General features: G+C 56.3%; 57 protein-coding genes. 29 read left to right on the top strand and 28 right to left on the bottom strand.

Annotated features, from left to right (window positions below):
* Window positions 1–45: 45 nt before the first annotated feature.
* Genes ABF824_RS01095 through ABF824_RS01080 form a run of 4 tightly spaced genes read left to right on the top strand, consistent with a single transcriptional unit; the run spans window position 46 to window position 2,317 of the window.
* Complete coding sequence (locus tag ABF824_RS01095) at window positions 46–369, top strand: YnfA family protein (RefSeq protein WP_415485964.1); 324 nt, start codon at window positions 46–48, stop codon at window positions 367–369.
* A 43-nt stretch (window positions 370–412) separates the two neighbouring features.
* A complete protein-coding gene (gene queE / locus ABF824_RS01090; RefSeq protein ID WP_415485963.1) occupies window positions 413–1,048 on the top strand; it encodes a 7-carboxy-7-deazaguanine synthase in 636 nt (211 codons plus the stop codon).
* 2 nt (window positions 1,049–1,050) lie between these two features.
* The gene (gene queC, locus ABF824_RS01085) at window positions 1,051–1,797 is read left to right on the top strand and encodes a 7-cyano-7-deazaguanine synthase QueC (protein ID WP_415485994.1); all 747 of its coding nucleotides are present in this window, start codon (window positions 1,051–1,053) and stop codon (window positions 1,795–1,797) included.
* Complete coding sequence (locus tag ABF824_RS01080; protein ID WP_415485962.1) at window positions 1,790–2,317, top strand: 6-pyruvoyl trahydropterin synthase family protein; 528 nt, start codon at window positions 1,790–1,792, stop codon at window positions 2,315–2,317. The genes queC and ABF824_RS01080 overlap by 8 nt, the downstream gene beginning before the upstream one ends.
* On the opposite strand, the gene ABF824_RS01075 is transcribed toward ABF824_RS01080, so the two are convergent.
* Window positions 2,314–2,733 (bottom strand): hypothetical protein, encoded by a 420-nt coding sequence (locus ABF824_RS01075; protein ID WP_415485961.1) that lies wholly within the window; start codon window positions 2,731–2,733, stop codon window positions 2,314–2,316. The two genes, ABF824_RS01080 and ABF824_RS01075, sit on opposite strands and share 4 nt — an antisense overlap.
* 223 nt (window positions 2,734–2,956) lie before the next feature.
* Here ABF824_RS01075 and ABF824_RS01070 point away from each other — a divergent pair, with 223 nt between their 5' ends.
* Both ABF824_RS01070 and ABF824_RS01065 read left to right on the top strand, forming a co-directional pair.
* The gene (locus ABF824_RS01070) at window positions 2,957–3,493 is read left to right on the top strand and encodes a hypothetical protein (RefSeq protein ID WP_415485960.1); all 537 of its coding nucleotides are present in this window, start codon (window positions 2,957–2,959) and stop codon (window positions 3,491–3,493) included.
* Window positions 3,494–3,543: 50 nt separating this feature from the next.
* The gene (locus ABF824_RS01065) at window positions 3,544–4,911 is read left to right on the top strand and encodes a glycosyltransferase family 4 protein (RefSeq protein WP_415485959.1); all 1,368 of its coding nucleotides are present in this window, start codon (window positions 3,544–3,546) and stop codon (window positions 4,909–4,911) included.
* A gap of 21 nt (window positions 4,912–4,932) precedes the next feature.
* Here the strand turns inward: ABF824_RS01065 and ABF824_RS01060 are convergent, their stop codons facing one another.
* The 5 genes from ABF824_RS01060 to ABF824_RS01040 form a co-directional block, all read right to left on the bottom strand.
* Window positions 4,933–5,307, bottom strand: a complete 375-nt coding sequence (locus tag ABF824_RS01060) for a hypothetical protein (RefSeq protein WP_415485957.1) — start codon at window positions 5,305–5,307, stop codon at window positions 4,933–4,935.
* A gap of 71 nt (window positions 5,308–5,378) precedes the next feature.
* On the bottom strand, window positions 5,379–6,164 hold the full coding sequence (locus ABF824_RS01055; RefSeq protein WP_415485955.1) for a metal ABC transporter permease: 786 nt from the start codon (window positions 6,162–6,164) through the stop codon (window positions 5,379–5,381).
* Window positions 6,164–6,931, bottom strand: coding sequence for a metal ABC transporter ATP-binding protein (locus tag ABF824_RS01050; RefSeq protein WP_415485954.1), 768 nt, complete (start codon window positions 6,929–6,931; stop codon window positions 6,164–6,166). The genes ABF824_RS01055 and ABF824_RS01050 overlap by 1 nt, the downstream gene beginning before the upstream one ends.
* Window positions 6,931–7,782, bottom strand: coding sequence for a metal ABC transporter solute-binding protein, Zn/Mn family (locus ABF824_RS01045; RefSeq protein ID WP_415485953.1), 852 nt, complete (start codon window positions 7,780–7,782; stop codon window positions 6,931–6,933). The genes ABF824_RS01050 and ABF824_RS01045 overlap by 1 nt, the downstream gene beginning before the upstream one ends.
* A 47-nt stretch (window positions 7,783–7,829) precedes the next feature.
* Entirely contained in the window at window positions 7,830–8,276 is a 447-nt protein-coding gene (locus ABF824_RS01040; RefSeq protein ID WP_415485993.1) for an RrF2 family transcriptional regulator, read from the bottom strand.
* A 121-nt stretch (window positions 8,277–8,397) separates the two neighbouring features.
* Here ABF824_RS01040 and hmpA point away from each other — a divergent pair, with 121 nt between their 5' ends.
* Window positions 8,398–9,612, top strand: coding sequence for an NO-inducible flavohemoprotein (hmpA, locus tag ABF824_RS01035; protein WP_415485952.1), 1,215 nt, complete (start codon window positions 8,398–8,400; stop codon window positions 9,610–9,612).
* A gap of 72 nt (window positions 9,613–9,684) precedes the next feature.
* A complete protein-coding gene (locus ABF824_RS01030) occupies window positions 9,685–9,897 on the top strand; it encodes a DUF2945 domain-containing protein (RefSeq protein WP_415485951.1) in 213 nt (70 codons plus the stop codon).
* Window positions 9,898–9,902: 5 nt separating this feature from the next.
* Here the strand turns inward: ABF824_RS01030 and ABF824_RS01025 are convergent, their stop codons facing one another.
* Together ABF824_RS01025 and ABF824_RS01020 are read right to left on the bottom strand one after the other, a co-directional pair.
* Window positions 9,903–12,425 carry an excinuclease ABC subunit A gene (locus ABF824_RS01025; RefSeq protein ID WP_415485950.1) on the bottom strand — a complete coding sequence of 841 codons (2,523 nt, stop codon included), beginning with the start codon at window positions 12,423–12,425 and terminating at the stop codon, window positions 9,903–9,905.
* Between the two features lie 213 nt (window positions 12,426–12,638).
* Window positions 12,639–13,439, bottom strand: a complete 801-nt coding sequence (locus tag ABF824_RS01020) for a deaminated glutathione amidase (RefSeq protein ID WP_415485949.1) — start codon at window positions 13,437–13,439, stop codon at window positions 12,639–12,641.
* A 118-nt stretch (window positions 13,440–13,557) separates the two neighbouring features.
* Here ABF824_RS01020 and ABF824_RS01015 point away from each other — a divergent pair, with 118 nt between their 5' ends.
* The 5 genes from ABF824_RS01015 (at window position 13,558) to ABF824_RS00995 (ending at window position 17,844) form a co-directional block, all read left to right on the top strand.
* Window positions 13,558–13,839 carry a SelT/SelW/SelH family protein gene (locus ABF824_RS01015; RefSeq protein ID WP_415485948.1) on the top strand — a complete coding sequence of 94 codons (282 nt, stop codon included), beginning with the start codon at window positions 13,558–13,560 and terminating at the stop codon, window positions 13,837–13,839.
* Window positions 13,840–13,986: 147 nt separating this feature from the next.
* Window positions 13,987–14,163: a hypothetical protein gene (locus tag ABF824_RS01010; RefSeq protein WP_415485947.1), complete on the top strand. Its 177-nt coding sequence runs from the start codon at window positions 13,987–13,989 to the stop codon at window positions 14,161–14,163.
* A gap of 15 nt (window positions 14,164–14,178) precedes the next feature.
* Window positions 14,179–15,561, top strand: a complete 1,383-nt coding sequence (locus ABF824_RS01005) for an amidohydrolase family protein (RefSeq protein WP_415485946.1) — start codon at window positions 14,179–14,181, stop codon at window positions 15,559–15,561.
* The gene (locus tag ABF824_RS01000; protein WP_415485945.1) at window positions 15,561–16,634 is read left to right on the top strand and encodes an aldo/keto reductase; all 1,074 of its coding nucleotides are present in this window, start codon (window positions 15,561–15,563) and stop codon (window positions 16,632–16,634) included. The genes ABF824_RS01005 and ABF824_RS01000 overlap by 1 nt, the downstream gene beginning before the upstream one ends.
* A gap of 64 nt (window positions 16,635–16,698) precedes the next feature.
* Window positions 16,699–17,844 (top strand): L-dopachrome tautomerase-related protein, encoded by a 1,146-nt coding sequence (locus ABF824_RS00995; RefSeq protein ID WP_415485944.1) that lies wholly within the window; start codon window positions 16,699–16,701, stop codon window positions 17,842–17,844.
* Between the two features lie 63 nt (window positions 17,845–17,907).
* Here the strand turns inward: ABF824_RS00995 and rho are convergent, their stop codons facing one another.
* From rho to rfbB, 8 genes are all read right to left on the bottom strand, one after another.
* The gene (rho, locus tag ABF824_RS00990) at window positions 17,908–19,203 is read right to left on the bottom strand and encodes a transcription termination factor Rho (protein ID WP_415485943.1); all 1,296 of its coding nucleotides are present in this window, start codon (window positions 19,201–19,203) and stop codon (window positions 17,908–17,910) included.
* Between the two features lie 219 nt (window positions 19,204–19,422).
* Entirely contained in the window at window positions 19,423–19,938 is a 516-nt protein-coding gene (locus ABF824_RS00985) for a hypothetical protein (protein WP_415485942.1), read from the bottom strand.
* Between the two features lie 48 nt (window positions 19,939–19,986).
* Window positions 19,987–20,964, bottom strand: a complete 978-nt coding sequence (locus ABF824_RS00980) for a magnesium transporter CorA family protein (RefSeq protein WP_415485941.1) — start codon at window positions 20,962–20,964, stop codon at window positions 19,987–19,989.
* A 320-nt stretch (window positions 20,965–21,284) separates the two neighbouring features.
* Window positions 21,285–22,271 carry a glycosyltransferase gene (locus ABF824_RS00975; protein WP_415485940.1) on the bottom strand — a complete coding sequence of 329 codons (987 nt, stop codon included), beginning with the start codon at window positions 22,269–22,271 and terminating at the stop codon, window positions 21,285–21,287.
* Window positions 22,272–22,298: 27 nt separating this feature from the next.
* Window positions 22,299–23,204 (bottom strand): dTDP-4-dehydrorhamnose reductase, encoded by a 906-nt coding sequence (rfbD, locus tag ABF824_RS00970; protein ID WP_415485939.1) that lies wholly within the window; start codon window positions 23,202–23,204, stop codon window positions 22,299–22,301.
* Window positions 23,201–23,761: a dTDP-4-dehydrorhamnose 3,5-epimerase gene (rfbC, locus tag ABF824_RS00965; RefSeq protein WP_415485938.1), complete on the bottom strand. Its 561-nt coding sequence runs from the start codon at window positions 23,759–23,761 to the stop codon at window positions 23,201–23,203. The genes rfbD and rfbC overlap by 4 nt, the downstream gene beginning before the upstream one ends.
* 71 nt (window positions 23,762–23,832) lie before the next feature.
* Entirely contained in the window at window positions 23,833–24,711 is an 879-nt protein-coding gene (gene rfbA / locus ABF824_RS00960) for a glucose-1-phosphate thymidylyltransferase RfbA (protein WP_415485992.1), read from the bottom strand.
* Between the two features lie 50 nt (window positions 24,712–24,761).
* Entirely contained in the window at window positions 24,762–25,820 is a 1,059-nt protein-coding gene (rfbB, locus tag ABF824_RS00955; RefSeq protein ID WP_415485937.1) for a dTDP-glucose 4,6-dehydratase, read from the bottom strand.
* Between the two features lie 179 nt (window positions 25,821–25,999).
* Here rfbB and ABF824_RS00950 point away from each other — a divergent pair, with 179 nt between their 5' ends.
* From ABF824_RS00950 to ABF824_RS00940, 3 genes are all read left to right on the top strand, one after another.
* A complete protein-coding gene (locus ABF824_RS00950; RefSeq protein WP_415485936.1) occupies window positions 26,000–28,144 on the top strand; it encodes a hypothetical protein in 2,145 nt (714 codons plus the stop codon).
* Window positions 28,141–28,842, top strand: a complete 702-nt coding sequence (locus ABF824_RS00945; RefSeq protein WP_415485935.1) for a histidine phosphatase family protein — start codon at window positions 28,141–28,143, stop codon at window positions 28,840–28,842. Before ABF824_RS00950 ends, ABF824_RS00945 begins: the two co-directional genes overlap by 4 nt.
* 194 nt (window positions 28,843–29,036) lie before the next feature.
* Window positions 29,037–29,597 (top strand): DedA family protein, encoded by a 561-nt coding sequence (locus ABF824_RS00940; protein ID WP_415485934.1) that lies wholly within the window; start codon window positions 29,037–29,039, stop codon window positions 29,595–29,597.
* A gap of 11 nt (window positions 29,598–29,608) precedes the next feature.
* On the opposite strand, the gene ABF824_RS00935 is transcribed toward ABF824_RS00940, so the two are convergent.
* From ABF824_RS00935 to ABF824_RS00925, 3 genes are all read right to left on the bottom strand, one after another.
* Entirely contained in the window at window positions 29,609–30,160 is a 552-nt protein-coding gene (locus tag ABF824_RS00935; protein WP_415485933.1) for a flavin reductase, read from the bottom strand.
* Window positions 30,150–30,848 (bottom strand): peroxiredoxin-like family protein, encoded by a 699-nt coding sequence (locus ABF824_RS00930; protein ID WP_415485932.1) that lies wholly within the window; start codon window positions 30,846–30,848, stop codon window positions 30,150–30,152. The genes ABF824_RS00935 and ABF824_RS00930 overlap by 11 nt, the downstream gene beginning before the upstream one ends.
* 95 nt (window positions 30,849–30,943) lie before the next feature.
* Window positions 30,944–31,846, bottom strand: coding sequence for a LysR substrate-binding domain-containing protein (locus ABF824_RS00925; RefSeq protein WP_415485931.1), 903 nt, complete (start codon window positions 31,844–31,846; stop codon window positions 30,944–30,946).
* Between the two features lie 147 nt (window positions 31,847–31,993).
* On the opposite strand from ABF824_RS00925, the gene ABF824_RS00920 reads away from it, so the two are divergent.
* The 5 genes from ABF824_RS00920 to ABF824_RS00900 are packed head-to-tail and all read left to right on the top strand — an operon-like array spanning window position 31,994 to window position 37,153.
* The gene (locus tag ABF824_RS00920) at window positions 31,994–33,085 is read left to right on the top strand and encodes an LLM class flavin-dependent oxidoreductase (protein ID WP_415485930.1); all 1,092 of its coding nucleotides are present in this window, start codon (window positions 31,994–31,996) and stop codon (window positions 33,083–33,085) included.
* Between the two features lie 7 nt (window positions 33,086–33,092).
* Window positions 33,093–34,079 carry an NAD(P)-dependent oxidoreductase gene (locus ABF824_RS00915; protein WP_415485929.1) on the top strand — a complete coding sequence of 329 codons (987 nt, stop codon included), beginning with the start codon at window positions 33,093–33,095 and terminating at the stop codon, window positions 34,077–34,079.
* A 40-nt stretch (window positions 34,080–34,119) separates the two neighbouring features.
* A complete protein-coding gene (locus ABF824_RS00910) occupies window positions 34,120–34,914 on the top strand; it encodes a class II aldolase/adducin family protein (RefSeq protein ID WP_415485928.1) in 795 nt (264 codons plus the stop codon).
* Window positions 34,915–34,943: 29 nt separating this feature from the next.
* On the top strand, window positions 34,944–35,543 hold the full coding sequence (locus ABF824_RS00905; RefSeq protein ID WP_415485927.1) for a cysteine dioxygenase: 600 nt from the start codon (window positions 34,944–34,946) through the stop codon (window positions 35,541–35,543).
* A complete protein-coding gene (locus ABF824_RS00900; RefSeq protein WP_415485926.1) occupies window positions 35,540–37,153 on the top strand; it encodes a rhodanese-like domain-containing protein in 1,614 nt (537 codons plus the stop codon). The genes ABF824_RS00905 and ABF824_RS00900 overlap by 4 nt, the downstream gene beginning before the upstream one ends.
* Window positions 37,154–37,300: 147 nt before the next feature.
* Here ABF824_RS00900 and ABF824_RS00895 read toward each other — a convergent pair whose 3' ends face one another.
* Window positions 37,301–39,691 (bottom strand): TonB-dependent receptor, encoded by a 2,391-nt coding sequence (locus ABF824_RS00895; protein WP_415485925.1) that lies wholly within the window; start codon window positions 39,689–39,691, stop codon window positions 37,301–37,303.
* 252 nt (window positions 39,692–39,943) lie between these two features.
* On the opposite strand from ABF824_RS00895, the gene ABF824_RS00890 reads away from it, so the two are divergent.
* Both ABF824_RS00890 and ABF824_RS00885 read left to right on the top strand, forming a co-directional pair.
* On the top strand, window positions 39,944–40,936 hold the full coding sequence (locus ABF824_RS00890) for an ABC transporter substrate-binding protein (protein ID WP_415485923.1): 993 nt from the start codon (window positions 39,944–39,946) through the stop codon (window positions 40,934–40,936).
* Window positions 40,937–41,262: 326 nt separating this feature from the next.
* Window positions 41,263–41,868, top strand: a complete 606-nt coding sequence (locus tag ABF824_RS00885; protein ID WP_415485922.1) for a nitroreductase family protein — start codon at window positions 41,263–41,265, stop codon at window positions 41,866–41,868.
* Between the two features lie 43 nt (window positions 41,869–41,911).
* Here ABF824_RS00885 and ABF824_RS00880 read toward each other — a convergent pair whose 3' ends face one another.
* Both ABF824_RS00880 and ABF824_RS00875 read right to left on the bottom strand, forming a co-directional pair.
* Window positions 41,912–42,643 (bottom strand): ABC transporter ATP-binding protein, encoded by a 732-nt coding sequence (locus ABF824_RS00880; protein WP_415485921.1) that lies wholly within the window; start codon window positions 42,641–42,643, stop codon window positions 41,912–41,914.
* Window positions 42,643–43,521, bottom strand: coding sequence for an ABC transporter permease (locus ABF824_RS00875; RefSeq protein ID WP_415485920.1), 879 nt, complete (start codon window positions 43,519–43,521; stop codon window positions 42,643–42,645). The genes ABF824_RS00880 and ABF824_RS00875 overlap by 1 nt, the downstream gene beginning before the upstream one ends.
* A 178-nt stretch (window positions 43,522–43,699) precedes the next feature.
* Here ABF824_RS00875 and ABF824_RS00870 point away from each other — a divergent pair, with 178 nt between their 5' ends.
* Window positions 43,700–44,632 carry an ABC transporter substrate-binding protein gene (locus ABF824_RS00870; RefSeq protein ID WP_415485918.1) on the top strand — a complete coding sequence of 311 codons (933 nt, stop codon included), beginning with the start codon at window positions 43,700–43,702 and terminating at the stop codon, window positions 44,630–44,632.
* A 24-nt stretch (window positions 44,633–44,656) separates the two neighbouring features.
* On the top strand, window positions 44,657–45,832 hold the full coding sequence (locus ABF824_RS00865) for an acyl-CoA dehydrogenase family protein (RefSeq protein WP_415485917.1): 1,176 nt from the start codon (window positions 44,657–44,659) through the stop codon (window positions 45,830–45,832).
* Between the two features lie 10 nt (window positions 45,833–45,842).
* Here the strand turns inward: ABF824_RS00865 and ABF824_RS00860 are convergent, their stop codons facing one another.
* The 6 genes from ABF824_RS00860 to ABF824_RS00835 all read right to left on the bottom strand — a co-directional run bounded on the left by ABF824_RS00860 (window position 45,843) and on the right by ABF824_RS00835 (window position 52,376).
* Window positions 45,843–46,826 carry a LysR family transcriptional regulator gene (locus ABF824_RS00860; RefSeq protein WP_415485991.1) on the bottom strand — a complete coding sequence of 328 codons (984 nt, stop codon included), beginning with the start codon at window positions 46,824–46,826 and terminating at the stop codon, window positions 45,843–45,845.
* A gap of 90 nt (window positions 46,827–46,916) precedes the next feature.
* On the bottom strand, window positions 46,917–49,220 hold the full coding sequence (locus ABF824_RS00855; protein ID WP_415485916.1) for an FdhF/YdeP family oxidoreductase: 2,304 nt from the start codon (window positions 49,218–49,220) through the stop codon (window positions 46,917–46,919).
* 44 nt (window positions 49,221–49,264) lie between these two features.
* A complete protein-coding gene (locus tag ABF824_RS00850) occupies window positions 49,265–49,714 on the bottom strand; it encodes a nitrate reductase associated protein (protein WP_415485990.1) in 450 nt (149 codons plus the stop codon).
* A 69-nt stretch (window positions 49,715–49,783) separates the two neighbouring features.
* Window positions 49,784–49,933, bottom strand: a complete 150-nt coding sequence (locus ABF824_RS00845) for a DUF2474 domain-containing protein (RefSeq protein ID WP_415485915.1) — start codon at window positions 49,931–49,933, stop codon at window positions 49,784–49,786.
* A complete protein-coding gene (gene cydB, locus ABF824_RS00840) occupies window positions 49,920–50,939 on the bottom strand; it encodes a cytochrome d ubiquinol oxidase subunit II (RefSeq protein ID WP_415485914.1) in 1,020 nt (339 codons plus the stop codon). The genes ABF824_RS00845 and cydB overlap by 14 nt, the downstream gene beginning before the upstream one ends.
* A 3-nt stretch (window positions 50,940–50,942) precedes the next feature.
* Window positions 50,943–52,376 (bottom strand): cytochrome ubiquinol oxidase subunit I, encoded by a 1,434-nt coding sequence (locus tag ABF824_RS00835; RefSeq protein WP_415485913.1) that lies wholly within the window; start codon window positions 52,374–52,376, stop codon window positions 50,943–50,945.
* 328 nt (window positions 52,377–52,704) lie between these two features.
* Between ABF824_RS00835 and ABF824_RS00830 the strand changes: the two genes are divergently transcribed.
* From ABF824_RS00830 to ABF824_RS00815, 4 genes are all read left to right on the top strand, one after another.
* Window positions 52,705–53,754 (top strand): Dyp-type peroxidase, encoded by a 1,050-nt coding sequence (locus ABF824_RS00830; RefSeq protein WP_415485912.1) that lies wholly within the window; start codon window positions 52,705–52,707, stop codon window positions 53,752–53,754.
* Window position 53,755: 1 nt separating this feature from the next.
* Window positions 53,756–54,571 carry a family 1 encapsulin nanocompartment shell protein gene (locus ABF824_RS00825; RefSeq protein WP_415485911.1) on the top strand — a complete coding sequence of 272 codons (816 nt, stop codon included), beginning with the start codon at window positions 53,756–53,758 and terminating at the stop codon, window positions 54,569–54,571.
* Window positions 54,572–54,696: 125 nt separating this feature from the next.
* On the top strand, window positions 54,697–54,939 hold the full coding sequence (locus tag ABF824_RS00820) for a hypothetical protein (RefSeq protein ID WP_415485910.1): 243 nt from the start codon (window positions 54,697–54,699) through the stop codon (window positions 54,937–54,939).
* Window positions 54,940–55,865: 926 nt separating this feature from the next.
* A complete protein-coding gene (locus tag ABF824_RS00815) occupies window positions 55,866–56,300 on the top strand; it encodes a helix-turn-helix transcriptional regulator (RefSeq protein ID WP_415485909.1) in 435 nt (144 codons plus the stop codon).
* Window positions 56,301–56,325: the final 25 nt, after the last annotated feature.

Raw genomic sequence — 56,325 nt, 5'->3', positions numbered from 1 at the left:
TCATCCACGAAATCGGCAACTATTAACCTACCATTAAGGATATTCATGGCCTTTCTCATTTACACGCTGGCAGCTTTTGCAGAGATCGCAGGATGTTTTTCCTTCTGGGCATGGCTCAAGGAAGGCCGCTCGGCCCTCTGGCTGTTCCCCGGCTGCCTGTCGCTTGCGCTTTTCGCGTGGCTCCTGACCCTGATCGACGCCAGCGCAGCGGGCAGGGCCTATGCCGCTTATGGCGGTATCTACATAACGGTCGCCGTTTTCTGGATGTGGTGCGCTGACGGTATCCGTCCCGATCGCGCCGACCTTCTTGGCGTAGCACTCAGTCTGGCGGGCACGGCTGTCATCCTGTTCGCACCTCACAAAGGCTGATTTGCCCTTGCCTTCCGCCGCGTCATGCCCGACATGAGCGGCCATGACGTATACCGTTAAGGAAATTTTCCTCACGCTTCAGGGCGAGGGCGGCCAGAGCGGACGGGCGGCGGTTTTCTGCCGCTTTGCAGGCTGCAATCTGTGGACCGGACGCGAAGCGGACAGGGACAAGGCAATCTGCCGTTTCTGCGACACCGATTTTATCGGCACGGACGGACCGGGAGGTGGTCGCTTCAAGGATGCGGACAGTCTCGCCGCGACCATCGCCGCCATGTGGCCCGCCTCCGGTTATGAGCGGCGTTTTGTCGTCTTTACCGGTGGAGAGCCACTTCTTCAGCTTGATGCCGCGCTGATTGCGAGCATGCACACACAAGGATTTACCATTGCGGTTGAAAGCAACGGCACAGTGGAAGCGCCGGACGGAGTCGACTGGCTGTGCATCAGTCCGAAAGCCGGATCAGAGTGGGTGCAGCGACGCGGGCAGGAACTGAAGCTCGTTTATCCGCAGGATGGTCTCGATCCGGCGGATATGCTTACGCTCGATTTCGAGCAGTTCTGGTTGCAGCCAATGGATGGACCAGATCGTCTCGCCAACACGGATGCCGCAGTACGTTATTGTCTGGAGCATCCTCAATGGCGACTGTCCTTACAGACGCACAAGCTGATCGGGATTCCGTGACCATGTCTCTTCAGTCTCCCTGCCCTGTTTCTCAGGATGGCGCACTGGTGGTGTTCTCAGGCGGTCAGGATTCCGCCACCTGTCTGGCATGGGCGCTCGATCGCTTTGCCCGCGTGGAAACACTCGGTTTCGATTACGGCCAGCGCCATGCCGTGGAACTCGCCTGCCGCGATACGCTGCGTGCCGGAATGGCAGAGCTGAAAGATGGGTGGAAAAATCGTCTTGGCCCCGACCACACTCTTGGGCTGGACGCGCTCGGCAAGGTTTCCGATACGGCGCTGACGCGCGAGACGGAAATCCAGATGACGGAAAGCGGTCTACCCAGCACTTTCGTGCCGGGACGCAATCTCATTTTCCTCAGTTTCGCCGCAGCCCTCGCCTATCGCCGCGGATTGCGCCACATCATCACGGGTGTCTGTGAGACCGATTATTCCGGCTATCCCGACTGCCGCGATGATACGATCAAGGCGCTTCAGGTGGCCCTCAATCTCGGCATGGAAACCCGTTTCGTGCTGCACACGCCTCTCATGTGGATCGACAAGGCACAGACATGGGCGCTGGCGGAAACGCTGGGTGGCGAGAAGCTGGTGACGCTCATCAATCATGAAAGCCACAGTTGCTACCTTGGCACACGTGGTACGCTCCACCCGTGGGGACATGGCTGCGGTACCTGCCCGGCCTGCGAACTCCGGAAAACAGGCTGGGAAGCGTACGAAGCCACCCGTAAAGAGCATGTCGCCCATGACTGACCTGATCTTCACCCGCCGGTTCTCGATGGGCCATCGACTGATCCACGGGGCCAGCGAAAGCTGTGCCCTCCCTCACGGCCATAACGAATTCGTCACTGTCCGACTGGAACCCACGTCGATCGCATCACTCGACGGCGTGGCGAACATGCCGGTCTCGTTCCAGCGCGCCAAAAGCACATGGCATCGGTTTGTCGATGAAAGTCTCGATCACGCCCTGCAACTGGCCGAGGATGATCCGTTACTGGGCTGGTTCCTCGCGCATGAACCGCAGCGTGCAAAACGTATCGTCGTCACACCAGGCGATCCGACGACGGAACTCATGGCGTGTCTGATGAAAGCAAAGCTGGATGCTTTTCTGGTGGCGGATGGAAGTGTGCTGCGTTGCACGACCATCACGCTTCAGGAGACACCGACCAACACCGTAGAGTTCGCGGGCAATCCGCTGCCCATGCTTCCAGCTCCCCGTCCCGCTGAAAAGTGCTGGTGGCGGCGAGCCGACATGAGCATCGCTGACCTTTAGTCCGAATCGGCTTTCAGCACTGCACAGGCCTTAGCCAGCTTGTCGGACGGATGGGATTCGCTGCTGCATACGCGGCGTGCGTCCGGTCCACACATCTCGATGGCGCTTTCAAAATCCGATTCCAGCACATCCTTGGCCACCGTCATGTCAGGCGAGGTCGATTTGTCTTCGATTTCGGCGATCTTGGCCTGCGTCGCGTGAAGCTCCTTCATGGCGTTGACGCAGGAGTCACTCGCTTCATCCGGATTGCTCTGCAACACCGCCAGTTCCTTGCGAAGCTGCTCGTTGGGCACTGAATTTTCAGCCGCCGAGGAGAGACTTTCTTCCTGAGCCATGGCCGGAGAAGCGAGGCAGAAAGCCGTCACGCAAAAAAGGGAAAGCGCGGTTTTCACGAAACGGGCCTCATCGCAGGTCACGGGAATCAGATGCAGGATTCCTTCTAACGGCAGGAAAGGCGGGAGAAAAGTTCCCCACCGCTCGAACAGCCCGCTTCTTGCCACAAAAAAGAGTGGAGACTGTTAAGGACGGGAATGTTTGTGCAGCGACTCTTCCTCCGAGAAGAGAATTTTTCTCTCGCTGCAAGGCATTTCACCCTGAATAGATTTCTCCCAAAATCCCATTTAAAAACAAAGGCTTTTCATGAACACTCTTTCCCGCCGGACCCTGTTGCGGTCCGGGGTTTCCTCGCTTGCCGCTCTTGGAACAGTCGCAGCGGTCAGTGCCTGCACAACCACGACATCAGGCGGCGGCACGACCTATTCCATTAATGTAACAAAGCTTCTCTCCATCATCAGCAGCATTGAATCCGGCCTGACGCAGCTTGTGAATTCATCGACCGTCACGACCGTGATTGGCACCAGCAACGCCACGAAAATCACAACTGCGATTACCAACATCAGCAAGGTTACGGCCGAAGTGGCAGCGGACGCGGCATCCACTGTCACGCTTACAGTGGCTGAAAACTGGGTCGCAACTGCCGAAAGCGCCACGGAGGCGGCTCTCGTCATTCTTCAGGACTTCCAGAGCGCCCTGCCTTCCAACGTCAACACCATCGTGCAGGCCATCGCCACGCTGCTCCCCGTTCTGGAAAGCCTCATCGGGGCGGTTACCGCTCCCCCTGCACCTGTCACGCTGAGCGCAGCCGAAGCGCAGGCCGTCATCGCAGCCGGTCTGTAGCCCCCATTCTGGCATCGCCGGACGGTCTCGACTATGAAGAGACTGCGATCATGGTCACAGGCAGTCCGGCGATGCAGGCTTTTCCCTCCCGACATTTCTGGTTCGATGTCGAGGATCTGTTCGAATACAGCCGCGTCAATATGCGCCCAAGCGGCATCCAGCGGGTTGCCTTCGAAATCCAGAACGCCATGCGCTGCCTGCCGGACATGCAGGGTCGGGTCGGCTTTCTGCGTCACTCTCCAGACGGACGACGCTTCCACCCCGTCGCATGGAGCGAGGTGGCCGCGCTGTATGAACGCCTCGCCAGTCACGTGACACCCCATTCCGGGCTTCTGGAAACAGCGGTGCCTCGCCTCACCCCTTCCGCGCTTCGACGACTTGCCCTGCGCCTGCCTCCCGCGGTCCGCGTGCCACTCGGGCAACTGATCGCGCACCAGAGCGGTACACGCAAAGCCCTGCCACAGTTGCTTCGGGGTGCAGGCCACACGCTGAAACAAGCCTTTCATCACGCCCGAGCAAAAAAAACCGACGCTCCTTTTTCTCCGGCACCGCAGGACGTCCTCCTCTCCCTCGGCGCACCCTGGTCACACGCTGATTATGGCGCGCTCATCGGCCATTATCGCCAAGCATATGACATGCAGTTCGGTCTGCTTGTGCATGACATCATCCCGCTGCTATTCCCGGAATGGTGCCCAGCCGGGCTCCCACGCATTTTCGAGCGCTGGCTGCGCAGCATTCTTCCACATTGCGACCGGGTTTTCGGGGTTTCCCGCGCCACCTGCGCCGATCTGAAACGTGTTTTTCCAGACATTGCGGCTCAGCCGATCAGCATGGGAACTGCCCTCGCGGCAAAACCGCAGGCCACAGCCCCTTCGCTTTCCCTGCCTGACCGCTATGTTCTGTCTGTCGGCACTTTTGAAGCACGGAAGAACCATCTCTTTCTGATCCGCATGTGGCGGCGACTGCTGGAAACGGGCAACAGAAACAGCATTCCCAAACTGATGCTGGCAGGCTCGTCCGGCTGGCTTTCCGACGATCTGATGCAGCAGATTCACAACAGCAATTTTCTCGACGAGCATATCATCATTGTCCGGGCCCCCACGGATGCGCAGCTTGAACAGCTTTATCGTCACGCCCTGTTCGTGATGATCCCCTCGTTTTACGAAGGATGGGGACTGCCTGTTTCAGAAAGTCTGGCGCGGGGCAAAGCCTGCCTGATCTCGAATCGGGGTGCTTTACCCGAAGCGGGACAGGAACTGGTCGAAACCTTCAACCCGGACAATCTGGAAGACGGACTGGCAAAAGCCGCACGCATGATGTTCGATACGGGCGCGCTTGCAGAGGCGGAACAGGTCGTTCGGAGTTACTTCAAACCGGTGGGCTGGGAAGTGGCCGCAAAGGAAATCAGCGGCTTTTAAGACGTAGCCCTGAGCCCCATCTCAGTCGGCGACGCCCGGCGGAATCCGTTCCACGCGTGTTGGGCGGCCCCCGGCATCATAATAGATCACGCTATCGCCACGACGCTGGGCATAACCATCCGGCTTTCCGTCCGGCGTCCAGAACAGCAGACGGTCAATATCGGGCTGCTCGACGACCTTGTCGCCTCGGGGACGGTGAATATAGCTATAGTCTTTCTTCACCCGGACAGCGTTAAAGCGCGAGGAAAGAGCGTGCATGTCCGGCCCGGATGGCTTGTCGTCGTCGGGCGCTTCCTGAGCGTTGGCCGGGGTGACGGCTCCTGCCATCATGAAGGCTGCCAGAAGCGCGCTGCCCCACAGAACCTTTTTCATACCCAGCACGCCTTTCCTGCTCATACCACAGTATTCCGGCTACTTTTCCCAGCTTTCCCACCTTTTCGCAAGGCACGGTCCAGCATGGGCCAACTTCATATCCGCCGCCGCAGACCAGCCAGCAGAAACACACTCACACTCAGGACCGCGATCCAGAACGAAACAGGCGCATCGGTCCACCACGAGAGCGCCAGCCCACTCCATGCTTCTCCAATAGCCAGAACGGCCGCGCACCCGATTCCCACAAGAGGAGACACACCTAACTTGTGCGCGGCGGCTCCGGGGCCAACCATGAGCGTGAAAACCATCAGCACGCCCGTAATCTGTGCCGCCTCCGCCGTCGCGGCCCCGACAAGCATCAGGAACAGCGTCGAGAGCAACCGTGTCCTGACGCCCCGCGCCTCCGCCAGTTCCGGCTGAAGACTTGCAAAGAGCAAGGGTCGGGACAGGAGCGCCAGCAAAGCGCAGCCCAGCACGGTAAATATTCCCAGCGAGGCCAGCATGGTGCCGCTGACGCCCAGCACATTGCCAAACAGCAGCGCATTGGCGACCGAGGCCGACCGGGTCATCAGGTGCAGGAACAGCACGCCGCAACCCATCGCCAGAGACAGCACAAGACCGATCGCAACGTCGCGTCCATTCTTTTCCTGTCCGGCCAGCCCCATGATCCCACCGGCAAGAATCGCCGCGACGAACAGCCCTCCAAGCGGAGACCAGCCCATCAATGCAGCGCCCGCCGCTCCCGCGAAGGCGATATGCGCCAGCGCATGTCCGGCAAAACTCTGTCCGCGCAGAACGAGAAACCATCCGACAGGACCCGCCAGAAGCGCCACGAAAGCGGAGGCTGCGATAGCCATGCGCATGAAATCATAGGCGAACATCAGAAGGCGTCCGCGCTGACCAGCAGCCGACCGGATGGTGCGCGACAGACTTCGACCGGCGCACCATAGAGAGCGGAGAGGCTCTCGGTGGTCATCACCTCATCCACCCGTCCCAATCGGGCACGACCCCGCGCAACATACAGAACGGAATCCATCACACCCATCAGCGCATTCACGTCATGGGCGGAACAGATGACCGTCATTCCCCGCTGTCGTGCGATCTGTCCCAGACGTTCCGCCACATCACGCATGCGCACCGGATCAAGACTGGCGAGCGGCTCATCCAACAGAAGCAGCGAAGGCCAGCCGATAAGCGCCTGCGCGATCAACAGTCGCTGACGTTCCCCGCCGGACAGCGAGCCAAGCCGCCGCGTGGCCAGAGGCGTCGCATCGACCGCGTCGAGCGCTTCCTGAATGGCAAGCCTGTCCTCGCGTGTAAGTCGGGGAATCCCCCAGCGTGTGCCGGACATGCCCGAAGCCAGCAGATCCCATCCTGTCAGGGACGCGCCATTGGCGCTTCGGCTCTGCGGCATATAACCGATTTGTCCGATGCTGGCCCGAGGCGTGGCCCCCAGCACCGTGATATGCCCATGAGCGAGGGTTTCCAGTCCCAGAAGCGCGCGCAGAAGCGTAGTCTTGCCTGCACCGTTCGGTCCGAACAGGCCCACGAAAGCGCCCTGAGGAATGGAAAAGGAAACGCCGGTAAGAATCTCGCGTCCGCCGCGCGCGAGCGTCACATCGTCACACCGAACCGCATCGTCCTGCATCACGAATGTCCGGAGGAAAGGAGCGCCGCTTCCATCTTGTCCAGAATGGCGTTCATCCAGTCCTGCCAGTGCTGGCCGGGCGGCAATGTTTCCGTCACGGCAATACAGGGAACATGTGCAGCCTCCGCCACGTCCAGCAGCCGCGCGGCAGACGGTGTGACGACCTGCTGGTTATAGATCAGCAGTTTTATCGTACCGTTGCGAAGGGCGCTTTCAAACCGGGCGACTTCGGCTGGCCCCGGCTCGACATCGTTCATTACGGCAAGCTGGAAGGCAGCGTTCTCCGTCACCAGCCCCAGCCTGTCTGTCAGACGTCCCAGAATGGGCTCAGTCGCAGCGATCTTCGTACCCGCTACTTTTGGTCGCAGGGCGGTTATACGGGTTTCCAGTTGCGTGACAGCCTGCTCGAAATGCCCCAGCGAAGCGACCGTCTGTGGATCGTCATGCAAGGCATGCGCCACGGCCTGAGCGACTTTTTCCGCTACGGCAGGATCAAACCACAGATGAGCGTTGTCCCCATCATGCCAGTCGGCGATGTCCGATACGCGAATGGAGGGATGCGTGCCGGCCAGACGGTCCATCCACGGGTCGAAACCGCCACCATTGATGATGAGAAGACCGGCATCGGCCACATCGCGTGCTGTCGTCGGCACCGGTTCGAACAGATGCGGCTCCACGTCCGGCATGCTGAGAATACTTTTGACAGACACTTCCGGGCCGCCAATCTGGGCCGCGATGTCGCCCCAGACATTTTCCGCCGCCACAATCCGTATTGTCGGAACCGCTGCCTGCGCCGGAATCATGCCTGCGAAGAGCAGAAAAGGCAGCAGAAAAGACCGGAATGGGCGCATGGGCACCATCCCTAATCGTAATGTTATACTATATCAACAGAAACCATTCAGTGTGCCGGCGCTGTCGCCAGCTTTCGCTGCTCCCACTCTCCCACCACATCCGCCAGCGTCTTCCGGTCCAGCACCGCAAGGAAAGCCTCCAGAGCTTCGCCCAATGTGTGACGCAGGCTGCAATCCGGCATCAAAAGGCAGCCTCCACCTTCTTTGCGCTCAGTCTGCATGCATGAGACCACGGCAAAATCTTCCTCCGTGAACCGCACCACATCGCCGATACGGATCTCCTCCGGCGGTCGTGCCAGCCGCAATCCGCCATTACGGCCCCGGATCGTCTCGATAAAACCACCAACACCCAGACGATGAATGATCTTCACCATGTAGTTTTCCGAAATGCCATAAATCCCGGCGATTTCGCGGATGGAGGACAGCCGTTCACGATTGCTGGCCAGAAAAACCAGCGCACGCAGGGCGTAATCGGACTGAACGGTGAGGCGCATGCGGCACTGATAAACCAGCATAGGGGCCATGACCACCAGAAAAGGTTTCCCATGTTGACACCTTCAAAACACGCGCCCCATAAGATTACTCACTGAAACACCTTTTAAGGAGTGAAGTCAGATGGCCGCCCCCCTCGATGAGAAAACCCGTTCCATCGTCAAAGCCTGCGTCCCGGCTCTCGAAGCACATGGACTCGATATCACAAGGGAAATGTACAGCCGCCTTCTGGCCGATCCCGAGATCCGCGACCTGTTCAACATGTCGCACCAGAAAGACGGGGAGCAGCCCAAGGCTCTGGCCCTCGCCGTGCTGGCCTACGCCCGCAATATCGACACGCTCGGCAATCTCGGCGGCATGGTCGAACGCATCACGCAGAAGCATGTCGGGCTGAACATCCTGCCCGAGCATTACCCGTATGTCGGCAAGGCGCTGCTGGGGGCCATCGAACACGTGCTGGGCGATGCCGCCACCCCGGAAATCATGGATGCGTGGGCCAAAGCTTACTGGTTCCTGGCAGACCTTCTGATCGGGATTGAAAAGAAGGTTTACGACGAGCACGAAGCCGCTCCCGGTGGCTGGATCGGCTGGCGTCCCTTCCGCGTCCGCTCCGTGAAACATGAAAGCAGCATCATCCGCTCATTCGAACTGGTGCCGACCGATGGCAAGCCAGTGATGAAACATTTGCCGGGCCAGTATCTGAGCTTCAAACTGGACATTCCGGGTCACGGCTCGCAGCGTCGCAACTACAGCATCTCGTCCGCGCCTTCATCGGATCATTACCGGATCAGCGTCCGCAAGGAAGACGGTGGCGTTGTCTCCTCGTGGTTCCATGACACGGTGCGGGAAGGCACTGAGTTGCAGGTTTCCGCACCTTCTGGCGACTTCGTGTATGATCCGACCAAGGAACAGAAAACGGTCTTTCTCAGCGCGGGTGTCGGCCTGACGCCGTTCATCTCTGCGGTTGATGCGCTATCGCCCAACGAGAAAAAGACCGTCCGTTTCATCCACGGTACTCATGCCTCTGAAACCGAAGCGTTCAGCGCGGACGTGCAGAAGCTGGCTGCGTCCGGTATTTTACAGGCCGATATTTTCTTCAGTGCGGGTGTGCCCGCCAGCGCCACGGACAAATCGGGCGTACAGTATCATGCTGGCCGCATCACGAAAGACTGGTTGACGAAGCACGTCGATCCCCACGCGATTTATCGTATCTGTGGCCCGGATTCCTTCATGCGCGACATGGTGGATGCGCTGAAGACGGCTGGCGTCCCGGTCGCCAACATCCGCTACGAGTTCTTTGGCTCGGCAGCCGACGCGGAACTGCTCGCTGCTGTGTGAATGACATGCGTTCAGTCGGGACAGGAACACACCTGTCCCAACTTTATGCTTTCCATTTCCTCCAAAGGAAAAATGATGACGACGTTCAAAACCGGCGATCTGGTCTCATGGAAATATGAAGGTGGTCGCACATCCGGCACGGTCATCGCGATTCACCGGCAACCTTTTGAGGTCAACGGCTATACGCACCACGCGTCTTCTCCCGAACCCCAGTATGAAATCCGATGCGGCAGAACAGGACATATCGCTTTTCACAAAGCTTCTGCTCTGTCATTGGAACAGTAGAATCACTATCCCGTATAGCGCGCCAGAAACGGTGCTGTGACACTCCCGGAGACATGCGCGACCGTGTGCGGCGTCCCTTCCGCCACGATGTGACCGCCTTTATTGCCCGCACCCGGTCCGAGATCGATCACCCAGTCTCCCCGCGCCACCAGACGCATATCGTGTTCGGCGACGATCACGGTGTTGCCACCCTCCACCAGTTCGTGGAGATGATCCATCAGCCGGTCTGCGTCCGATGGGTGCAGGCCGGTCGTTGGCTCATCGAGAACGTAAAGCGTATGACCACGACGCTGCTTTTGCAGTTCCGTTGCCAGTTTAATCCGCTGCGCCTCGCCCCCTGAGAGTTCCGTTGCGGGCTGACCGAGTTTAAGGTGTCCAAGCCCACTGCGCTGAAGCGTGGTCAGCGCCTGTGCCGGGCCAGCATCCTCGGCAAAGAACACGCAGGCCGCATCGACATTCATGTCGAGCACCTCGGCGATGGATTTTCCGCGATAGGTGACTTCCAGAATGTCAGGCTTGTAGCGTGCGCCATGACAGGCAGGACACGGCGCATAGACACTCGGCAGAAACAGAAGTTCTACCATGGTCGATCCAGCGCCTTCGCAGGTTGGACAACGGCCTTTCGGAAGGTTGAACGAGAAATGGCCCGCATCGTATTTGCGTTTCCGCGCCAGTTCCGTTCCGGCGTAGAGCTTGCGGATCGTGTCGAAAAGCCCTGTGTAGGTCGCAAGATTTGAACGGGGCGTGCGACCGATGGGTTTCTGGTCGATCACCGCAAGGCGTTTGATCACATCCAGCCCTCCCACAATACGCCCCTCCGGCTCACCGGCATGCGCCGACGAGACAAGTGCATTCTCGTCCTCATCCGCTTCCGGCAACGCCTGACCAAGCGCCTTGGCGACAACTGTTGTGAGAACCTGACTGACCAGCGAGGATTTTCCCGAACCGGACACGCCAGTGACGGACGTAAACGCACCAAGTGGAAATGAAGCCGAAAGGCCGTTCAGATTGTTCCAGTTGATATCGTCCAGTTTCAGCCATCCGGATGGCTTGCGTGGCGCGTGGCTCACTTTCGAAGTGGCGGCAAACACGTAATCCCGTGTGCGGGAGCCCTCGACGTCTTTCAGATCAGCAAGCGGACCGGAATACAGCACCTCGCCACCGCGTGTGCCTGCCTGTGGGCCGACATCCACGACCCACTCCGCGTTGCGGACGATATCGAGATTATGCTCGACAAGGAAAAGGGAATTTCCGGCATTGCGCAGACGGTCGAGCGCCGCGAGAAGCGCCTGTGTATCGGCAGGATGCAGACCGGCGGAAGGCTCGTCCAGAACATAGACCACACCGAACAGATTGGAGTGGATCTGTGTGCCGAGACGCAGGCGCTGATACTCGCCGGGTGAGAGCGTCTGCACACCGCGATCCATCTGGAGATAGCCCAACCCAAGATCTTCCAGCACGCCGATGCGCGCGATAATGTCTTCGACAATGCGCCCGGCGGCAATGGCGGTCGCATCCTCGGCCGGGTTTGCATCCACTGACGTCCGCAATGTCGCGGCGATGGTTTCCAGCGGCAGGGCCGTCATGGCTGCGATGTTGTAGCCGCCAAACGTCACACGTAGCGCATCGGCGTTCAGCCGCTGACCGTGACATTCCGGGCAGTCGGTGGAGGTCATGAACGCCTCGACCCGTTTGCGCATCATGGCGCTCTGCGAGTTGGCGAATGTCTGAAGAATGTAGCGCCGTGCACCGGTGAAGGTGCCCTGATAGCCGGGCTCCAGTCCACGGGCGATGGCGCGCTGCACCTGCTCATGTGTGAAACCGGGATAGACTGGATAGGTCGGCGTTTCGTCAGTGAAAAGAATCCAGTCACGTGTCTTTTTCGGCAGATCACGCCACGGGCAATCCACATCGACACCTTTGGTGATGAGGATGTCGCGCAGATTCTGCCCCTGCCACGCCGTCGGCCATGATGCGACGGCCCGATCGCGGATGCTGAGAGAATCATCCGGAACCATGCTCGCTTCCGTCACATCGTGGATGCGTCCCAGTCCGTGACAGCGTTTGCAGGCCCCCATCGGGGTATTCGGCGAGAAGGATTCTGCTTCCAGACGCGCCATGCCTGTCGGATAGGTTCCGGCGCGGGAATAGAGCATCCGCAGAAGATTGGAGAGCGTCGTAATGCTGCCAACGGATGAGCGTCCTGAGCTGCCGCCGCGTTGCTGCTGGAGCGCAATGGCTGGGGGCAGGCCGTCCACACTGTCCACGTCCGGAACAGGCATTTGCTGGAACAGACGGCGCGCATAGGGGGAGACGGACTCGAGATAACGACGCTGCGCCTCGGCATAGAGTGTGCCAAATGCAAGCGAGGACTTGCCGGAACCGGAAACGCCGGTGAACACCACAAGACTGTCACGCGGTAGATCCACGCTGACGTTTTTCAGATTATGTTCGCGTGCGCCACGAACATGGACGAAGCCATCATCCCGGCTCTGGATCAGGTCTTTCATCTCGTTCAGCGTGTCCATAGTGGCTCCGGTTTCAGAAGTTGTTTGTCTCTAAAAGACAGGATTGTAAGCGGCTCCATTCTTTTTGGAAAAAAAAGAACCAGAAAACTTTTTTGCGTCAGAGAATAATGCTGCTGATCCAATTCCACCCTTATAATTCAAAGTCTTTTTGCTTCTTTTTCTTCAGAAAAAGATGAATTCCTTTCCAACTGAATTCCGGCCAAGCCGAAGCATCTACGCGCCACTCTGCCCAAGCTCAGGATCCTTGAAACGACGATTTGCAAGCACTGGCAGCACCTCACGAGTTGCGCGGATGCGCTCAAGATCCACATTGGCAAAGATCAGATCTGGCGCGATACCCGCACGCGCGACAGCCACACCCAGCGGATCAACCATCATGCTGCACCCGATGTTGCGCGGTCCACACTCACCCACGGCGGCTACATAACAGGTATTCTCCAGAGCCCGCGCCGTGACCATCACTTCCCAGTGCCACTCCTTGCCGGGACCGCGCACCCATGCGGCTGGCACTGTCAGTAGATCCGCGCCACGCACAACGAGTGAACGCGCCACCTCCGGGAAGCGCACGTCGTAACAGGTCATCAGTCCGACCTTGATGTCGCCCACCTGAACGATGGGCGGCAATTCCGTGCCGGGGATATAGTCGTTCGATTCCTTCATGTTGAAGGCATCATAGAGATGTAGCTTGCGATAGCTGGCGACCAGACCGGACGCATTGAGCACGATCTGGCAGTTATGGGTCAGCCCGGATGCGTCCGGCGTCGCGATACAGCAGATAACTGTCAGATCCTTGCCCGCCAGCGCGTCGATCAGGCCGATGACAAAGGGGCCGTCAAGCGGCTGCGCCGTGCGCACGGTGATGCGAGGATCGTTCATGTCCGCCGCGATGATGCTCTCCGGAAGGATAAGAAGCTTTGCTCCTTCCGCCGCGGCCTTGTCGATCAGCGACACGCATTGCGCGAGATTGGCGTTCCAGTCTGGAGCAACGGCGAACTGTCCAAGGGCGACTTTCATCGGGGCGATCCTTGCAGAGGCGGTGATTGAGATATGGCGTTGCCGCAGGATGCTTTCTACGATGCTTCCCCGACCGCACGCAAAGTCCGGACAGACTATGCCCGATGGAGAGCCTTCCATGAACGAACAGACTCACCAGGTTTCGATCCGCTACTGCACGCAGTGCAACTGGCTACTCCGCTCCGCATGGATGGCGCAAGAACTGCTCAACACCTTCGGCACGGAGCTTTCGGAAGTGGCGCTCTGCCCCGACACGGGTGGTCGTTTCGAGATTACGGTGGACGGTGTTCTGGTGTGGGAGAGAAAGCGCGATGGCGGCTTTCCAGGCCCCAAGGAGCTGAAGAAACTGGTCCGTGACGTCATCGATCCGGACCGCGATCTGGGCCATGTGGATCGATAGGAGAACGCTCATCCAACGAAGCGATCACGGGATCGTTACGTTTATGACTCTTGGCAACAAACCCCTCCCTTCGACACCCTGTCCCAGACGTCCGGCTGAAAGAGCGACGGCCACAAGCCCATCTCTTTGACTAAAGGAGCCTGCCGCATGTCTGACACGAGGCGCCAGCCTGACACGGAACAGGACAATGCTCCGCATGTGCTGACGCAACTGGTGGTGACACCCGGTTTCCCTCTCTGGTCGCGTTGTCGGAAGGCGCGCTTCCGCGTGCCGCGCCCCCGGCCAGAAGGGAACGAACGTAACAGTGCGTCCGTTAATCCCTAAACCTCGGAGACCACCATGAGACGCATCCTTCTGGCCACAGCGGCCCTTTTCATCAGCACGAACGCCATTGCCGCCCAGCGGGGCGATGGCCCGAGGGTCGCTTCGGTGGTCGCCCTCACCCATGTGCGCGTCATCGATGGCACAGGAGTCGCGCCGGTGGAAAATGCAACCATCCTCATGAAAGATGGAAAGATCGTTGCGGTCGGCAGCAACATCACAATCCCGGCTCATACGAAAATACTGGACCGCTCGGGCGACACGGTGCTGCCCGCGCTCATCTCCGACCACAGCCATGTCGGCCAGTATGAAGGCGTCACCACCGGCTCGCAGTTCTATACGCGCGACAACATCATTAACGCCCTCACGCAGTACCGCCGTTATGGCGTCACCACAGTGACGGCGCTCGGCAACAACATACCGGAAGTCTTCGATCCGCTCCGCAAGGAAGCGCACGCGGGCAAGACACCTGCCGATCTCTTCGGGGTGGATCAGGGCATCGGCGTTGTAAAAGGCGCTCCCCCCATCAATGTCGTGCCAGACCAGCTTTTCCGTCCGGCGACGCCCGACGAAGCACGGCAGGACGTGGACAAGATGGCTGATGAAGGCACAGATCTCATGAAGATCTGGGTCGATGATTTCGACGGCACCCTGCCCGTCAAGATGAAGCCGGAAATCATTGCGGCTGTCGTGGACGAATCACACAAGCGACATCTCCGTGTCGCCGCCCATATCCACGATCTTGATGACGCCGAACATGTCGTCGCTGCCGGAGTGGATATTCTCGCACACGGCGTGCGGGACAAGCCTGTCACCCAGCATCTGATCGATGAACTGAAATCGCGTGGCATCTGGTATATCGCCACGCTGCAACTCGATGAAGCCAGCACGGCGTGGGCCGATCGGGCAGACTGGACAAAAACGCCTTTTGCCATCGCGGGCCTTTCCATGCCGCTGCTTGAACAGGTCAGGGATCCCGCCTGGCAGATTCAGAACAGTGTTGGCAAGAAAGCTGATTTCGCCCGCTCTTCTCTGGCGATGAACCTGAAAAATCTGAAAACGCTTCATGATGCAGGTGTGAAGATCGGTTTCGGCACCGATAGCGGCGCCACACCGCTCCGCGTGCCCGGCGTCGCAGAGCATCGTGAACTGGCCCTGACCGTGCAGGCAGGGCTGACACCGCTTCAAACGATCCAGATCGCCACACAGAATGCCGCGGCACTGCTTGATCTTTCCGATCGTGGCGTAATCGCTCCCGGCAAACGGGCCGATCTTCTCGTCGTGGCAGGCAATCCTGCCCTCAATATCCTCGACTCTGACCGCATTGTGGAAACGTGGGCCAATGGCCATGCCATGCCCGGCCCGATCACCCTCACTGGCACAGCAAGGACTCAACACTGATGGAATATCGTCTTCTTGGTCGCTCCGGCCTGAAAGTCTCCTCCCTTATTCTCGGCACCATGACATTTGGCGGCAAGGGTGATTTCGCCAAAACCGGCAACACGGATCTTGCTGGCGCACGGCGGCAGATCGACATGGCGCTTGATGCCGGTGTGAACATGCTTGATACCGCCGACATCTATTCAGACGGCACATCCGAAGAAATTATTGGCGAGGCTCTCGATGCGGATCGCCGCAACCGTCTGCTTCTGGGCACGAAAGCCCGCTTCCCGACGGGTTCCAAAGGGCCCAATGAGCGCGGCCTGTCACGCCATCACCTTATCAAAGCCTGTGAAGCCAGCCTGAAGAGACTGAAAACGGATCATATCGATCTTTACTGGTGTCACGAGTGGGATGGTGAAACTCCTGTTGAGGAAATACTCGCCGCACTCGATCATCTCCAGAGCACCGGCAAGATCGGTTACGTCGGTGTTTCGAACTTTTCAGGCTGGCACATCATGAAAATGTTGTCCGCCGCTGAACGGAACAACACGGTGCGTCCGGTGGCCCAGCAGATTCACTACACGCTTCAGGCCCGTGAAGCGGAATACGAGCTGCTGCCCATTGCAGTCGATCAGGGCGTGGACGCCGTCATCTGGTCACCACTCGCAGGGGGTCTGCTGTCAGGGAAATATCGTCGCGGCAAACCCGAGCCGAAAGGCACGCGCAAGGCCGCTCACTGGAAGGAACCGCCCGTCCGGGATGTGGAAGCTCTTTATGATATCGTCGAAGTTCTGATCGACGTCGCCTCGCACTATGAAGGCGCTTCCGCCGCACAGGTCGCACTGGCATGGCTGCTCCAGCGTTCCGGCGTCGCCAGTCTGGTGATCGGCGCACGGAATGATCAGCAACTTACCGATAATCTGAAATCTGCAACCCTGAAGCTGAATGCGGAAGATATTCAGAAACTGGAAGAAGTCAGCAGACCGCCGCTGCTTTACCCTTATTGGCACCAGTGCTCCACAGCATCGGACCGGCTCTCGGCAGCCGATCTGACACTCCTCAAGCCTTTCCTCGAAAACAAGGAAAGCTGAAACCGTGGCATCATGCAGTCCCCTGTTTTTGGATCGGTTTTTTCCTAAAAAGCAGCCCTTTCGGGTGAGCCTGCTTACCCTCCTTACCTGCGCAGCCCCGCTCCAGTGGGCTGGCCTGTCTCACGCCGCGCCTCCCACCATCACAAACAACCATGATCCCGGCTTTGGGGCGACGGGGCAGGTGGAAATCCTCGCCAGTATCCCGTCACCTGATCCGTCAGGCATTGTGGTTGTCGATAACCGACTGTTCCTCACTTTCCCCAAGCATGATGGGGATCACGCAGGACCAGTTCTGGCGGAATGGAAAAATGGACGCCTGATTCCGTTTCCTTCCGCTGCCTTTTCCGCTTCAAGCAATGGTGCGCCGGACCAGCATCTGGTCTCGCCCCATGGCATGACAACGGATAGCGCAGGCAACATCTGGGTCATTGATGACGGCAAGATCAAGGGACATGACATTCAACCGGGAGGCGCCAAGGTTGTGGGTCTAAACCCGAAAACGGGGCAGGTCATTGCCAGTATTGTGCTGAAGGATGCTCTACTGCCTGACAGCCATATGAACGATCTGCGCATCGACCTGACACACGGTGAAAAAGGCACGGCCTTCATCGCCGACAGTTCGTTCGGCGGTCATCCGGCTCTCGTGGTGGCGGATATCGCCACCGGCAAACAGCGCCGCGTTCTTGCTGGCACGGTTTCCGTTCTTCCCGACAAGGGATATCAGACGGTTCTCGATGGTCGTGTGCTGCGCTTTGACCCCAAAAATCCGACGTTTCCCGGCGGTGGCGCGGATGGGATTACGTTGTCCGCCAACTCGGACACCCTGTTCTATTCTCCTCTTGCCAGCCGCAGGCTGTACAGCCTGCCCACGGCAAAACTGGCTGATTTTTCTATCAGCTCAGAACAGCTAGCAAGCCTTGTTGTCGATGAAGGAGAAAAAGGCGCGGCGGACGGACTCGCCACCGATCCATGGAACCGGATCTATACGACAGCCGCCGACCATGATGCGGTCTTTCGTCGCAACCCCGATGGCAGCTTCGACCTGATCGCCTCAGATCCACGCTTCGTCTGGCCGGATGGGATTTTTGCCGACAGAAATTATGTTTATGTGATTCTGGGCCAGTGGACGCGCCTGCCGCGCTTTCACAACGGGCAGGATCTTCGCAAACCACCGTTCCTGATTGCACGGATGCCGATCTCTCCTCCCTGAGGTCGAGATCGTTCAGGCCCGGATGACAGTGACGCGCGGGACAAAAGCCCGCGCGTCCATTACTCAGTTGTTCATCGCTTCAAAGAAGTCGTTGTTCGACTTGCTGTATTTCAGCTTGTCGAGCAGGAACTCCATGGCGTCCATCGTGCCCATCGGCGCGAGGATACGGCGTAGCACCCACATCTTGGAGAGCGTGGCGCGATCGACCAGAAGCTCTTCCTTACGGGTGCCGCTCTTGGTGATGTCGATGGCCGGGAACACGCGCTTGTCGGCGAGCTTGCGGTCGAGGATGAGTTCGGAGTTGCCGGTGCCCTTGAACTCTTCGAAGATGACTTCGTCCATACGCGAGCCGGTGTCGATCAGCGCGGTGGCGATAATCGTCAGCGAGCCGCCTTCCTCGATGTTACGGGCCGCACCGAAGAAGCGCTTCGGACGCTGGAGCGCGTTGGCGTCCACACCACCGGTCAGCACCTTGCCCGATGAAGGGACGACGGTGTTGTAGGCGCGGGCAAGACGGGTGATCGAGTCGAGCAGGATGACCACGTCGCGCTTGTGCTCGACGAGGCGCTTGGCCTTCTCCAGCACCATCTCCGTGACCTGCACGTGACGCTGGGCCGGTTCATCGAAGGTGGAAGCCACGACTTCGCCGCGCACGGAGCGGGCCATGTCGGTGACTTCTTCTGGGCGCTCGTCGATCAGCAGGACGATCAGGAAGACTTCCGGATGGTTGGCCGAAATCGAGCTGGCGATGCTCTGGAGCATCACGGTTTTACCGGTGCGCGGCGGCGCGACGATCAGTGCGCGCTGACCCATGCCGATCGGCGACACAAGGTCGATGACGCGAGACGTAAAGTCGCGCTGCGTGCCTTTCTTGCCCTTGGTCGGAGGCGGCTCGACTTCGCCCTGCCCTTCGACTTCCATCTGCAGGCGGCGCTCCGGATAGAGCGGCGTGAGATTGTCGAAATTGATGCGATGACGGACCGCTTCGGGCGGCTCGAAGTTGATTGTGTTGACCTTCAGCAGCGAGAAGTAACGCTCGCCGTCACGTGGGGCGCGAATCTGGCCCTCGACCGTGTCACCTGTGCGCAGGCCGAAGCGGCGCACCTGAAGGGGTGAAATATAGATGTCGTCCGGACCGGGCAGGTAATTGGCTTCCGGCGAGCGGAGATAACCAAAGCCATCCGGCAGGATTTCGAGTGTGCCTTCGCCGTAGATCGCCTGGTCATTGTCTGCCAGTGTCTTGAGAATGGCGAAAAGAAGCTCCTGCTTACGAAGAGAGGAGGCATTCTCCACGCCGAGTTCTTCGGCGTAGGAAAGAAGATCGGCCGGTGATTTGGCCTTGAGTTCAGCGAGATGCATTCAGTGCGCCTTGATGTGCAGGCAGAGAGCGGGGAGAGACCAAGGTTTTCGCTCGTCTGGAATCTGACGGCGCAGTCCATGACCGGATGACAATAAAGCCAATATCCGAATGGCGAAAATCTCTGTCGTAAAGGAACGCATCGACAGACGAATCTATCAATGGTGCTTGTCCAGTAATGCCCGGTCTCTTTACTGTCAAGCTTTTCTTGTATCGCGGATTTATCTCGCGGAACCCGAAGCAACAGGAGAGAGTGCCGCATTGAAACCCGACGCCGTCAGCCAGTACATGCCCAGCGATGCATCAGGCGAAAAGGCATTCGCCACCTGAGCGCTCAGCCAACGTGGTGTTTTCCGTGTGCCAATCGTCCCGGAAAGCGTCTCAGGCGCGCAGGCTCCTTCGAAGCTCATGATCTGGTCCGGAAATCTGACAGTAAAGGCACAGTGCGCCATCACACCCGACAAGGGAGGGGTGATGCTGCCGCTCAAGGCGCCGATGCGAACAGCGCGACGCTGCGCATCCAACTGGGCAAACTCCCCGGCCAGAGATGTTGGTCCAGTGCCATGCAGACCGATCACCAGACTCTCCTTCCCTCCGGAAGACAGCCCACCATAACGCCAGGGTTCGTGTGTCAATCTGTCTGCCAGCATCTGAGGCGAGACAGTCTCCGCTCTCGCGGCTGGCATAAATGAGAAGGCACCCAGCAGAGTGACAATCATGAAGGCTGCTGATCTCATGTCACTCACTCCTGAATGCTTCTGTTCGAAACCCAAACGGAAAGCCTCCTAGCGGGTTCCGGCCTTGAGCCAGCCCTTGCGCCAGAACCACAGGAGCGGCAGTGCAATCGACGCCACCATGGCTCCCAGCGAATACCAGTAGCCATAACTCCACGACAGTTCCGGGATATCCTTGAAGTTCATGCCGTAAATGCCGGCAATCAATGTAGGCGCCACCCCGATGAAGCTGACCACCGTCAGAATCTTCATGCTGTCGTTCTGCTCAATGCTGATGAAGCCGAGTGCCGCATCCAGCAGGAACTGGATCTTGTTCGAGAGTTGCGCCACGAAATCCGTCAGCGAGGTCACGTCACGCCCCACGGTCGCGAGCCGTGCCTCCAACCCGTGAGACAGCAGGTGCTTGTGGTTCTCGCTGATGAAAATGGCGATCCGGTCCAGCCCAAGGAGACTGTCCCTGACCAAGGAAGAAAAATCCTCGGCCTGACCGACACGACGCAAAATGGCGCGCTGCCATGAAGCCATCTGTTTGCTGCTCTTGGGGTCATACCCCGTAAACACGTCCCGGGAGAGCTGGCTGAGATTGATCCCCACGCGCTCCAGAATATCCGCCAGACGATCGACGATGCATTCAAGGATCATCACCACGACTTCGTCACTCGGTGGTGAAGTCTCACTTTCCGCCACCTGACGCGCGGCATTGTCGAAGGAAAGATAATCCGAGAAGCGGACCGTCACGAGCCGGTTGGGCAGAAGAACAAAGCCGACTGGAGAAGAATAAAGCTCAGTCTCCGTGCGATGCACCAGTGGCAACGACATATAGACCGCATCATCTTCCGTATGCAGACGCGAGGAACTTTCGATCTCTTCCAGATCTGCGCGTTCAGGGATGATTTTTCCTGTCAGTCGCGCCGCCAGATCCCGTTCGGTATCGGTCGGATCGACCAGATCCAGCCAGATCGCGCCTTCTGCGTCGGCTTCGGTTTCGACGGCTCGAGCCGGCTGACCATTCCGGTGGGCCAGAAACATGAACGCGCTCCTACAGGGTAGTCTGGTCGGAATAGAGGCGTTCTTGCAGAATACGCCGAAGGCCGCAAATATTGGCCCGAAACATTAACCTCGCTTTAACCGTCCCTGTCGTGAAATTGCCTCGTGAATGACTGAACCAAGGCGCTGCGATGGCCAATCTGAGCACACGTGACGAAGATATTCTGCTGGAAAAAACGGGTCTCACACGTGAGACGATCCGCACCATGGAAAATCTCGGCTTCACCGTGATGAGAACCGCTTCGCTACTGAGTTATATGAAAGAACTGGCGGAGGCAGCCGAGAAATCCGGAGCCGTCGCTTCAGCCGCAGAGAAACCACAACCGGAACATCATGCGCTCACCCCAGCCCACACGAGTCAGGGTCGGAAAACGCCGTAGTAACAGCAGCCGACTGAGCATCGATCCTTCGAGCCCTCTCTGAACAGCTTCCAGAGCCGTAGCAGTCGCAGGAGGAAGAAAATTACGACGGGCCAGTAACCATTCCACATTCGACCGGAATATCCGCATGAAAGAGCCTGGTCCGCGTCTTAAAGCGGCATAACCGCGCTGCAACCACGAGGGCGGCGAGCCTACGGCGTTCGCCCCATGTTGCCGATAAAGCAACGCAGGGCGTTCATCCACACAGATATGGCCGCCGACAGCCGTTACGGTGAGGTAAGCCCACCAGTCATGCAAAATCAGCGGCGGCGGTGGAGCCGTTTCTTTTAATAAGCGACAGGCCGAGGCGTTCAGAAGGACAGTGCAGCCGGTAGCGATATTCTGGGCCAGCGCAGACAGGCAGTTTGCTGGCGTTTTCAAAGCGGGAGACAGACCGATTGGCGAAAGATTGCGGTCTGCCAACATCTGACGGGCACAGTAAAGCGCAGGGCGGTCATCAGCACATGCACTTAATGCCGACACCCCGCGTGCAAGCTTGTCAGGGAACCAGACATCGTCCTGATCGGAAAAAGCAACCAGACAGTCAGGCGGCACATGATTCAGAAGATGAAGGTAGGAAGCAGCAATCCCCATGGCAGTGGTTTGTGGCCCCATAATCTGTCGACACTGCTCTGGCGCGCAGCGGGCGGCAAACGCCTGCACCATGGCGCTGGAACCGTCGGACGATCCGTCATCACGCCAGATAAGAATCCAGTTTTCGTACTGTTGCTGGAGAAAAGAGTCCAGCTGGGCGTCCAGAAAAGCTTGCCCATTATGCACGGACAGCAGAATGGCTACTGTGGGGGAAGCAGAAATAGTATATGAAACAGGTCGGGCAGCGAGCGCCGGTGATGAATTTGCTTCCGTCATAGAGAAGAGAGCATCACCGGCGCGCGATCAGTTCGCTTTCTCAGCGAACAATTCATCCACCGTGCGCGCAACACTTTCACGCCACAGCGGCATCTTCACACCGAAGACAAGGTCCAGCTTGCCGTTGTCCATCCGGGAATCGGCGGGACGCTTGGCCGGCGTCGGCCAGTCTTCGGTACGAATCGCCGTGACTTCCGGCATCTTCTGGCCGTGACGCGCTGCATCCTCAAGGGCCGCGACCGCGAGTTCGTGCCATGTTGCCTCACCGGTTCCACAGGCATGATAAATGCCAGCGTATTCGTCTTTCCAGCCACTACGCTGGATCAGCCCGATGATGTCGAGAATGGCCGCCGCCAGATCGTCGGAACTGGTCGGATTACCGCGCTGGTCTCCCACCACTTTCAACGCCGGGTTTTTCGCGCCTGCGTTGATCATCGTGCGGACGAAGTTCTTGCCGTGGGAGGAATACACCCACGATGTGCGCAGAATAATGGCCTGCGGATCGACTTCCAGAATCTTCGCCTCACCGTCCGCCTTGGTCCGGCCATAGACGGTCTGGGGAGAAACCGGATCGGTCTCGACGTAAGGTGCGCCCTTGTCTCCAGCGAACACATAGTCGGTGGACACATGGATGAAAGGAATGCCCCGTTTCGCACAGGCCTCAGCCAGCAGAACCGGTCCGGAGCAGTTGGCCGCCTCGGCGCCGGACACTTCCGTCTCAGCAAGATCCACAGCCGTCCAAGCAGCGGCATTCACTACGGCGGAAGGCTTGTGAGCGCTGAGAACAGCTTCGATCGTCTCGGGTTTTTCGAAATCGAATTCAGGACGCCCGACACGATCGATACGATCACCACCAAGGTTGGCGAGCGAAGTGGCAAGCTGTCCATTTCCGCCAGTCACAAGGATCGGCGCATGATCGGCGGTGCTGTTCATTTGTATTCGAACCATCCCTTGGCTGCGGAGAATTCTGGCGCCACCAGATCTTTCTCGGAAAGAATGGCGTCCTCGGCCTTGATAGGCCAGTCAATCGCCAGTTCCTTGCTGTTCCAGATCACGGCGCGTTCAGACGCTTTGTCATAGAGGCCGGTGCATTTGTACTGCACCTCAGCATTGGCAGTGAGAGTGCAGAAGCCGTGCAGGAAGCCCGGCGGAATCCACAGCTGGGACCAGTTTTCCTCGGACAGTTCGGCCGCCACCCATTTGCCGTAGGTCGGTGAACCTGTGCGGGCGTCAATGGCGACGTCCCAGATTGCGCCCTTGGTGCAACGGACGAGCTTGCCCTGTGCATGCGGGTCGAGCTGACAGTGCAGGCCGCGCACCACGCCTTTCTGGGTGGAAAGGCTCTGATTGTCCTGCACGAAGGGAAGGTCGATGCCAGCATCCTTCATGCGGTTGATGTTATAGGTCTCGGAGAAGAACCCGCGATTGTCGCTGAATCGCGGAGGCGTCACGAGAATAACATCGGGAATGGCCAGACGCTCGACCTTCATAAACTCTTACTCCGTGCAAACGGGCCTTATCAGCCTCGCTAAATCGCCCTGTTTGAAAAATCGAACCAAACTCAGTGCTGCGCACCGTGATCAGCCAGTTCTTTCAGAAGCCGTCCAAGTTCCGTCTTGCCCATTTTGGCAGCGTGGATACGCAACTGATCGGCATTGATGTAGCCCATCCGGAACGCCACTTCGCCGGGAGACCCGACGAGCATGCCCTGACGCGCCTGAATGGTGTGAACGAACTGACCGGCCTGCATCAGGCTCTCCGGCAGTCCGGCATCCAGCCATGCGCAGCCACGACCGAGACGATCGACGCGGAGTGACCCTTCTTCCAGATAGAAGCGGTTGAGATCGGTGATTTCCAGCTCGCCACGCGCGGAGGGCTTGACCTTCTGCGCGAAATCATACACGCGCTCATCATAGAAATAGAGGCCAGTAATGGCCCAGTTGGACTTCGGATCGGCAGGCTTTTCCTCAACGGACAGGGCCTTGCCTGACTCGTCGAAGCTCACCACGCCATAACGCTCCGGATCGCGGACCTGATAGGCGAAGACCGTCGCGCCCTTCTTGATCTGACCGGCTTTCCGCAGAAGCGCGGAAAGGTGGTCGGCAAAGATCAGGTTGTCACCGAGCACCAGCGCGCAGGGGCTGCCCTTCAGCCACTCGCCGGCGATCAGGAACGCCTGCGCGATGCCGTCCGGAGAGGGCTGCTCGCGATATTCGAAGCGGACGCCGAACTGCGAGCCGTCGCCGAGCAGGCGCTTGAACTGCGGCAGGTCGGCGGGGGTGGAGATGATCATGATGTCCCGGATGCCGGCGAGCATGAGCGTCGTCAGCGGGTAGTAGATCATCGGTTTGTCGTAGACCGGCAGCAGCTGCTTGCTGGCCGCGAGTGTCATCGGATACAGGCGTGTGCCTGATCCGCCAGCCAACAGAATACCCTTCATGTTGGTCTCGACAGGGGCTGTCTTGCTCATGTTCGTTTATCCCGGATCGTCTATTTCTTGGCCTGACCGAGGCGCTCACCGGTGTAACGACGGGCTCGGATAGCTTCCCACCAGTCCCGATTGTCGAGATACCACTGGATGGTGCGGCGGATGCCTGTTTCGAAATTGTGCTTCGCCTTCCAGCCCAGCGCGTTTTCGGCGTGGGTGGGGTCGATTTCGTATTTGAAGTCGTGGCCGGGGCGGTCGGTGACGAAGCGGATGAGGCGTTCGCGCGGTCCAGCCGGATCGGGCTTCAGTTCGTCGAGGACGGCGCATATGGTCTTCACGACTTCGAGGTTCGTGCGGGGCTGACGCGCGCCGATGGCGTAGGTCTCGCCCGGCTCGCCAACTTCCACGGCCTTCACCAGCGCTTTAGCGTGGTCTTCGACAAACAGCCAGTCACGGACGTTCTCGCCCTTGCCGTAGACGGGCAGTTCCTTGCCCTTGATGGCGTTGATCGTCACCAGCGGGATCAGCTTTTCCGGGAAGTGCCAGATGCCGTAATTGTTCGTGGTGTTGGTCACGAAGGTCGGCAGACCGTAGGTGTGATACCAGGCGCGGACCAGATGGTCGGACGACGCCTTGGAGGCGGAGTATGGGCTGCGGGGGTCGTACGGAGTGGTTTCGGTGAACGGAGGATCGTCCAGTTCCAGCGCGCCGAAGACTTCGTCGGTGGAGATATGGTGGAAGCGGAACGCCTTGCGGGCGGCTTCGTCCAGCGTCTGCCAGTAGCCGCGGGCGGCTTCGAGCAGCGTGTAGGTTCCGACCACGTTGGTCTGGATGAACACGCCGGGGCCGTCGATCGAGCGGTCCACATGGCTTTCGGCGGCCAGATGCATGACGGCGTCGGGACGGAACTCCGCGAACAGCTTCGCCAGTGCGGGGCCGTCCGTGATGTTGACCTGCGCGAATGTGTAACGGTCCGAGGATGCAACTTCTGCCACTGTTTCGGGAGAGGCGGCGTAAGTCATGCAGTCGACATTGAGAACCGAGTGGTCGGTCGCGCCGATAATGTGGCGCACGACGGCGGATCCAATGAACCCACATCCGCCCGTAAGTAGAATACGCATCAAATCATCCCGTTCCGAGTACCTGATAAGGCCTCTGTGCCTATAGCCGAGCTATTCCATAACCGCCAGACAGTGCACGTTTATTTAACGATACCGTCAGTCATAACGTCCTGAGTATCCCATTAACCATACTTGTGGCATGCTTGATGTCCATTTAACGGCAAACGGATGCTTCCATCTTGGCACGTTCCCCGGTGATGGCCGACCTCCGCGTCCTGGAGCGCCCTGATCTCCGCTTTCTTAGCGTAGATCTGTCACTCCAGATTGTGGCGAATTTTGGCGCGCCCTTCAGGGTCACCAAGGCAGGAAGCATTCTTGTCTCACAAACGCTCGCCTCCCGTCTGGCTGACGGCAGGGATGTCTGGCGCCTTCGTTTCGCTCTCGAACTCGCGGCTCTGCTTCATGCCGCCATGAGTCCCACGCATGTTCTACGGGCCTGTTTCGCGGCGGCACGCACCGCTGTCATTTTCCGCAACTTCGACAGCCCACATGAACAGAACCGAGCCGACTCACTGGACATTCTTGCGGCCGACGCTCCTCCATCGGCTGTCGCCTTGTCCGCTCTCTGGCCTACTCTGAAAGCATGCCTCTCCCCGGACTGGGTCACCCCGACTTCCTGCGAACCTGAAATATTTGAAGCGCTCTCCGCATGGCTGACGCGCTCCAATGCCCTGCTGGGTCCGTCTGAAACGCTCATGGCTGCTGGCGGCGATGCACGCCTGCAACTCGATCCACGCACGGGTCTCAACCATTACGGCTGCTCGCATCGCCCGCGGCCGTGGGCCGCAACATTTGCTTCCTCAACCGCTTCATCCGTTTCCGAGCGAGGTTTCGCCGCAGCCGAACAGGCACGTCTGCGTCTTCAACGGGCAGTTCTACAGGACAGAGGGCAGACGGTTCTGGCCGATATGGCGCGCGAGACGCGAGAGGCTCTGGCGCACTTTTACCATTTGCCGGACGGCGAATGCGTCGTTCTCGCGCCATCGGGGACAGACTGTGAACTGGCCGCGCTGGCCATCGCTGAAATGAATGATGACCACCGGCCGGTCACCAACATCCTTATTGCTCCAGACGAAACCGGCCGCGGTGTCCCTCTCGCCGCCGCTGGTCGACACTATGCCGACGATACCGCCCGTCTTTCCCATGTTGCGCGGGGAGAACTGATCGATGGCTTTGGTCGTCAGGGAGCCGCTGCAATCGAACATGTCGCGCTGCGGGAACAGGACGGATCGCAGGTGCCTGCCGACATACTGGCGGCAGACTGCAAAAACCGCGTCATGGCCGGGATCGAAGCAGGGCGTCATATGCTGCTGCATCAGCTTGACCTGTCCAAAACGGGTCTTCTGGCGCCGAGAGAAGAGACGCTGATCGACATCTCGGCCCGCTTCGGCCCGCAATGCGATATTGTTGTGGATGCCTGTCAGGCGCGACTGGTGCCGAAGCGTGTGGGGGACTGGGTGCGGAGTGGCCGCGCCGTCATGGTGACGGGCTCAAAATTCTTCACCGGACCACCCTTTTGCGGCGCACTGCTGATCCCTACGGCATGGCGCAAGAGACTCGACGGCGGAAAGCTTCCCGTAGGGCTGCGCGCCTATGCGGGCCGTAATGAATGGCCAGCCTGTCATGCCACCGCGAATCTTTCGGATGTCGTGAACCACGGTCTCATCCTGCGCTGGGTGACGGCTCTCGCGGAAATGAAGGCTTTGCAGGATGTTCCGGCAACCGAGCTTTGCTGGAGGCTGGACCGCTTTCTCAATGCCATCCGCGACGCCATCGGTAAGCGGAATGACTTGCTGCTACTCAACACGCCCGCGCCCTTGCGTCCGACTTATCCCGATGCCTGGGATGACAGAACAACGATCCTGAGTTTCCTCGTCCGCGCACCCGATCGTGCGGCGGAAGAGCCGTTCGTACCTCTTGGTCTCGAAGAGGCCCGCAAACTCTATCGCTGGCTCAACGCCGATCTCCGTCCACTTTTCACGGAACATGAGCCGGAACATAGCAGTCCGGTTGCGGGCCTGTTGTGCCATATAGGGCAACCTGTCGCCCTGCCGTCCGATGCTCTTGATGGCAAACCGGCTGGTGCGCTGCGTATCTCGGCAGGAGCGCGACTGCTTTCAGGCGAACCATCTCACGCGGCGCTGGGCACCGAAGTCAGAATGGCGCAGGAAATTTCCGATGCACGCCGCATTCTGGAGAAAATTTCGCTAATTCGCCGACATTGGCATCGAATCGCAAAGCACGACCCCTTGCCGACCTATGCGCCGGTGATCAGAAACGACTCAGCCGCCTACAGTTTTTCGCAACAGAATGGAGACATATGATGACGTCGGCCCCGTCTGCTCCCTGCCTCGAACGTGAGCAGAATTATTGCAATGTTCTCGATGCCCCCCGTCTGGAAGCAGGCATCACACGGTTCTGGCTCATCCGGCACGCCGTCGTGGAAGAGAACGCACGGGCGATGATGTACGGCACAATGGACGTGCCACTCTGTTCCGACAGTCTCGTATCACAGCAGCCCATGTATACGGCCCTTGCACGCCGTCTGCCTGCCGATGCCTTATGGTTCATCACGCCCCTGTCCCGCACGCGGGTCACTGCTGAAGCAATCCAGAAAGCGGGATACGGTTCCCGTTCGCTGACGGTGGAACCGGGACTGCTCGAACAGGCGCTCGGACAGTGGCAGGGCCTCTCCCACGCGGAATTTCCAACGCGACTGGAACAGACGCCTCATTATTTCTGGCCCGTCTCGGGCGCGGAAAGACCGCCGGGTGGCGAAAGCATGGCCGATGTCTGTAGCCGCGTCGGCAAATCACTCGATCGACTGGCTGCCGCGCATCCCCATCAGGATATGGTCGTTGTCAGTCATGGGGGCGCCATCCGCGCCGCACTGGCGCATGCCCTTCACATCAGCGCGGACACGGCTCTCCATTTTTCCGTCCAGAATCTCTCCCTGACCATTCTTGAATGTCATGACGGCAACTGGCGCATCGTTACGGTGAACGAACTGCCGGGAATCTGAAACACGTACCGAGTTCCTTCTCCCCCGCCTCTGGAGGGGAGAAGCTGGCATGCAACAAACCCCATTCCCATTGAGGCAAATCAACCGGCATGATGCCCAGCCTGTTGTCAGACCAAGGATAGATCAAGCTGTTCCATCATCTGGATAGCCTCCTTCATCATTACGGCTATGGCATTGTCACCATTATCGTTCTGATGGAGAGCATGGGTATTCCCGTGCCGGCCGAAACCTGCATCATCACGGCATCAATCTACTGCCTGACAACCCATCATCTGGCCATTGAAGGCGTGGCGCTGGCCGCAGTGGCCGGTGCTATCATCGGGGATAATTTCGGTTATCTCATCGGCCGCCATTTCGGTCTGCCCCTTCTGGAAAAATACGGCTCACGCATTGGCCTGACCACAGACCGCCTTATTCTGGGCCAATATCTTTTTCGGCATCATGGCAGCGCGATCGTTTTCTTCGGCCGCTTTGTTTCCATTGTCCGCGTGTTCGTGGCCATTCTGGCCGGAGCCTGCAACATGCACTGGAAGCGCTTCATGCTCTTCAATGCACTGGGCGGCGCATGCTGGGCGGGCGGATGGACCTTCGGGACCTATCTGCTGGGCCGCAAGATTTCCCAGGTCTCCGGCCCCACCGGAATCCTGATCGGCATTGTCACCATCATCACTCTTTTCGGCATGGGCGTTTTTCTGAAACGCAATGAACAGCGTCTCACGCAGCAGGCGCTCAAGGAAGCAAAAGAAGGGGCCTGAACCTCCGGGAATCAGGCCGAGTTCTGCGACAGACTTTCCGGTGCGAAAGGCAGGTGGTGGAAAGTACGACCACACCATGCCAGACCGGCCGCAGCCTGCTCACTGATTACAATATTCCGGACAGCACAGAACAGCACGTCATGGGTGCCGGATGTCCTGATATCATCGACCGTGCAATCCAACGTCACTGCCGCATCATCAAGGAGCGGCGCCCTCGTTGTGCCTACACGCCACTGCCCGACTGCAAATTTCTCCTCTGACGTGCGACGGGAACTCGCAAAAATCCCCGCCACCCCATCATGTCCGTGTCCAAGAATGCTGATCCCCACCACGCCATTCTGCCGAAATGCCTCATGAGAGCGATTGCTCCGGTTCAGGCAGACGAGCACAGTGGGCGGCGTATCGCTCACGCTTGTAATCGCGGACACTGTCAGACCATGTCGTCCCGCGGGGCCATCCGTCGTCACAATCGTGACCGGCGCGCCGAGACGACTCATGGCTTCACGGAAAAGCTCGGCTTCTACAAGAGAGATTCCAGAAGACACGTTACCATCAAGCGGCATGAGACGCCTCTCCTCTGTTCAGGCCAAGCGCCGCGAGCACACGGTCGCTTTCCGTGCGATCCATCCAGTCGGGTGAGACATCAGCAAATTGCACAACCCGTCCCGGCCCCACCACCACGACTGCGGGTTTCGGAAGTTCCCAGACGTCATCGAGACCGTTCAGTGCCGCGCTCTTTCCCCCTTTAGACACAGCCGCCTGACGGGAGGGTTCATCGAACCTGTAAGTGATGCCCAGTTCGCGGGCCAATTCCAGTCCCGTGTCAGAAGCGACGGGGAAAGGAAGTTCGTGACGCGTAGCAATTTCTGAAAGCGCCGAGGCGGGCTGGGGCGAAATCGCCAACAGGGGAATGCCTGCGGATTTAAGTTCCGGCCAGAGCGTGTCGCGATAATGCGGGAGGGCGATATTACAGGCAGGACAACCAGCAAAACGAAAAAACACCAGCACAGCAGGACCGTTCTCGGCCAGATCGTCCAGCGAGACTGTCCCACCCTCCACAGTCGGCAACGTGACGGAAGGAAGCACATCGCCCTCCTGCACAACGTGTCCGGATTTTCCGTGCTCACGCACCAGAAGCGCACGCTGGTTGACATTAACGGCCAGAGCTTCGGGGGGCCATGTCCGCTCCCGCTCTTCTTCCAGAGCCCGGAATTGCGCGCGGAGAGGACCGGTGGATACGGATGATGTCATGAGAAGCCTCGTTGCGAAGATCAGAACGCTCCGATCCTGCCGCGAAGTTTCTCTGACTCATAAGGAGTTCTTTTCATCCGTTCCTTGAGCATCGTTCAAGCACGTGCGGCGATGCCCAGCAGGTCTCCCAGATCGTTGGCCGCGTCCGACAGGTGATTGCGTCGCACAAGAATGGTTTCGATTTCAGGCACTACCGGCAAGGCATCGCTCGTGATGGTGGGTAGCCCTTCCGCTGTGGCAAAACGGCGTGTCCGGCAGCTGATTCCAAGCCCTCCCCGCACGCCTGCCCGCATGGCTGGCAGATTGGGGGTTTCCAGAACCAGCCGGTAATCGCGTCGTTCCTGTGTCAGGACACGCAGAGCCGCATCCCGAAAACGGCAGGGTGGCTCAAGAAGAACCAGAGGCACTTCGGACTGTTCGGCAATTCCCGGATCGCCAATCCACGCCATATTGTCACGCCCGACGACATCCCAGCTTGCGCCCGAACGATCACCATGCTGCCCAAGGCAGAGCACCAGATCCAGACGGGAACGGTCGAACATTTCCAGCAGTTCCGCCGACCCACCCACACGCACCACCAGCCGTGACCGTGGGTGCGCGAGCCGAAACTGCCCGAGCACATCAGGAAGAAGCGTATCGGCAAAATCCTGCACCATACCGACACTGATCGGTTCAGGCTCTGAATCCTGCCCCAGCGTACTCATGATGCGGTCATTCAGAGCGAGAAGCTGGCGCGCGTAGTTCACAAGCTCTTCGCCAATGGGAGTCAGGATCAGCCGCCTCCCATCACGACGGAACAGCTTTTGCTGGAGCACATCTTCCAGCCGTTTCATCTGTAGACTCAGCGCGGACTGGGTGAGGAAGATCGTCTCCGTCGCCTGCGCCATGGAACCCGCCTCCACAATAGCGACGAAGGACCGCAACAGTTCGGTCGGCACATTGCGCGCCATACGTTGAGGCAGGGACAGGCCGGGAGAGGAATGAGCGGTTTGTGACATGCGAAGCCTCTGGTCTCAGACCCCGTCGAAGACATCATATTAACGGGGATGAAGTGCATCTTGAGCATTCCTCGCTTGCTTTTTGTCATTTTTCAAGCGTTAATTTTATTATTAACTACTAATTTTAGTGATATTTAGGAGTCCATCATGCCCGTCGAATTCATCGGCTATGTCGGCAGCCACAACCAGTCCGAGATCATTCCGTCCAAGGGTCCAAGCGTCGATCCAAAACATATAGAAACAGCAGCAAAAATTCACGAAAATGGCGGATTCGACCGTGTTCTCGTGGCCTTCCATTCGAATTCACCGGAAAGCATTCTGGTAGCGCAGCATGCGTCTGCCGCAGCCCCTGATCTCGGACTGTTGATCGCTCATCGCCCCGGTTTCAATGCGCCAACCATCGCCGCACGCCAGTTTGCGACGCTCGACAACATCACGAAAGGACGTGTCGCCGTTCATATCATCACGGGTGGTAGTGATTTGGAACTACAGGCGGATGGCGACCACACCAACAAGGCGCAGCGTTATGCCCGGACGAGTGAGTATCTCGATATCGTGCGGCGCGAATGGAGCGAAACCGCCCCTTTTGACTACAAAGGGGAATTCTATGATGTGCATGGCGCTAATTCTCTTGTCCGCCCCTATCGGGAAAGCGGCATTCCTGTCTATTTCGGCGGTTCCTCCCCTGAAGCGATAGACGTGGCCGGCAAGCACGCGGACGTTTATGCCCTGTGGGGCGAAACATACGAACAGGTAGCCGAAACGGTCGCCCGCGTTCGCGCTGCGGCGGCAAAACATGGCCGTTCGCCCCGTTTCTCACTCTCGCTTCGTCCGGTACTGGCCGAGACGGAAGAAGCCGCCTGGGCCCGGGCTGATCGTATCCTTGAAAAAGCCCGCGCCCTTCAGGAAAAAACCGGCTTCACCCGCTCAGCCGATATTCCCAACGAAGGCTCCCGCCGCCTGCTTGCCGCCGCGGCTCAGGGCAGCCGCCTCGACAAACGACTGTGGACAGGCATTGCCGCCCTGACCGGTGCAAAGGGCAACTCCACCTCGCTTGTTGGCACACCGGAACAGGTCGCTGAAGCTCTGATCGATTATTACCGGCTTGGCATCTCTACCTTCCTGATCCGCGGTTTCGATCCTCTGTTGGATGCCTATGAATATGGGCGTGACCTGATCCCGCTCGTACGGCAACTGATCGCGGCAGAAGATGCGCGCAACGCCGTGCAGGCTGCCTGAACACGTCATGGTCACCTCACCCATCCGCCCCCTGCTTCTCGACCAGATTGGTGGGCCTGTCGCCCATCTTCTGGCTGATTACACGGAGCAGGTGCGTGTGATTTCGGGAAACCGCGACCACGCCGCGCCATGGCACACACAAGGCGCGGACATCCTGTTCACAGGTCCGTCGCGCGCCTGGTCAGAGGCTCCCTCTGCGCCACCTCCGGAATGGCAGGATGGCCCACGGTGGGTACAGATTGCCTCCGCTGGAATCGACAGCTTTCCCAAATGGCTGACGGAAGGACGTCTTGTCACCTGCGGGCGTGGCGATGCCGCAACGCCCATTGCGGAATATGTGATCTCGGCCCTGCTGCATCATGAGCGGCAGGTCGATGCGCTTCACCCGACTTCACCACAGGAATGGGAAACGATCACAGCACCGTTTCGCCACGCGCCTGTCACCGGCACCCTACAGGGACGCACGCTCGGGCTGGCGGGGTATGGCGCGATAGGACGCGCCGTCGCCAGTCGGGCACGTGCCTTTGGCATGAACGTCCGCGTATTGCGTCGCGGTCCATGGACGGAGCGGGAAGACGGCATTGAACCTGCCGCATCATTAGCCGCGCTATTCCGCAAGTCAGACCACCTCGTGCTGGCCATGCCGCTGACACGGGAAACACGGCACATCGTGAACGCCGATATCCTGCGACAGGCCCGTTCAGGATTGCATCTGGTCAACATCGCGCGCGGGGGTCTGATCGATCAGGATGCTCTCCTACGCGCGCTTGATGCAGGGCGTCCGGCCTTCGCCACGCTGGATGTCACAACTCCGGAGCCGCTTCCCGAGGGACATCCCCTCTACACCCACCCACGTGTTCGCCTGACCCCGCACATCAGCTGGGTCGGCCCCTCCGTGCAGGACAATCTCGTCCGACGCATCCGCACCAACCTTTCGCACTATCTCCGGGGCGAACCGCTCCTCGACCTTATCGATCCTGCTCGCGGCTACTGAACGTCATCGCGGGTAACGCCAGAAACAAGGAATACCGCTCATGAACGTCATCGCGCCCGTTAGTGCTCCGAAAGCCCGCTCCTTCCGCCTCGAGCCGCGCCAGCCCGCCGCCTCCCATGAGGAAGAGCGCCTGCACCGCAAGCAACGTCTCGCCGCAACATTCCGCCTGTTCGGACGCTACGGTTTCGATCAGGGGCTGGCGGGGCATGTCACGGCGCGTGACCCGGAATTTCCTGAACAATACTGGATCAATCCTCTCGGTGTGCATTTCTCTCAGATCCGAACCTCCGATCTCCAGCTTGTCGATCATGAAGGCAACATCCTGATAGGAAATCGCCCTATCAACACAGCAGGTTTCACGATCCATTCGGCCCTGCACAAAGCGCGCCCGGATGTCATCGCTGCTGCCCACACGCATTCCACCTACGGCAAGGCATTTTCGGCACTTGGCACACCCCTCCTGCCTCTCACCCAGGATTCCTGCGCCTTTTACGAAGATCACGCTGTTTTCGACCCATTTTCCGGTGTCGTCCTTGATGACAGCGAGGGCGACCGACTTGCTGAAACCCTTGGCAACAACAAGGCCATCATTCTGCAAAACCACGGCCTGCTGACGGTAGGTGATTCAGTGGAAGCCGCAGCATGGTGGTTCATCACCATGGACAATGCCGCCCATGCACAATTGCTGGCTCAGGCCGCTGGCACAGTGAAACCGATCGCACCCGACATCGCCCGCAAAACCGCCGCCCAGGTGGGCACCGCTCTGGGAGGATATTTTTCCTTTCAGCCGCTGTGGGACTGGATCGTCGCACAGGAACCCGATCTTCTCGACTGATTTTCCATGACACGAACAAGAGCAGCCACATGACCACGATCTCCCCGCTTCGTGACTTCATTGTTGAATTTACGAAGATACATGATTCCACGCGCGATCTTCAGACACTTCAGGCCAAAGGCGCTTCTCTTCTGAACACGCTGGTTTCACGTGATGACTGGCTTCCTGAAGAATTCGCTCGTCCCAATCCTGAGCGTTACAGCCAGTATCTTTTGCATTGCGACCCTCTGGAACGCTTCTCGGTCGTGAGCTTCGTCTGGGGACCGGGACAGAAAACGCCCTTGCACGATCATCGTGTCTGGGGTCTGATTGGGATGCTGCGCGGACGCGAAAGCGAGACGCAGTTTGAACGTGATGCGGACGGACATTTTCGCGCCACGGAAACAACATTCCTTGAACCGGGCGAAGTCGCGGCATTAACGCCCGGCGTGAATGATTATCATCAGGTCGCGAATGCCTTCGAAGACCGGATATCCATTTCCATCCACGTCTATGGCGCCAATATCGGCGGCGTCGCCCGCGCCACCTATGACCCGGAGACTGGCAAGGAAAAATCCTTTATCTCCGGTTATTCCAGCGAAGAAATACCCAATCTGTGGGATCGCTCCCGTGAAAGGCATGCGGCATGAACGTAATTTCTTCTATTGAAGCCCCTATTGCCGAAACCTCTTCCGAATCTGTCCGGGAAAGGCTGCGAAATGGACAGGAAATCGCTCTTCTGGATGTGCGTGAAGAAGCGCCTTACGCAACGGGGCACCCGCTTTTCGCAGTCAATCTTCCCCTTGGGCGTATAGAGGAACGTGTCGCGGGTCTCATACCACGTCGGACTGCGCCTGTTGTGGTTTACGATAATGGAGAAGGTCGCGCTCATCCTGCCGTCACGTTGCTCCAACGTCTGGGATATACGGATGTTTCGGTTCTTACAGGGGGGCTAGAAGGCTGGCGTCTTTCCGGTGGTGAACTGTTCATCGATGTGAACGTTCCTTCAAAATCCTTTGGCGAATTGGTCGAGCATATCCGGCACACACCTTCTCTGCCTGCGGAAGAGGTTCACGCCCGCATTGCACGCGGAGAGGACCTTGTCATTCTCGATGCGAGACGCTTCATCGAATACAACGTGATGTCGATCCCCGGTGGACGTTCCGTGCCGGGAGGAGAACTCGCATTGCGGGTCCGCGATATCGCCCCGTCTCCGGAAACAACCGTGATCGTCAACTGCGCCGGTCGCACGCGCTCGATCATCGGCACGCAGTCGCTGGTCAATGCAGAGATCCCCAATCCGGTCTTTGCGCTGCGCAATGGCACGATTGGCTGGACGCTCGCCGGTTTTGATCTCGACCATGGCGCTTCCAGAAAAGCAGCCAGTCCTACAAAGGACAATCACGAACAGGCACGGCTTAAAGCCCAGAAACTGGCAGAACGCACAGGCGTGCGGATCATCACGCCGCAACAGTTGAACGATCTGGAAAAAGATCAGGACCGCACGCTCTATCGGCTGGATGTACGTACGCCTGAGGAATACGAAGCCGATCATCTGACAGGCTTTCGCTCCGCAGAGGGAGGACAGCTCATTCAGGCGACGGACGAATGGGTAGGTGTACGTCATGGGACAATCGTCCTTACCGACACAGATGGTGTCCGGGCCCGCATGACCGCGCATTGGCTGCGCCAGTTGGGGTGGCAGGAAGTTTACGTCCTTGATGACTGGACAGGTTTGCCGCATGCGACCGGTCCAGAACCTGTTTTGCTGGCAAAGCCCCTTCCTTCTGTTGCCGCACTCAACAGTGACGAATTGGCATCCGCACTTTCTGGTCCTCAAGCCCCTCTGCTACTTGACCTTGCAACCAGTCCTATCTTTCGCAAAGCCCATATCCCGGGCGCATCTTTCATTCTCCCTTCGGATATCGCGACCAACAACCGTGTAATGGAAGCCAGAGATATCGTGTTGACGTCTCCTGATGGTGTTGCCGCACATATCGCGGCCGTCCATCTTGCTGAAATCGGTATTGAAGCCCGTATCCTGGAAGGGGGTACAAACGGTTGGAAAGCGTCAGGACGACTGGTTGAAACGGGTCTTTCCGAAAACAACAGACTGTCTGCCCCTATTGACGTTTACAAACGCCCATACGAAGGCACCGACAATGCCCACGCGGCAATGCAGGCCTATCTCGACTGGGAGTTCGGTCTCGTCGCTCAACTGGAGCGTGACGGGACGCACGGTTTCTCTGTTCTGGAATAGATTTTTATCAGTAGTAATGAAAGGGAGAGCACTCTGTCGCTCTCCTTTTTTTATCGACAAGACAAAAATTCTCCCCGATTGCAGAATGCAAATAAGAAAGGGGATGGTTTTCCATCCCCTTTTCAACTTTCCCACAAGACAGAATATTTAGAGTGTAAAGCGGGCCGTCACATAGATTGTCCGTGGATCGGAGAAGTAACCCGTATAATAGACCGGCACACCGTTACCCTGAGCGAAGGATGTGCCTTGCAGATATCGGCGATCGAGAAGGTTTCTCGCCTGTGCCTGTATCAGCCAGCGTGTGTCGGGACTAGCCCAGCTCACCATAGCATTCACGTAAGTCTGGGGAGGGATGCGATCCTGAGTGTTGGCTAGTGATGTCGTATGCATTCCTGTCTGGAAAGACACATCAGCACCGATATGAAATGTCCCCGGCAATTTGACCGGGATATGGTAAGTCAACGAGCCGGCGGTCTGGAAACGCGGTGCCCACGGTAGGGGTGCGCCTGCATAAGGCGTTGTATTGTAAGAAGTGCCATTCGCCAGTGTGATGTGGCTGGCTTGTCCATTGAATTTGTCCAGAACGGAATAAAGATAGGAAGCTGTATAATGCAAATCCAGATCACGAGTAATCTTTACGAATGTTTCGAGCTCTGCTCCCGCTGAATGTCCTTTTCCTGCGTTAAATCGCCGCGTAAGACCTGTGGATGGATCAGCGGTGGTCAGCTGGATATCGTCAAACTGATTCCAGAAAAGCGCACCGTTAAAACGCACCCGTCCCGGCACTGGGTCGGATTTGAGACCGACTTCATATGTCGTGACAATTTCAGGTCTGAAAGGAATGGTGGCCTGTTGGCTTCCCGTTGCCGCAGGCGACTGTGCGCGAAAATCATATCCGGCTGATTTCCCGCCCTGCGAGATCGAAGCATAGGTCATCAGATGCGGGAGTGCCTGCCATGTCAGAGCCCCTTTGGGAAGCAACTGTATCCAGCTTTTATGTGCGGAAGCCTGCCATGCCACGCCACCTTCGGGATTTGATGAAAGGAGGGTGGAAAGCTGGTTTGCGACCGTGGTGAGATGATTTCCACCAACCAGATAACTCAGGGTTTCTGAATTCGAATGATTTTCCCAGTTGAACCGTAAACCCGCAGTAAAAGTGAGTCTTGGCGTAATGTGGTAATGCGCTTCTCCATAAACAGCCCAGTTACGGTTAAGCTGATCGATTGCCGCATTGACGGGAAGGTAGCGAATCTGGGCCGGATCGTTTGTCATCGTCCCATAAGGATTGTTGGCATTACGATTTGTGAACCAGTCTTCGTAAAGGAAATAGGCGCCGACATTGAAATCGACTTTGCCATAATCACCATGCAGACGCAGTTCTTCGGAATACATCCGATCCTTGTAAGATAGCTGCTGGGAAGATCGAGAATAGATATCCCCGAAATTATCGTACATACCCTTGTCATCATAACCACGAATACCCGTGATCGAATACAGTGTCAGGCGTGGTGAAATCGTATAGCGGACATTGCCGGTAAATCCGGCTTCCACGTAGCTGTTCTTCGGATAAGCCGGGTTATAATTGCCAAATTTGTAATAGTTCAGAAGATTTCCTGCACCACGGTTTGTGCTGCCATCCACCGTGCCATCAACGGCCAGCGTGATATCCCAGTCTTCATTCGGGGTGAAACGCAGTTTTCCACGGCCCTGTGTATAATCGATATTGTTAACATCTTTGCCTACCGCATAGTTGTGATCGATACCACCACGTGCGTGGTGATCGAAAGCAATACTGCCGTATACCTTGTCTTTTAGGATGGCACCGCTGGCTGCCACACTGACCTGCCATTCATTGTATGTGCCATAACCGGTCTGTGCGACGACACGTCTTTTATTCGTCGGGACAAGCGTGTTGATGTGAACCGCACCACCTTCAGACTGATGCCCAATGGATGTGACAGGCCCTCGATCAATCTGGATATTTTCTACATCCAAAAGTTCCTGCATGTTCCCCATATTTCTCGGCAGATAGACTCCGTCGATATAGGTTCCAACTGAAGGTTCACCCTGCGGATCAATCTCACCGATCCCGCGAATAAAATAATTCGTGACTGAATAACCGGGCATATTGTTGGGAATATAAAGATTGGGTGTCACACTCGCGAGTTGCTTTGTGCTTTGCACGCCCAGACGTTGCAATCGGGAAGCTGATAACAGCGAAGCGGAAGAAGGTGTTTTCTGCAGGACCGCGTCCTTGCGCGCAGTACGACTTTTTCCTGATACACTGATCGTTTCGCCTTGCCCCGCTGCGTGCATGGCCTGTGGTGCTTTCGGCTGGCGAGGGGGCTTTTTCGCCGCAGCCCTATCAGTCGATACACCTAGGGGAGAGGATGTTTTGGAATGCGTTTCCGCCGCGAACAGTTCCTGTGCAGACGTCAGCAGAAGTGTGGCACAGCACGTCGTCTGAAACAGGAAAGAGGAGCGGAAACGCCGGTTTCCAACACGTTCAGAGTGAATCGCGTCCTGCCGTGCATGCATTGTGATTTCTGTCTCGTCTGCAAGAGTAAAGGAAGATGAAGAATCATGGGTTCTTCATCTTCCGGTATCTCCAAATCAGACTCACATCGTCTATCAACTAATATCAAAGCCAGAATTGACGGATACTTCCTTCTCACCGACGACTAAACAAAAACATTCATTTGATAAAAAAGAATTTTTCATATTTGAAAAACGTAAGATAATGAAAGAATCTATCTCTCACCTCTTCAGACAACTCAAAATGAGAAACTCATGGCTTTTCTTGAAAAACCTCTTTCCCGCCGCCGTTTCGGGATTGGCACCCTCGCCTTTTTGGGTGCCGCAGACTTTATGAATACCCACTCCGCCCATGCTACAGATCTTTCTTCCGTAACTTTGCGTGTTGCCAGCTTTCGCGGCATGGATTCCACACTTCTACCAGCCACGGGACTTGCTGATTTTCCATACAAGGTGGAATTCAGCGAATTCAATTCAGGCAATCTCATCGCTCAGGCCATCAATGCCAATGCCATCGATCTTGGTGGATGGAGTGAGATTCCGCTCGTCTTTATCGCAGCCTCTGGTGCAAATGTGAAAGTCGTGGCGACCATGGATGGCCCCACAACCGATCAGGCCGTCGTGGTTCCTTCACATTCAACAGCACGCTCTTTTACCGATCTGCGTGGCAAGAAGGTGGGGTACATCCGCTCTACTACAGCGCATTATTTTCTTATCCGCATGCTCCAGAAAGCCGGCCTTACTCTCGCAGATATCATTCCTATTCCTCTGGGCATGAGCCAGGGACTGACCGCCCTGAAATCAGGAAGCCTCGATGCATGGGCTACCTATGGCTATGTCATCCCGCTACTGGAGGCAGATGGTTCTGCCCGTATTCTGGAAAGTGCCAAAGATATTCTGTCTGGGCATTATTTCATCGGCGTCAACCCGACAAAACTTCCTGATCCAGCCTTTCAAGCTGCCGCAGCAGATTACATCCTGCGTCTTGGCAAAGCTTATACACGCCTTACACAGAACAAGGCGCAATGGGCAAAAATCGTCTCACCTGTCATTCAGATTCCCGAAAATGTTGTACTGCGCAATCTGGACGAACAGAATCGCCCTTACAGACCTCGGCGTTGGACGCCCTCTGATATCCAGAGCGCGCATACCGTTGCGGATGTCTTCACCCTGCAGCATCTAATAAGCCCAAACATTAATCTGGATCAGGTTTTTTCGGATGCTCTCTTTCCATTTCTCACAAATTGAGAGCAACCATATTTTGCGGCAGACAGGAAGCCATTCCTGTGAAAATGCATGTTGCCTTCATTAATACAGGTTTTTCCTATGCAAGACCGCTGTAATCTATACCATGGGAGCTGAATTCCGTGAGTTCACCAAAGACTATCGCCAGTGACATAAAGCGTTGAGTTCTTGATAGGCCGCAAGAGGCTTCATCTTCGGTGCAACAAATCAAGTGAAAATCCGATACCTCCGTCTATCACTTAGCCGAAAACCGACTGACAACCCTCTGGTGTAATAGGCCAGAAACTCGCATACTTCTTGTCTGCGAATGTGTTGGAGAAACAGAATTTATGACATCGCCCACTGAACGCGAGGCCCATTCCTCTGTCGCCCCTTTCATCCTCAATCGCTGGTCGCCCCGTGCTTTCAAACCCGATGAAATCACACAGGCGGACCTTCTCAAGCTTCTTGATGCCGGGCGCTGGGCGCCTTCCGCATACAATGCGCAGCCGTGGCGCTTTATTTATGCTCGACGGAATACGAGCGATTGGGAACGTTTTCTTTCCTGGTTGATTCCTTTCAACCGCTCATGGGCTGAGAATGCTTCTGCGATTGTCTATGTTGTTTCGCGATCCGTAACCAACAGCCCAAGCACCGGAGAGCCGGTCGAAGCACCCAGCCATGCCTTCGATGCAGGTGCAGCGAGCATCCTGATCCAGTTGCAGGCCAACCAGAACGGATGGTTCACTCATCCCATCAGTGGTTTTGATAAAAGTCTTGCCCATGCTGGACTTGAGCTTCCGGAAGATCATGCTGTCCATGCGGCCATTGTCATTGGCCATCGTGGTGAAATCTCACAATTACCAGAAAGCCTTCAGGGAAAAGAAAAACCGTCAGGCCGCGTACCGCTTGATGCAGTTGCTTTCGAAGGACGTCTTACCCCCGAAGCTTTGTAATAAAAAATTGGCGAACCCTATCGTGGGTTCGCCAACAGCACCCTCAGTGAACACCAAGATGTTTCAAAAGCGCGGAACGCAATCTTTCAAATTCGGGGTCAGCATGACGACGGGGCCGGGGAAGAGAAATCGGCAATTCCACCTTGATGCGCCCGGCATCAAGTACAATAGCGCGGTCGGCCAGTAACAAAGCCTCATCTACATCGTGGGTCACCAGAAGCACTGCACTTTTATGGCGTTGCCACAAGGCGGACACCAGTTCCTGCATGCGTAAGCGGGTCAGCGCATCCAATGCCGCGAATGGTTCGTCCAGCATCAGAAACTTCGGCTCCCTTATCAGAGCCCTAGCCAGTGCTGCGCGCTGCGCCTCTCCACCGGAAAGCGTCAAAGGCCATGCATCCACCCGGTGCCCCAGGCCAACTTCCTCGAGAACCGGCAGAGCCTGTTCCCGGGTGGCATTTTCAAGTCCCAACGTGATATTCCGCCACACCTTTTTCCAAGGCAGCAAACGGCTCTCCTGAAAAACGACAGAAATTTCTTCAGGACGTAAAACGTCTCCCTCCGTGACCGGATCAAGTCCGGCAAGCGTGCGGAGCAGCGTGGATTTTCCAGAACCACTGTGCCCAAGCAGGGCCACGAATTCCCCGGGAGCAATATTCAGATTCAGATGATCCAGCACCCGGGGACCATCACCGAAACGACGGCTCAGGCCTGTAACACTGACAACGGAAGAAGAAAGAGAGGGCTTTGAAGAAACCGACGCAAGACTGCTCATCACCGCCCTCCTCTTCCCGACAGATGAACAGGACGCCAGACAAGCGCCTGCCGTTCAAGGAAACGAACGAACTGATCAGAAACCAGCCCCAGCAGTCCATAGATCGCAAGACCGACAAAAATGATGTCAGTGCGCAGGAAATCCTGTGCATCCATCATCATGTGTCCAATACCGCTATCAGCGTTCACTTGCTCGGCAACTACCAGCATCAGCCAGGAAATCCCTACAGCAAACCGAATACCCACCAACAGATCAGGCAATGCGCCGGGCAGAATCACATCACGGATGGTCTGGGTGCGGGAGAGCCGGAGAGTCCGGGTCATCTCCAGCAGTTTGGGATCAATCGAGCGGATCCCCTTATGCAAATTGAGGTAGATGGGGAATGTGGAGCCAAGTGCCACCAAAAGAATTTTTGGCGTCTCACCAATTCCAAACCACAGAATAAATAGTGGAACCAGGGCAAGAACCGGCAATGTGCGGAGAATTTGAAGAGGAGCATCCACAATATTCTCCCCAATCCGGGAGAGACCCGAGATCAGAGCTAGACTAGTTCCAGCAAGCAGAGCCAATGAAAGACCCGTGACAGCTCTCAGTAGGGAAACACCCAGATTGGTCGGCAACGTGCCATCATGCACAAGCCCCCACCCCGTTGTCAGAATCTGGGCTGGAGAAGCCACCAGTCGGGTGGAGAGAAAGCCTGTCGAACAGGCTGTTTGCCACAGAAGCACCAGAACAAGAGGCGACAGATAGCGGGCAAGATTTTGCAGCAGACTGTAAACCCCGGCTTTCCCCACCCGATAGGGGGCAAACCGAAGAGTTGCAGGGCGTTTAAAGCCGGAAACAGGCTGGTGCGTATCGTGCAGGGTTGCGCCGGACATTCCCTTGTGACTCCACAATTGTGTATTTATTCACCACACTCTTCCAGATTTACGAAAAAATATAGTGTGAAATATATTCATGTCATATATTTGTGTGATTTGATTGAACTTGATGATGCCTGATGGTGGGGTGGTTCCGATGAAACCGCTTTTTACGCATTCACGAACAGCCAGGAAGTTGCTGCGCATTTGCGTGCTGCTGTGCACCATATTGCTGCCGACATTGATCAGCTCGCCCGCACAGGCTGAAGACGAACTGATCGTCGCAGACCAGAAAGGGCAGCAGAAGGCCTTGATGGAAGCCGCTGGTGCGGACCAGAATCTGCCTTACCACATCCGATGGGTAGAATTTGAGGCCGCCGCCCCTCTTCTTCAGGCACTGGGTGCGGGAGCCGTCGACACCGGTATTGCGGGAGACGGACCTTTTCTTTTTGCGTGGGGGGCGGGCCTTCACCTGAAGGCAGCCTGGGTTATTCCACCACGTGGGGGCGGTAAAGCCACAGCAATCGTAGTGCCGGAAGGCTCACCCATCACCACGCCCGCCCAGCTTTCCGGCAAACGCATTGCCACGGGACGAGGCTCCATAGGCCACCTGCTTCTGCTGCGCCTTCTGGCAACAGGAGCCATTCCCGCCCCTGCGCCTCAAATCGTTTTTTTGTTGCCTGCTCAGGCAAAGGCGGCGCTTGATACGAAACGTGTCGATGCTTGGTCAACGTGGGAGCCTTACGTTTCACTCGCCGTCATCTCCGGACATGGTCATATCGTAACAGATGCAGCCGGACTGATGCCAAACAACAGTTTCTTCGTGGCCAACACAGATGCGCTCGCCAGCAAAAAATTGCTTCTGACGGATTTTTATCTCCGTATCACAACCGCCTATGACTGGGGCACGAAGCATCAGGCTGAATATTCACGCATTCTCGCCCGGCAGACAGGGATTCCAGAAAATGTGGCGATCTCTGTAGCCGAGAAGCTTATCGCAGTGCCTGTACCTGTAACGCCCGATGTTATCCGGGCCGAAGAAGAGGTGGTGGATACTTACCGCTCCGCGGGTTTCATCACACGCACGGATAGCCTTAACGATGCATTCGAACAGAATCTGACTCACTGAGAGTAAAACAGGGATATTTTCACCATGGATGGATCTCGCATTGCTGAAACTCCTGTCACCGCTCTGGATGTGCCAGAAGAACTTATACGGCGATTTGCATCCCGGGCAGCGGAGTCGGATAGGCTGGGCGAGATCGGTTTCGATAATCTCTCTGATCTACACGAAGCCGGCTATCTCGGGCTGACGCTGCCCGCGAGCCGGGGTGGAAAAAGCATCACCCTCCGTCAGATCACGCGGATTGTATCGCAAGTGGCAAAAGGTGATCCTTCCACAGCATTGATACTCGCCATGCAGTATCTGCAAACGGTCGCCATTCTCCTATCTGATACATGGCCGGATGATGTGCGCAACGAGGTGATTGATTCGATCGTCAATTCCGGCGCTCTGGTCAATGCTTTGCGGGTTGAACCGGAACTTGGCACCCCTGCGCGTGGCGGCATTCCTGCTACACGCGTGCGTCGGGAGGGCGACCGTTATTTTCTCTCGGGACGGAAAATTTTCTCGACAGGATCGTCAGCTTTGCACTGGGGCGTCGTGTGGGGCGCAACAGAAGAAGAAACACCACGCATCGGACAGATTCTTGTGCCTCTCTCCCTGCCGGGTGTACGGATCGAAAAAAGCTGGCATCAGCTCGGTATGCGCGCGACGGGCAGCGACACGATCATTTTCGAAGCTGTCGAGATTCCGGAGCGCTATCTGATAAATTTTCATGAGAGTGGACAAAATCCGGAAACGCCTGTTCTCGCTACATGGCATACGGTTGTCATCCCGGCGCTTTATAACGCCATTGCTCACTCCGCTCGTGAGTGGCTGATCGGATTTCTTGAAGGACGTGTACCCACGGCACTGGGACGTCCTCTTTCCACACTACCGCGTTTCCATGCAGTAATTGGAGAAATAGATGGTCTGCTGCTAACCAATCAGGCATTACTGGACTTCGCTCTGGCGAAGGCAGAAAATCAAACAATCAGTCTTACTGAAGCGGGCCAGATCAAAAGGCTCGTCACCGAAAACGCAATTGCAGCCGTCGCGCGCGCGGTCGAAGTGACTGGAAACCCCGGATTGAGTCAGGATAACCCACTGGAACGGCATTATCGCAATGTCCTGTGCGGTCGTATTCATACGCCACAGGCGGACGCTGTTCTGGAGGGCGCCGGACGCGAGGGATTTTCTGTTTTTCGTAGCAAGACCGAGGATTAAATGCGTCGCATCACTTGACGCATAAAAGATCAAATTCACTTTTCAGATTTGTCTGCAAAGCAATTTGCCAAGCTTCTTCAGTGAAATCTGAAACTGAATTGTCACTTAACCGAACAAGACCAATCGAGCCTGGAGAAAAACCTGAAAGACGTCTCATCTTCAATTGGCCATAAGGGGGAACACGCAAAGGAAAAGATGAGATAGGCAGGATAGTGGCCACTTTGCCCAGCATGACTTCAGCGTGAATCATTTCCAGTGAATTGGTCTCAAGCCGCACGCGCGGTTCTACACCTGCTGTCTGGAAACCGACATTAACAAGCTGCCGACAGCGCATTTCACCACTCAGTAAGGCAAGCGGCAATTGCGCGGCCTCTTCCCAACTCATGGAGTCGCCATCCGGCAGTGAAAACGCATCCGTTGCCGCCAGCACCTGTTGCTCAGCATATAATGTACGGACTTCAAAAGTCTTGGACTGTGGGCATTGATCATAATACATGATGCCGATGTCCAGTTCTTTGTTTGCAAGCATCTCAATAATGGAAATATTGGGGGAAACAGAAACCTTGCTTGCGAAATCACCGCACTTCTTGCTGATTTCTTCCAGCAATATGGGCGCAACATGACAGGCGGTAGGAATAACTCCGATCCTGATAACACCTGCAATGGCCTGACGTGACATTGTCACTTCACTACGAAGTTCCGTGACGCTTCTCAGAATATCATGAGCCCATTTGAGGACACGTTCGCCTTCATCCGTAAAGCCAAAGACTTTCTTCTTGCGATCAACAATTATAACACCCAGTTCGTCTTCAAGTTGACGAATAGCCCGAGACAGTGCGGGTTGCGATACGTTGCATGCCTTCGCAGCCTTGGAAAAATTCTTATGCCGCTCAATTTCCCGTAGATAATAGAGTTGTTTTAAAAACATTTTCCATTCCAAAACATAGTCGAAACGAGCGCAAGGGTTCCGTTTAGCGTTGTGCAGAAACAGCATCACGTAAACGGGGTCAGACAGTTTGTTGGAACCCCGTTTATGAAACAGATGAGATAAGCAGAAAAGATATCGCTCTACTCAGCGATATCTTTAACTGGCAATGCGCATTGGCACAGCGGCTGCAAGGCTGGGAACAATTTTTACTGGAATAGACTTTGCGGCAGGGGTACCACTGATCTCATCGTAATAGTCGAGCGGCAGCAATGGATTAAGTTCCGGGTAGTATCCAGCAATCGCCCCACGCGGCATCGGGTAATCAAGGATCGTAAACCCATCGACATAACGACGATAACCATCATCGCTATACGTCTCCAACCCGATCACCGCACCATTTTCAAGTGCACGGTCCTTCATGTCATCCCGATTCATGAAGATAACAAGACGATTGTTGTAAACGCCTCGATATCGGTCGTTATTGCTGTAAATTGTTGTATTATACTGGTCATGTGAACGAATGGTCGCCAGACGCAACATCGCCGTGTCTTCGACTGGCGTATTCACTTCCAGACCGGGCAATGGCAGAAAATTCGCTTTGCCATTAGGGGTTTTCCAGACGCGGTTCCGGGGAGGAATCTCAAGATGAAAACCTTTTGGGTTTTTGATTCTCTCTGAAAAATCAGAATAGATTTCCGGATAAACTTCAGCGACCTTGTCCCGGATCAGCGTGTAATCGACCATATACCGGTCCCAGGGTGTTTTCGAATGTGGCAACGTCGCCATCGCCATCCGACAGACGATTTCCGTCTCCGGCATCACATGCGATGTTACTGGCTCAAATACACCGCGCGATGCCGTGACATTCGCCATGGCATCTTCGATGGTCACGAACTGCTCACCAGCCTCTGTCCGGATGATTTCCGATCGCGAAACAACCGGTAAAATTAATGCGTCTTTTCCGTGCACAAGATGCCCACGATTGAGCTTCGTCGCAACGCCAACTGTCAGATTCAGTCTGGCCATCGCGGCATAGGATCGATCTGTATCGGGAACCGCACGCGCAAAATTGCCACCCATCCCGATAAAGACTTTCGCGGTGCCTGCTTCCATCGCTTCAAGTGCTTCAAGGACGTGATGGCCATTCTCACGAGGTGGCTCAAATCCGAATGCATCCCGCACGCGATCCAGGTAGGACTGACTTGGCTTTTCATCGATTCCGACCGTGCGATCACCCTGCACATTGGAATGACCGCGGATCGGTGCAATGCCAGCACCGGGCTTTCCAAAATTACCACGCAGCAACAGAAGGGCGGCAATCTGCTGTACCAGCCGGGACCCTTCCTGATGTTGGGTGATGCCCATCCCATAGCAGATAATGGTTGCCTTCGATTTCTGATAGATTTTCGCGATATGCCGGATCTGTTCTTCCGATACACCGGAAATACGGGTGATATCCTCCCACGAGTAACGCATCACATCAGCACGGAGAGCTTCAAATCCTTCCGTATGCTGTTTGATGAAATCCATGTCGAGCGCATCTTCCCCAGCATCATGCGCCTCAAACAGCACGCGCATCATACCCTTGAAGATGGCAAGATCACCGCCAATACGCACATGAACAAATTCGCTGGAAATCGGTGTCGACCCAAAAGTCGCCATCTGAAGCACATCCTGAGGCTCCGTAAAACGGATCAGTGCGCGCTCCGGCATAGGGTTGATAAGCACGATAGGCACACCGCGTTTTCTCGCCTCAACGAGATTTGTCATCATGCGCGGTGAATTGGTGCCTGTATTCTGGCCGATAACGAAAATTGCTTCCGCATGTTCGAAATCGGCCATGACGATCGTCCCTTTCCCGATCCCGATGGTTGGCGGCAATCCTCGGCTGGTCGGTTCGTGGCACATGTTCGAACAATCAGGAAAATTGTTTGTTCCGAATTCCCGCACGAAAATCGAATAAAGAAACGCCGTTTCATTGGCCGTGCGACCAGATGTGTAGAATTCGGCCTGATGGGGACTTTCAAGCGCGCGAAGATGCTTGCCGATCAGCGCGAAGGCATCTTCCCATGCTACTGGCACATATTTGTCGCTTTTGGAATCATAACGCATCGGCTCGGTGAGCCGTCCCTGCATTTCCAGCCAGTAATCACTGCGCTCCATCAATTCCGTGACGGTATATTTTTCAAAAAACTCTCGCGTCACACGGGCTTTGGTCGCCTCATGCGCAAGAGCCTTCGCGCCATTCTCACAGAACTCCAGCGTCTTGCGGTGGTCGGGATCGGGAAACGCACAACTTGGACATTTGAAACCACCCGGTTGGTTCATCGCCAGCAAACCACGTGAACCCTTAACGAGCACACTCTGCTCCATGAGCACCTTTGCGGTCGCTCCCGCCGCTCCCCATCCGCCTGCAGGATGATGATAAGGTTTGAATTCGGCTTCTTTTTCTCTGCTCATGGTCGTGACCCTCTTGGGTAAACTGGGGAAGCGCAGTGTCCGCGCTAAAGGATTCCGAATTCCTTCATCGCAGGAACAAAATTTTCATTTTCGTGCTTTGATCGTGCGAGTTTGATCAGAGAGAAACGCTGCAAGGGTGTCAGCGCAGCCCACTGTTCTGCTGTTGGAGGCAGAACGCCATCTGCAACAGACTGCACCTTCACGGCTTCCGGCATGCGATCATTCCGCTGCCAGTCATCAAAATTCTGCGTCAGCAGATATGTCGGCGCTTCATCACTGCGTGCTGCAATCAACTGGAGGACAAGAGCACGATACGCAGTCTGTTCATCCGGTGTCTCACAGGAAAGCTCCGTGAGGGTGCCTCTTTCTTCACGGGAGAAACGGCTCCACTGTCGAAGGCTGAGTTTTATTCCCACGATGTCGAGTTTCTGACGTGTGATCATTGGAATGCACCGGAGCGAACCGGCAAAATCACTCTCAAAATCAAAGATCATCACACCCGAACCAGAATTTATCGCAATGACTGAACGATCAAGAACGCTGCTTTCCATCGTTTCATCCTCTTATCTGGGCACGAGTGCGTGGATGATGGATGCGACAATGAAGAAAAGACCTGTGCTGGCCGCCCAGATTGCCAGAAACCAGGCAAACCTGACGCCCGCATGACGGGGAGCGCCCTCCCCGTCTCCCCGAACAATCTCAATGATAGCCATCTGTTTCCGTCACTTTCCCGCGGAATACGCGATAGGAATAGATTGTGTAGGTCAGAATGATCGGGAGCAGGATTGCTGTGCCGACCAGCTGGAAGAACTGGCTTGAAGGCGGCGATGAAACATCCCAGAGCGTCAGGGACGGCGGCACCGCATAGGGCCAGATTGTAATACCAAGACCGGAAAGACAGAGAAAAAACCAGCCCAGAGCACAGAGAAACGGAACGCGGGAATGCCCCTTGCGCAGCCCTCTGCCAAGCAGCAGACCCAGTATGACAACCAGAACCGGCACAGGCGCGACAAATGCAATGTTCGGCCACTCTGTCCACCGACGCAGATATGGTGCATGCAGCATCGGGGTCCAGAGGCTGACCGCAACGATGCAGGCAAACAGGCCCACCGCCAGTCTGCCGCCCCACCGGCGGCATGACGCCTCCAGTGTGCCGGTCGTGCGCCATACCAGCCATGTCGCTCCGAGCAACGCATAACCGCACATGACGGAAAGGCCACACAGAACGCTGAACGGCGTCAGCCAATCAAAAGTGCCCCCCGAGAAAGCACCATCGGTTACAGACACCCCCTGAACCACTCCGCCAAGAATGGTGCCCTGACAGAATGCGGCAATCCCCGATCCTGCCATGAAGCCTTTCTCCCAGAAAGTTTCACGGGCCGTGCCTCGAGTCATGATCCTGAACTCGAAAGAGACGCCCCGGAAAATCAGCGCCAACAGCATCAGAACGATCGGAAGGTAGAACGCCGGCAGAAGCGTCGCGTAGGCACCGGGGAAAACACCGTAAAGAACGGCCCCACCCAGCACCATCCATGTCTCATTGCCGTCCCATACCGGCGCAATGGTGTTGACCATCACGTCCCGACGACCCTGATCCCGTTCCAGAAGGAACAGCATGCCGATACCCAGATCGAAGCCGTCAAGAATGACATAGATCGTGATGGCGGCGATAAGAATGATGGCCCACACGATCGGAAGCCAGTGTGCAAAATCCATCATAGCTTAGCGCTCCACATCCGAAGAGGAATTCACAACATCGGGATGCATACGGGTGGCCAGAATATCCGGCGCTTCCGAGGGATTGAGGTTATGTTCCCCCTCCTGTGGCGAACGACCCAGAAGACGCACCAGAATGCCGAGTCCAGAGCCGAACACGATGACGTAAACAACGACGAACGCTATCATCGACACGGCCATGCTGGAAAGAACCACTGGCGAAACACTGTCTGAAGTTCTCAGAAGACCATAAACCGTCCACGGCTGACGTCCGACTTCGGTCGTCACCCAACCACACAGCAGCGCCAGAAATCCAGCCGGCGCCATGCACAGCACCACTTTATGAAACAGTGGACTGGTGAACAGGCTGCTGTTCCTGCGGTGCCACAGGGACCAGAACCCCACCAGCATCATCAGCACACCCAAGGCCACCATCAGACGGAAAGAGAAGAAAATGATCGGAGAAGGCGGACGCTGATCCTTGGGAAAATCCTTCATGCCCGGCACCTTACCGTCGAGGCTGTGTGTCAGGATCAGGGAGCCAAGCAGCGGAATCTTCACCGCATAATCCGTATGCTCGGTTTTCATGTTTGGAATGCCAAAAAGCAGTTCTGACGCCCGCCCTTCGGTCTCCCAGTCACCCTCCATGGCCGCGATTTTTACCGGCTGGTGTTTCAGCGTATTCAATCCGTGCGCATCGCCAGCCAGAATCTGCAGCGGAGCAATGATCGCGGCCATCCACATGGCCATGGAAAACATGACCCGAACGGGTTCACTCGCGATTGCGCCCTGCCGCCGCGCTTTCAGCATGTGCCATGCACCCGTTGCGCCCACCGCAAAGGCGACAGACAGGAAAGCCGCCAGCCCCATATGCACAAGCCTGAACGGGAAGGAGGGATTGAAAATGATCGCAAGCCAGTCGGCTGGCATGAAACGCCCTGTTGCAGGATCAATCGTGTAACCCTGCGGCGTCTGCATCCAGGAATTCGAGGCCAGAATCCACGTCATGGAAATAAGGGTTCCGACCGAAACGCAGCATGTGGCAGCGAAATGCAGGCCCCGCCCGACCTTGTTCATGCCGAACAGCATGATGCCGAGAAAACCGGCTTCAAGGAAAAACGCGGTCATGACTTCGTAGGACAGAAGAACGCCGGTAATCGGACCAGCTTTCTTTGAAAATACGGACCAGTTCGTGCCAAATTCGTAGGACATGACCAGTCCCGACACGACACCCATACCGAAAACAATGGAAAATGCCTTGATCCAGTACCGGTAGAGATCAAGAAAAACCGCCCGCCCCGTCGTCAGCCAGAGTCCTTCGAGCACCGCGAGATAAGCCGCGAGACCAATCGAAAACGCCGGGAAGATGATATGGACGCCCACGGTAAAGGCGAACTGGAATCGCGCGAGTAACAGCGCCACATCATGAGCATTCATCACCAACACTTTCCATAAGTCTCAACATGTTTAACTCTCAGTTATCTGCACGGTTCCTCTCCTCCTACGGGGTGAACACTCCACGGGAGGAAAGTATCGCAGCATTATTCGTCCTGTGAGACCATGCAGCGATTCCTGTTTCTAAATCCGTCGGTTACGGCGCGTCCAAGACCTTTTGCTTATATTATTATGCGCGCAGGTTATAATGATGTCTGATTTTCTTCGGATATAGTTATTTTACCTCTTCCACATCTTGCCACGATCCGTAAGCGATTTATGTTCAGGGTCTCTCATCGTCTTGAGAGATCGTCGCGAAGAGGAGCTTTTGTCCGTGGCCATACCTCAACCCGTAGATACCAGACTGACTCAGGCTGCGGTTTTTCTTGTCATGACCCTGAATGAAGGGTTTTCATCCGGCGATCAGGTGCGCGATTTACTGGGGGATCTATCCTCTCTGGTGCGAGGCGTCGGTTTTCGTATCCCGGATGGACGGCTGAGTTGCGTCACAGGCATTGGTTCCAAAGCATGGGATCTGCTGTTTGGCAGCCCGCGACCAAAGGATCTCCATCCGTTTCAGGAAATCAACGGAGTACACCACGCTCCATCAACACCGGGTGACTTTCTCTTCCATATTCGCGCCACCCGGATGGATCTGTGCTTTGAACTCGCGAAAAACATCGTTTCGCGACTTGAAGGTGCCGCAACGGTAACCGATGAAGTTCACGGCTTCAAATATTTTGATGAACGAGACCTACTTGGGTTTGTGGATGGCACAGAGAATCCCGCCGGTCAGGTGGCAATCGATGCCACGATCATCGGGGATGAAGACCCGGACTTTGCGGGTGGCAGCTATGTCATTGTACAAAAGTATCTTCATAACCTGAAGAAATGGAACGCGATCCCGGTTGAAGTTCAGGAAAACATTATCGGTCGGAAAAAGCTGTCGGACATTGAACTCGCAGATGCCGCCAAGCCCAGCTACGCCCATAATGTTCTCACGAACATCGAGGAAAACGGACAGCAATTACAGATCGTCCGTGACAACATGCCGTTTGGTGAAGTCGGCAAAGGGGAATACGGCACATATTTCATCGGATATGCCCGTTCTCCCGCCCGGACCGAACAGATGCTCCAGAACATGTTCGTTGGAAAACCGGCTGGAAATTACGACAGAATTCTCGACGTCAGCACGGCCGTGACGGGAACCCTGTTCTTTATTCCCACATCAGATTTTCTGGATAGTGCACCGGATCTCCAGCCAGCAGCCCCGGCAACCCACGATACGGATGAGCCTTCCTCCGCCTCAAACTCTCCAGACATCAAAGAAACGCACAGCACCGATGGCTCTCTGGGCATCGGTTCATTGAAAGAGGAACTCTGATATGAACAATCTTCATCGGCATCTTGCCCCAGTTTCCAGTGCCGCCTGGGCCCAGATCGAGGAGGAAGCCGCACGCACCATCCGGCGTTACCTGGCGGGACGGCGTGTGGTCGATACGTCCGAGCCAAAGGGGTATGCCTTCGCAGGCGTTGGCACCGGTCGCAGCAAAAAGATCGACGCGCCCGAAAGCAGCATTCAGGCCGTGCGGCGTGAGATTCTCCCTCTCGTTGAGCTACGTGTGCCCTTTACATTGTCCCGCGAGGAAATTGACGCCGTGGAACGTGGGGCTGACGATTCCGACTGGCAACCCGTCAAAGACGCCGCGAAAAAGATCGCCTTTGCCGAAGATCGCGCCATTTTTGACGGATATGCGAGCGCAGGCATTCCGGGCATCCGGGCAGCAACATCCAATGCCCGTCTTGCTCTTCCCTCTTCCGTCAAAGACTATCCGCGCGTGATCGCCGATGCGCTCAACGCTCTCCGCCTCGCTGGCGTGAATGGCCCTTATGCGCTTGTGCTGGGTGCACAGGAATTTCGAGCCATCGATAGCGGCGATGATGCCGGATATCCCGTGCGCAAACATATCGAGGGAATGATTGACGGGAAAATCGTGGAAGCGCCCGCTTTATCCGGAGCTTTCGTCCTTTCCCTGCGTGGCGGCGATCTGGCTCTCGATATTGGTCAGGATTTTTCCATCGGTTACCTTAGTCACACGGCGGAACAGGTTGAACTGTATCTTCAGGAAAGTTTCGTCTTCCGCGTTTTGACCAGTGAAGCAAGCGTTGCAATCGACCCATGCCGCAATGCTGCTGCCTGATATAATAATACCCACACACACCAACACAGGTTTACATTAACCTTACAAATAAAACGTAGACAAATCGCAATGAAAAATTGAGTTCTGCCTGCGTTTTATAATAACTCACCACGAAAGACATCCCCATGTCGCATGATCATGTCCCCCACGCCTCCAGTTCCCTACGCGATCTCGCCCGCAAGGCGATTCACTCACCAAAACTGCTGACGAAAGAAGAGATTATCCGCCTCTCTGAACACGTCCTCAAAGGCGGTGAACACGCAACAGAAGAAGAGAAAGAGATCGCCAAGAAAGCAACCCGCAACCCGGAAGGTGTTGAGGGGAGCGAATTGACAAAACTCGGAGAAAGAGCCCTTCAGGATAAGTAATCCTGCAAGCAATCCCTTTCGGAAAAACACTGTTTCCGAAAGGGATAATTTATCTCACTAAAGTTTTCTTGTGCGTCGTATTCTTTAAGCCAGAAAATGACGTCTACTGCGTTGTGGATAACGGACATAAATGTGTAAGCGCGTCCGCTATATCTGGCATAAAGCTCTGTCACTCTTTAAATTTTACGAACATGTTTTCGATCGATACAGGCTATGATGTTCTGTTTTAGGTGCCTACCTAAGCCGGTTGCTGTCATAGTTCCTCCCCCAATGACTTCTTCTGTTTCATCGGGAAGATGGTTTCAGAGGAACGTCTGCACTTTTGAAGTCACTCACGTGCCTTGTGATTAGAGGCAGATAGTCCGAACGACCATGCCCCCCCACACGGCATGCAGTTTTGAGTTCAGTCCGCTTTTCGTGCGTCCGACATAGTGGAAAAAGCCCCTTTTTGGGCAGGGAGGCTGATGTCCGGTGTGTTTTTTGACCGTCCTGACTATTCAGTCAGAGTGATGAAAATTCGGTCAAAAACATCAAGCGCACCCTACGCGGATGAAGCGGATTGTATAAGATTTTGTGAGAGCCACGAGGCGAACTATCCGCGGGCCAGAATCGCTATTGGCCGGGAATTGATCCAAAATCACTACTTAATTTGTGGGTAGGAACGGCTGCTTTGGCTGTAAGCCACTGATAACATTGCCAAATAAAATTGGCGTCCCATAGGGGATTCGAACCCCTGTTGCCGCCGTGAGAGGGCAAAAAAACCTTAATTTCCTCCATTTCTTATTCTCCTAAGCGGTTCAAACATAACACTATTATATCCCCTGATATCACTGTTTGTCACGTGTCTTCACTTTCAGAGTGGCGCAGAAATGGCGCAAGAATGGCGCGAAGTGGTTCATTCACCAGTGTAATGATATCATTGGCAAATGTCTGATGTTCCTGAGTTGTTCCCATTGAGACCTGCTGTCCTGAAATATGATCAGGCGGCGACTTATCTTGGGATTAGTCCGGGACGGCTCAGGAATCTGATGTGGTTAGGTATCGGTCCCCGTAAGATATCATACGGAAAGAGGGATGTGAGATTCAGGGTTCAGGACTTGAATGAATTCATTGAATCCAAGGTCCAGCAGTTTCCAGATAATAAGGGAATCAAGAGACCGAGAGGCAGACCCCGAAAGGTTGCCGTTCCCCCCGTCTATGAGATGGATGGATGCGACGGTGTGCTTCGGTTTGATATAATGTATCGGACCATTGAACGAATGGAGCAGATTACCTTTTGGGATATCGTGTGGTATGTCAGTCCAACTGTCAGTCTTTTGATTTTTGTTGGTGTGTTATTATGGATAATTTTTGGACATTAATAAGCGTTGTTGGAACGAGTGGAAC

The organism is Acetobacter sp., from assembly GCF_047721705.1.
Taxonomy (GTDB): domain Bacteria; phylum Pseudomonadota; class Alphaproteobacteria; order Acetobacterales; family Acetobacteraceae; genus Acetobacter.
This window is presented reverse-complemented; position numbering and strand designations above follow the sequence as displayed.

What these genes read in the sequence shown, in the direction of transcription:
- ABF824_RS01050 (WP_415485954.1), bottom strand. Translation starts at nt 6,931, where the DNA reads ATGCAGGACGATGCGGTTCGGTGTGACGATGTGACGCTCGCGCGCGGC.
- ABF824_RS01030 (WP_415485951.1), top strand. Translation starts at nt 9,685, where the DNA reads ATGATGACGACGTTCAAAACCGGCGATCTGGTCTCATGGAAATATGAA.
- ABF824_RS00930 (WP_415485932.1), bottom strand. Translation starts at nt 30,848, where the DNA reads ATGACATCATCCGTATCCACCGGTCCTCTCCGCGCGCAATTCCGGGCT.
- ABF824_RS00820 (WP_415485910.1), top strand. Translation starts at nt 54,697, where the DNA reads ATGTCGCATGATCATGTCCCCCACGCCTCCAGTTCCCTACGCGATCTC.
- ABF824_RS00860 (WP_415485991.1), bottom strand. Translation starts at nt 46,826, where the DNA reads ATGCTGTTTCTGCACAACGCTAAACGGAACCCTTGCGCTCGTTTCGAC.
- ABF824_RS00940 (WP_415485934.1), top strand. Translation starts at nt 29,037, where the DNA reads ATGGAGAGCATGGGTATTCCCGTGCCGGCCGAAACCTGCATCATCACG.
- rho (WP_415485943.1), bottom strand. Translation starts at nt 19,203, where the DNA reads ATGCATCTCGCTGAACTCAAGGCCAAATCACCGGCCGATCTTCTTTCC.
- ABF824_RS00815 (WP_415485909.1), top strand. Translation starts at nt 55,866, where the DNA reads ATGTCTGATGTTCCTGAGTTGTTCCCATTGAGACCTGCTGTCCTGAAA.
- ABF824_RS01070 (WP_415485960.1), top strand. Translation starts at nt 2,957, where the DNA reads ATGAACACTCTTTCCCGCCGGACCCTGTTGCGGTCCGGGGTTTCCTCG.
- ABF824_RS01055 (WP_415485955.1), bottom strand. Translation starts at nt 6,164, where the DNA reads ATGTTCGCCTATGATTTCATGCGCATGGCTATCGCAGCCTCCGCTTTC.
- ABF824_RS00905 (WP_415485927.1), top strand. Translation starts at nt 34,944, where the DNA reads ATGACCACGATCTCCCCGCTTCGTGACTTCATTGTTGAATTTACGAAG.
- ABF824_RS00895 (WP_415485925.1), bottom strand. Translation starts at nt 39,691, where the DNA reads ATGCATGCACGGCAGGACGCGATTCACTCTGAACGTGTTGGAAACCGG.
- ABF824_RS00900 (WP_415485926.1), top strand. Translation starts at nt 35,540, where the DNA reads ATGAACGTAATTTCTTCTATTGAAGCCCCTATTGCCGAAACCTCTTCC.
- ABF824_RS00915 (WP_415485929.1), top strand. Translation starts at nt 33,093, where the DNA reads ATGGTCACCTCACCCATCCGCCCCCTGCTTCTCGACCAGATTGGTGGG.
- ABF824_RS01080 (WP_415485962.1), top strand. Translation starts at nt 1,790, where the DNA reads ATGACTGACCTGATCTTCACCCGCCGGTTCTCGATGGGCCATCGACTG.
- ABF824_RS00920 (WP_415485930.1), top strand. Translation starts at nt 31,994, where the DNA reads ATGCCCGTCGAATTCATCGGCTATGTCGGCAGCCACAACCAGTCCGAG.
- ABF824_RS00985 (WP_415485942.1), bottom strand. Translation starts at nt 19,938, where the DNA reads ATGAGATCAGCAGCCTTCATGATTGTCACTCTGCTGGGTGCCTTCTCA.
- rfbD (WP_415485939.1), bottom strand. Translation starts at nt 23,204, where the DNA reads ATGAACAGCACCGCCGATCATGCGCCGATCCTTGTGACTGGCGGAAAT.
- ABF824_RS01095 (WP_415485964.1), top strand. Translation starts at nt 46, where the DNA reads ATGGCCTTTCTCATTTACACGCTGGCAGCTTTTGCAGAGATCGCAGGA.
- ABF824_RS01065 (WP_415485959.1), top strand. Translation starts at nt 3,544, where the DNA reads ATGGTCACAGGCAGTCCGGCGATGCAGGCTTTTCCCTCCCGACATTTC.
- ABF824_RS01040 (WP_415485993.1), bottom strand. Translation starts at nt 8,276, where the DNA reads ATGCGCCTCACCGTTCAGTCCGATTACGCCCTGCGTGCGCTGGTTTTT.
- ABF824_RS00935 (WP_415485933.1), bottom strand. Translation starts at nt 30,160, where the DNA reads ATGCCGCTTGATGGTAACGTGTCTTCTGGAATCTCTCTTGTAGAAGCC.
- rfbB (WP_415485937.1), bottom strand. Translation starts at nt 25,820, where the DNA reads ATGCGTATTCTACTTACGGGCGGATGTGGGTTCATTGGATCCGCCGTC.
- ABF824_RS01015 (WP_415485948.1), top strand. Translation starts at nt 13,558, where the DNA reads ATGAACGAACAGACTCACCAGGTTTCGATCCGCTACTGCACGCAGTGC.
- ABF824_RS01045 (WP_415485953.1), bottom strand. Translation starts at nt 7,782, where the DNA reads ATGCGCCCATTCCGGTCTTTTCTGCTGCCTTTTCTGCTCTTCGCAGGC.
- ABF824_RS01020 (WP_415485949.1), bottom strand. Translation starts at nt 13,439, where the DNA reads ATGAAAGTCGCCCTTGGACAGTTCGCCGTTGCTCCAGACTGGAACGCC.
- rfbC (WP_415485938.1), bottom strand. Translation starts at nt 23,761, where the DNA reads ATGAAGGTCGAGCGTCTGGCCATTCCCGATGTTATTCTCGTGACGCCT.
- ABF824_RS00825 (WP_415485911.1), top strand. Translation starts at nt 53,756, where the DNA reads ATGAACAATCTTCATCGGCATCTTGCCCCAGTTTCCAGTGCCGCCTGG.
- ABF824_RS00890 (WP_415485923.1), top strand. Translation starts at nt 39,944, where the DNA reads ATGGCTTTTCTTGAAAAACCTCTTTCCCGCCGCCGTTTCGGGATTGGC.
- queE (WP_415485963.1), top strand. Translation starts at nt 413, where the DNA reads ATGACGTATACCGTTAAGGAAATTTTCCTCACGCTTCAGGGCGAGGGC.
- hmpA (WP_415485952.1), top strand. Translation starts at nt 8,398, where the DNA reads ATGGCCGCCCCCCTCGATGAGAAAACCCGTTCCATCGTCAAAGCCTGC.
- ABF824_RS00910 (WP_415485928.1), top strand. Translation starts at nt 34,120, where the DNA reads ATGAACGTCATCGCGCCCGTTAGTGCTCCGAAAGCCCGCTCCTTCCGC.
- ABF824_RS01025 (WP_415485950.1), bottom strand. Translation starts at nt 12,425, where the DNA reads ATGGACACGCTGAACGAGATGAAAGACCTGATCCAGAGCCGGGATGAT.
- ABF824_RS00855 (WP_415485916.1), bottom strand. Translation starts at nt 49,220, where the DNA reads ATGAGCAGAGAAAAAGAAGCCGAATTCAAACCTTATCATCATCCTGCA.
- ABF824_RS00925 (WP_415485931.1), bottom strand. Translation starts at nt 31,846, where the DNA reads ATGTCACAAACCGCTCATTCCTCTCCCGGCCTGTCCCTGCCTCAACGT.
- ABF824_RS00980 (WP_415485941.1), bottom strand. Translation starts at nt 20,964, where the DNA reads ATGTTTCTGGCCCACCGGAATGGTCAGCCGGCTCGAGCCGTCGAAACC.
- ABF824_RS00880 (WP_415485921.1), bottom strand. Translation starts at nt 42,643, where the DNA reads ATGAGCAGTCTTGCGTCGGTTTCTTCAAAGCCCTCTCTTTCTTCTTCC.
- ABF824_RS00975 (WP_415485940.1), bottom strand. Translation starts at nt 22,271, where the DNA reads ATGACGGAAGCAAATTCATCACCGGCGCTCGCTGCCCGACCTGTTTCA.
- ABF824_RS01005 (WP_415485946.1), top strand. Translation starts at nt 14,179, where the DNA reads ATGAGACGCATCCTTCTGGCCACAGCGGCCCTTTTCATCAGCACGAAC.
- ABF824_RS00875 (WP_415485920.1), bottom strand. Translation starts at nt 43,521, where the DNA reads ATGTCCGGCGCAACCCTGCACGATACGCACCAGCCTGTTTCCGGCTTT.
- ABF824_RS00845 (WP_415485915.1), bottom strand. Translation starts at nt 49,933, where the DNA reads ATGGCTATCATTGAGATTGTTCGGGGAGACGGGGAGGGCGCTCCCCGT.
- ABF824_RS00885 (WP_415485922.1), top strand. Translation starts at nt 41,263, where the DNA reads ATGACATCGCCCACTGAACGCGAGGCCCATTCCTCTGTCGCCCCTTTC.
- ABF824_RS01060 (WP_415485957.1), bottom strand. Translation starts at nt 5,307, where the DNA reads ATGAGCAGGAAAGGCGTGCTGGGTATGAAAAAGGTTCTGTGGGGCAGC.
- ABF824_RS00945 (WP_415485935.1), top strand. Translation starts at nt 28,141, where the DNA reads ATGATGACGTCGGCCCCGTCTGCTCCCTGCCTCGAACGTGAGCAGAAT.
- queC (WP_415485994.1), top strand. Translation starts at nt 1,051, where the DNA reads ATGTCTCTTCAGTCTCCCTGCCCTGTTTCTCAGGATGGCGCACTGGTG.
- cydB (WP_415485914.1), bottom strand. Translation starts at nt 50,939, where the DNA reads ATGATGGATTTTGCACACTGGCTTCCGATCGTGTGGGCCATCATTCTT.
- ABF824_RS00850 (WP_415485990.1), bottom strand. Translation starts at nt 49,714, where the DNA reads ATGATCTTTGATTTTGAGAGTGATTTTGCCGGTTCGCTCCGGTGCATT.
- ABF824_RS01010 (WP_415485947.1), top strand. Translation starts at nt 13,987, where the DNA reads ATGTCTGACACGAGGCGCCAGCCTGACACGGAACAGGACAATGCTCCG.
- ABF824_RS00865 (WP_415485917.1), top strand. Translation starts at nt 44,657, where the DNA reads ATGGATGGATCTCGCATTGCTGAAACTCCTGTCACCGCTCTGGATGTG.
- rfbA (WP_415485992.1), bottom strand. Translation starts at nt 24,711, where the DNA reads ATGAAGGGTATTCTGTTGGCTGGCGGATCAGGCACACGCCTGTATCCG.
- ABF824_RS01000 (WP_415485945.1), top strand. Translation starts at nt 15,561, where the DNA reads ATGGAATATCGTCTTCTTGGTCGCTCCGGCCTGAAAGTCTCCTCCCTT.